This window comes from Aeromonas sp. SCS5 (genome assembly GCF_001887375.1).
Lineage (GTDB): Bacteria > Pseudomonadota > Gammaproteobacteria > Enterobacterales > Aeromonadaceae > Aeromonas > Aeromonas jandaei.
Genome location: NZ_LFCS01000014.1, coordinates 1 through 57,671, shown reverse-complemented (window position 1 = coordinate 57,671; position 57,671 = coordinate 1). Strand labels below are relative to the sequence as shown.

Annotated in this window: 50 protein-coding genes (1 of these 50 running past the window's edge); 25 read left to right on the top strand and 25 right to left on the bottom strand. The window is 60.1% G+C overall.

Features of this window, described 5'->3' with window-relative positions; all coding sequences use genetic code 11:
* On the top strand, positions 1-1,430 hold the 3' portion of the coding sequence (locus tag BS300_RS17445; protein ID WP_071914291.1) for a glycogen/starch/alpha-glucan phosphorylase. Its footprint begins 1,045 nt before the window's first position; the window shows 1,430 of its 2,475 coding nt (coding positions 1,046-2,475); its start codon lies beyond the left edge, outside the window; the stop codon is at positions 1,428-1,430.
* A 64-nt stretch (positions 1,431-1,494) separates the two neighbouring features.
* On the opposite strand, the gene BS300_RS17440 is transcribed toward BS300_RS17445, so the two are convergent.
* Together BS300_RS17440 and trxC are read right to left on the bottom strand one after the other, a co-directional pair.
* Positions 1,495-2,877: a DASS family sodium-coupled anion symporter gene (locus BS300_RS17440; protein ID WP_071914289.1), complete on the bottom strand. Its 1,383-nt coding sequence runs from the start codon at positions 2,875-2,877 to the stop codon at positions 1,495-1,497.
* 150 nt (positions 2,878-3,027) lie between these two features.
* On the bottom strand, positions 3,028-3,462 hold the full coding sequence (gene trxC, locus BS300_RS17435; protein ID WP_071914287.1) for a thioredoxin TrxC: 435 nt from the start codon (positions 3,460-3,462) through the stop codon (positions 3,028-3,030).
* Positions 3,463-3,615: 153 nt separating this feature from the next.
* On the opposite strand from trxC, the gene BS300_RS17430 reads away from it, so the two are divergent.
* The 4 genes from BS300_RS17430 (at position 3,616) to BS300_RS17415 (ending at position 10,690) form a co-directional block, all read left to right on the top strand.
* Positions 3,616-6,420 carry a response regulator gene (locus BS300_RS17430; protein WP_071914285.1) on the top strand — a complete coding sequence of 935 codons (2,805 nt, stop codon included), beginning with the start codon at positions 3,616-3,618 and terminating at the stop codon, positions 6,418-6,420.
* Between the two features lie 163 nt (positions 6,421-6,583).
* Positions 6,584-8,320, top strand: a complete 1,737-nt coding sequence (locus BS300_RS17425; RefSeq protein ID WP_042032062.1) for an ABC transporter transmembrane domain-containing protein — start codon at positions 6,584-6,586, stop codon at positions 8,318-8,320.
* Positions 8,317-10,068 (top strand): ABC transporter transmembrane domain-containing protein, encoded by a 1,752-nt coding sequence (locus BS300_RS17420; RefSeq protein WP_071914282.1) that lies wholly within the window; start codon positions 8,317-8,319, stop codon positions 10,066-10,068. The genes BS300_RS17425 and BS300_RS17420 overlap by 4 nt, the downstream gene beginning before the upstream one ends.
* 148 nt (positions 10,069-10,216) lie before the next feature.
* Positions 10,217-10,690: a DUF4442 domain-containing protein gene (locus BS300_RS17415; RefSeq protein WP_041210317.1), complete on the top strand. Its 474-nt coding sequence runs from the start codon at positions 10,217-10,219 to the stop codon at positions 10,688-10,690.
* A gap of 84 nt (positions 10,691-10,774) precedes the next feature.
* On the opposite strand, the gene ybcJ is transcribed toward BS300_RS17415, so the two are convergent.
* On the bottom strand, positions 10,775-11,008 hold the full coding sequence (ybcJ, locus tag BS300_RS17410) for a ribosome-associated protein YbcJ (protein ID WP_033116144.1): 234 nt from the start codon (positions 11,006-11,008) through the stop codon (positions 10,775-10,777).
* A gap of 256 nt (positions 11,009-11,264) precedes the next feature.
* Between ybcJ and BS300_RS17405 the strand changes: the two genes are divergently transcribed.
* The 3 genes from BS300_RS17405 to pdxY all read left to right on the top strand — a co-directional run bounded on the left by BS300_RS17405 (position 11,265) and on the right by pdxY (position 13,688).
* A complete protein-coding gene (locus BS300_RS17405; protein ID WP_071914280.1) occupies positions 11,265-11,828 on the top strand; it encodes a phaC PHA synthase in 564 nt (187 codons plus the stop codon).
* 76 nt (positions 11,829-11,904) lie between these two features.
* Positions 11,905-12,660 carry a DUF429 domain-containing protein gene (locus BS300_RS17400; protein ID WP_071914278.1) on the top strand — a complete coding sequence of 252 codons (756 nt, stop codon included), beginning with the start codon at positions 11,905-11,907 and terminating at the stop codon, positions 12,658-12,660.
* Positions 12,661-12,824: 164 nt separating this feature from the next.
* Entirely contained in the window at positions 12,825-13,688 is an 864-nt protein-coding gene (pdxY, locus tag BS300_RS17395; protein ID WP_071914276.1) for a pyridoxal kinase PdxY, read from the top strand.
* A 108-nt stretch (positions 13,689-13,796) separates the two neighbouring features.
* On the opposite strand, the gene BS300_RS17390 is transcribed toward pdxY, so the two are convergent.
* Positions 13,797-14,915, bottom strand: coding sequence for a glycerol dehydrogenase (locus BS300_RS17390; protein WP_071914274.1), 1,119 nt, complete (start codon positions 14,913-14,915; stop codon positions 13,797-13,799).
* A gap of 79 nt (positions 14,916-14,994) precedes the next feature.
* Here BS300_RS17390 and BS300_RS21205 point away from each other — a divergent pair, with 79 nt between their 5' ends.
* On the top strand, positions 14,995-15,192 hold the full coding sequence (locus BS300_RS21205; RefSeq protein WP_143241838.1) for a hypothetical protein: 198 nt from the start codon (positions 14,995-14,997) through the stop codon (positions 15,190-15,192).
* Positions 15,193-15,213: 21 nt separating this feature from the next.
* Here the strand turns inward: BS300_RS21205 and BS300_RS17385 are convergent, their stop codons facing one another.
* The 4 genes from BS300_RS17385 to cyaB form a co-directional block, all read right to left on the bottom strand.
* Positions 15,214-15,720 carry a GNAT family N-acetyltransferase gene (locus BS300_RS17385; protein WP_071914272.1) on the bottom strand — a complete coding sequence of 169 codons (507 nt, stop codon included), beginning with the start codon at positions 15,718-15,720 and terminating at the stop codon, positions 15,214-15,216.
* An 88-nt stretch (positions 15,721-15,808) separates the two neighbouring features.
* Complete coding sequence (locus BS300_RS17380; protein WP_071914270.1) at positions 15,809-16,201, bottom strand: NUDIX domain-containing protein; 393 nt, start codon at positions 16,199-16,201, stop codon at positions 15,809-15,811.
* Positions 16,202-16,221: 20 nt separating this feature from the next.
* Complete coding sequence (locus BS300_RS17375; RefSeq protein WP_071914267.1) at positions 16,222-16,734, bottom strand: DUF4823 domain-containing protein; 513 nt, start codon at positions 16,732-16,734, stop codon at positions 16,222-16,224.
* Positions 16,735-16,789: 55 nt separating this feature from the next.
* Positions 16,790-17,356, bottom strand: a complete 567-nt coding sequence (gene cyaB / locus BS300_RS17370) for a class IV adenylate cyclase (protein WP_071914266.1) — start codon at positions 17,354-17,356, stop codon at positions 16,790-16,792.
* A 516-nt stretch (positions 17,357-17,872) separates the two neighbouring features.
* On the opposite strand from cyaB, the gene BS300_RS17365 reads away from it, so the two are divergent.
* Both BS300_RS17365 and BS300_RS17360 read left to right on the top strand, forming a co-directional pair.
* On the top strand, positions 17,873-18,718 hold the full coding sequence (locus BS300_RS17365; RefSeq protein WP_071914371.1) for a DUF5718 family protein: 846 nt from the start codon (positions 17,873-17,875) through the stop codon (positions 18,716-18,718).
* Positions 18,719-18,776: 58 nt separating this feature from the next.
* Entirely contained in the window at positions 18,777-19,217 is a 441-nt protein-coding gene (locus BS300_RS17360) for an acetyltransferase (RefSeq protein ID WP_071914264.1), read from the top strand.
* Between the two features lie 71 nt (positions 19,218-19,288).
* Here the strand turns inward: BS300_RS17360 and BS300_RS17355 are convergent, their stop codons facing one another.
* The 3 genes from BS300_RS17355 to BS300_RS21200 all read right to left on the bottom strand — a co-directional run bounded on the left by BS300_RS17355 (position 19,289) and on the right by BS300_RS21200 (position 21,355).
* Positions 19,289-19,606, bottom strand: a complete 318-nt coding sequence (locus tag BS300_RS17355; protein ID WP_071914262.1) for a DUF4377 domain-containing protein — start codon at positions 19,604-19,606, stop codon at positions 19,289-19,291.
* A 93-nt stretch (positions 19,607-19,699) separates the two neighbouring features.
* Positions 19,700-20,986, bottom strand: a complete 1,287-nt coding sequence (locus BS300_RS17350; RefSeq protein ID WP_033116137.1) for a citrate synthase — start codon at positions 20,984-20,986, stop codon at positions 19,700-19,702.
* Positions 20,987-21,166: 180 nt separating this feature from the next.
* Positions 21,167-21,355 (bottom strand): hypothetical protein, encoded by a 189-nt coding sequence (locus tag BS300_RS21200; protein WP_124242845.1) that lies wholly within the window; start codon positions 21,353-21,355, stop codon positions 21,167-21,169.
* A 64-nt stretch (positions 21,356-21,419) separates the two neighbouring features.
* Here BS300_RS21200 and sdhC point away from each other — a divergent pair, with 64 nt between their 5' ends.
* From sdhC to BS300_RS17305, 9 genes are all read left to right on the top strand, one after another.
* Positions 21,420-21,797, top strand: a complete 378-nt coding sequence (gene sdhC, locus BS300_RS17345; protein ID WP_041210307.1) for a succinate dehydrogenase cytochrome b556 subunit — start codon at positions 21,420-21,422, stop codon at positions 21,795-21,797.
* A complete protein-coding gene (sdhD, locus tag BS300_RS17340) occupies positions 21,791-22,135 on the top strand; it encodes a succinate dehydrogenase, hydrophobic membrane anchor protein (RefSeq protein WP_041210306.1) in 345 nt (114 codons plus the stop codon). Before sdhC ends, sdhD begins: the two co-directional genes overlap by 7 nt.
* 1 nt (position 22,136) lies before the next feature.
* Positions 22,137-23,903 (top strand): succinate dehydrogenase flavoprotein subunit, encoded by a 1,767-nt coding sequence (gene sdhA / locus BS300_RS17335; RefSeq protein ID WP_041210305.1) that lies wholly within the window; start codon positions 22,137-22,139, stop codon positions 23,901-23,903.
* Between the two features lie 16 nt (positions 23,904-23,919).
* Positions 23,920-24,636: a succinate dehydrogenase iron-sulfur subunit gene (locus BS300_RS17330; RefSeq protein ID WP_041210304.1), complete on the top strand. Its 717-nt coding sequence runs from the start codon at positions 23,920-23,922 to the stop codon at positions 24,634-24,636.
* A 113-nt stretch (positions 24,637-24,749) separates the two neighbouring features.
* Positions 24,750-27,560: a 2-oxoglutarate dehydrogenase E1 component gene (sucA, locus tag BS300_RS17325; RefSeq protein ID WP_041210303.1), complete on the top strand. Its 2,811-nt coding sequence runs from the start codon at positions 24,750-24,752 to the stop codon at positions 27,558-27,560.
* A gap of 33 nt (positions 27,561-27,593) precedes the next feature.
* Positions 27,594-28,781 carry a 2-oxoglutarate dehydrogenase complex dihydrolipoyllysine-residue succinyltransferase gene (gene odhB, locus BS300_RS17320; protein ID WP_033116131.1) on the top strand — a complete coding sequence of 396 codons (1,188 nt, stop codon included), beginning with the start codon at positions 27,594-27,596 and terminating at the stop codon, positions 28,779-28,781.
* Between the two features lie 104 nt (positions 28,782-28,885).
* Positions 28,886-30,052 carry an ADP-forming succinate--CoA ligase subunit beta gene (gene sucC / locus BS300_RS17315; RefSeq protein ID WP_005346090.1) on the top strand — a complete coding sequence of 389 codons (1,167 nt, stop codon included), beginning with the start codon at positions 28,886-28,888 and terminating at the stop codon, positions 30,050-30,052.
* Entirely contained in the window at positions 30,052-30,924 is an 873-nt protein-coding gene (gene sucD / locus BS300_RS17310; RefSeq protein ID WP_005346088.1) for a succinate--CoA ligase subunit alpha, read from the top strand. The genes sucC and sucD overlap by 1 nt, the downstream gene beginning before the upstream one ends.
* A gap of 254 nt (positions 30,925-31,178) precedes the next feature.
* Positions 31,179-31,781 (top strand): PIN domain-containing protein, encoded by a 603-nt coding sequence (locus BS300_RS17305; protein WP_071914261.1) that lies wholly within the window; start codon positions 31,179-31,181, stop codon positions 31,779-31,781.
* A 95-nt stretch (positions 31,782-31,876) separates the two neighbouring features.
* Here the strand turns inward: BS300_RS17305 and BS300_RS17300 are convergent, their stop codons facing one another.
* Positions 31,877-32,575, bottom strand: coding sequence for an SDR family NAD(P)-dependent oxidoreductase (locus BS300_RS17300; protein WP_071914259.1), 699 nt, complete (start codon positions 32,573-32,575; stop codon positions 31,877-31,879).
* Positions 32,576-33,020: 445 nt separating this feature from the next.
* On the bottom strand, positions 33,021-34,961 hold the full coding sequence (locus tag BS300_RS17295) for an amidohydrolase family protein (protein ID WP_071914256.1): 1,941 nt from the start codon (positions 34,959-34,961) through the stop codon (positions 33,021-33,023).
* A gap of 225 nt (positions 34,962-35,186) precedes the next feature.
* Here BS300_RS17295 and BS300_RS17290 point away from each other — a divergent pair, with 225 nt between their 5' ends.
* The gene (locus BS300_RS17290) at positions 35,187-35,906 is read left to right on the top strand and encodes a TetR/AcrR family transcriptional regulator (protein ID WP_239693840.1); all 720 of its coding nucleotides are present in this window, start codon (positions 35,187-35,189) and stop codon (positions 35,904-35,906) included.
* 367 nt (positions 35,907-36,273) lie between these two features.
* On the opposite strand, the gene BS300_RS17285 is transcribed toward BS300_RS17290, so the two are convergent.
* The 5 genes from BS300_RS17285 to phnR form a co-directional block, all read right to left on the bottom strand.
* Positions 36,274-37,680, bottom strand: coding sequence for an FAD-dependent oxidoreductase (locus tag BS300_RS17285; RefSeq protein WP_071914254.1), 1,407 nt, complete (start codon positions 37,678-37,680; stop codon positions 36,274-36,276).
* Positions 37,681-37,698: 18 nt separating this feature from the next.
* Entirely contained in the window at positions 37,699-39,435 is a 1,737-nt protein-coding gene (locus BS300_RS17280; RefSeq protein WP_071914252.1) for a putative 2-aminoethylphosphonate ABC transporter permease subunit, read from the bottom strand.
* Entirely contained in the window at positions 39,432-40,526 is a 1,095-nt protein-coding gene (locus BS300_RS17275) for a putative 2-aminoethylphosphonate ABC transporter ATP-binding protein (RefSeq protein WP_071914250.1), read from the bottom strand. Before BS300_RS17275 ends, BS300_RS17280 begins: the two co-directional genes overlap by 4 nt.
* A 261-nt stretch (positions 40,527-40,787) precedes the next feature.
* Positions 40,788-41,807: a putative 2-aminoethylphosphonate ABC transporter substrate-binding protein gene (locus tag BS300_RS17270; RefSeq protein ID WP_071914248.1), complete on the bottom strand. Its 1,020-nt coding sequence runs from the start codon at positions 41,805-41,807 to the stop codon at positions 40,788-40,790.
* 120 nt (positions 41,808-41,927) lie between these two features.
* On the bottom strand, positions 41,928-42,635 hold the full coding sequence (gene phnR, locus BS300_RS17265) for a phosphonate utilization transcriptional regulator PhnR (RefSeq protein WP_071914246.1): 708 nt from the start codon (positions 42,633-42,635) through the stop codon (positions 41,928-41,930).
* 253 nt (positions 42,636-42,888) lie between these two features.
* On the opposite strand from phnR, the gene phnW reads away from it, so the two are divergent.
* The 3 genes from phnW to phnX are packed head-to-tail and all read left to right on the top strand — an operon-like array spanning position 42,889 to position 46,299.
* Positions 42,889-44,031: a 2-aminoethylphosphonate--pyruvate transaminase gene (gene phnW, locus BS300_RS17260; protein ID WP_071914244.1), complete on the top strand. Its 1,143-nt coding sequence runs from the start codon at positions 42,889-42,891 to the stop codon at positions 44,029-44,031.
* Positions 44,028-45,467 (top strand): aspartate aminotransferase family protein, encoded by a 1,440-nt coding sequence (locus BS300_RS17255; protein ID WP_071914242.1) that lies wholly within the window; start codon positions 44,028-44,030, stop codon positions 45,465-45,467. Before phnW ends, BS300_RS17255 begins: the two co-directional genes overlap by 4 nt.
* The gene (gene phnX, locus BS300_RS17250) at positions 45,460-46,299 is read left to right on the top strand and encodes a phosphonoacetaldehyde hydrolase (protein WP_071914240.1); all 840 of its coding nucleotides are present in this window, start codon (positions 45,460-45,462) and stop codon (positions 46,297-46,299) included. Before BS300_RS17255 ends, phnX begins: the two co-directional genes overlap by 8 nt.
* 140 nt (positions 46,300-46,439) lie before the next feature.
* Here phnX and nrfF read toward each other — a convergent pair whose 3' ends face one another.
* From nrfF to nrfA, 7 genes are all read right to left on the bottom strand, one after another.
* A complete protein-coding gene (gene nrfF / locus BS300_RS17245) occupies positions 46,440-47,633 on the bottom strand; it encodes a heme lyase NrfEFG subunit NrfF (RefSeq protein WP_071914238.1) in 1,194 nt (397 codons plus the stop codon).
* Positions 47,630-48,232 (bottom strand): DsbE family thiol:disulfide interchange protein, encoded by a 603-nt coding sequence (locus BS300_RS17240; protein ID WP_071914236.1) that lies wholly within the window; start codon positions 48,230-48,232, stop codon positions 47,630-47,632. The genes nrfF and BS300_RS17240 overlap by 4 nt, the downstream gene beginning before the upstream one ends.
* Complete coding sequence (gene nrfE / locus BS300_RS17235) at positions 48,229-50,196, bottom strand: heme lyase NrfEFG subunit NrfE (RefSeq protein ID WP_071914233.1); 1,968 nt, start codon at positions 50,194-50,196, stop codon at positions 48,229-48,231. Before nrfE ends, BS300_RS17240 begins: the two co-directional genes overlap by 4 nt.
* A gap of 173 nt (positions 50,197-50,369) precedes the next feature.
* Positions 50,370-51,323, bottom strand: a complete 954-nt coding sequence (gene nrfD, locus BS300_RS17230; RefSeq protein ID WP_071914231.1) for a cytochrome c nitrite reductase subunit NrfD — start codon at positions 51,321-51,323, stop codon at positions 50,370-50,372.
* 87 nt (positions 51,324-51,410) lie between these two features.
* Positions 51,411-52,103, bottom strand: coding sequence for a cytochrome c nitrite reductase Fe-S protein (gene nrfC, locus BS300_RS17225; RefSeq protein ID WP_071914229.1), 693 nt, complete (start codon positions 52,101-52,103; stop codon positions 51,411-51,413).
* Complete coding sequence (gene nrfB, locus BS300_RS17220) at positions 52,100-52,714, bottom strand: cytochrome c nitrite reductase pentaheme subunit (protein WP_071914228.1); 615 nt, start codon at positions 52,712-52,714, stop codon at positions 52,100-52,102. The genes nrfC and nrfB overlap by 4 nt, the downstream gene beginning before the upstream one ends.
* Before the next feature lie 54 nt (positions 52,715-52,768).
* Positions 52,769-54,214 carry an ammonia-forming nitrite reductase cytochrome c552 subunit gene (gene nrfA, locus BS300_RS17215; RefSeq protein WP_071914226.1) on the bottom strand — a complete coding sequence of 482 codons (1,446 nt, stop codon included), beginning with the start codon at positions 54,212-54,214 and terminating at the stop codon, positions 52,769-52,771.
* A 749-nt stretch (positions 54,215-54,963) separates the two neighbouring features.
* Between nrfA and BS300_RS17210 the strand changes: the two genes are divergently transcribed.
* The coding region (locus BS300_RS17210; RefSeq protein ID WP_143241835.1) for a retention module-containing protein at positions 54,964-57,671 on the top strand (2,708 nt) is incomplete at its 3' end.

Sequence of the window (57,671 nt, the reverse complement as noted above, 5' to 3'; positions counted from 1 at the left end):
ACTGGGCGGCCGCCTGGGAGATCAGCTATCAGGTCTTCTCCTACACCAACCACACCCTGCTGCCGGAAGCGCTGGAGAAGTGGTCTGTCAGCCTGTTCGAGAAGGTATTGCCACGCCATCTCGAGATCATTTATGAGATCAACGCCCGTTTCCTGAACGAGCTGGTCGAACCCAAGTGGCCCGGTAACGATGCCATTAAAGCCAAACTCTCCATCATCGAAGAGGGGAGTGTACGCAAGGTGCGCATGGGCAACCTCTGCGTCATCGGCTCTTCCAAAGTGAACGGCGTTGCGGAGATCCACTCCAAGCTGGTCAAGGAAGATCTCTTCCCCGAGTATGCCGAGCTGTGGCCGGAGAAAATGTGCAACGTGACCAACGGCGTGACGCCGCGTCGCTGGCTGCTGGCCTGCAACCCGGAACTGGCTGCACTCTATAACGAGGTGGTGGGCAAGGAGTGGCCGCTGCAGCTGGACAAGCTGCGTGGTGTCGTGAAGTTTGCCGACGACAAAGCGTTCCAGAAGCAGTTCATGACCATCAAGCGGCACAACAAAGAGAAGCTGGTCAAGGTCATCAAGGCGGAAACCGGCATTGATGTCAGCGCCGAGGCGATCTTCGATGTCCAGATCAAGCGTCTGCACGAGTACAAGCGTCAGCAGCTGAACCTTATCCACATCATGGCGCTCTACCGTCGTTTGCTGGCCAACCCGGACTATGACATGCATCCGCGCGTGTTCATCTTTGGCTCCAAAGCGGCGCCCGGTTACAAGCTGGCCAAAGACATCATCTATGCCATCAACAAGTTGGCGGATCGGGTCAACAATGACACCCGTATTCAGGGCAAGTTGAAAGTGGTGTTCATGCCGAACTACCGCGTGAGCCTGGCCGAGAAGCTGATCCCGGCTGCTGATGTCTCCGAGCAGATCTCTACTGCTGGCTATGAAGCGTCCGGTACCGGCAACATGAAGATGGCCCTCAACGGTGCCATCACCATCGGTACGCTGGACGGCGCCAACATCGAGATCGCGGAAGAGGCGGGTGCTGAAAACTGCGCCATCTTCGGTCTGAACGTGGATGAGGTGAAGGCCCTGAAAGGCCGCGGTTACAACCCGTATGACTTCTACTATGCGAACTCAGAGCTGAAAGCTGTGTTGGACTGGTTTGACACCGACTACTTCACTCCGGGTCGTCCGGGTGAGCTGGCTTCCATCAAGCGCTCCTTGCTGGAAGGGGGTGACCCTTACCTGACACTGGCAGACTTCCAGTCCTACTCCGATGCGCACAAGCTGATCGATACCTGGTATCGCGATCCGGCGTTGTGGGCTAAGAAGGCCATCATCAACTCGGCTACCATGGGCAAGTTCAACTCGGACCGCTCCATTCAGGACTATGTAGAGCGGATCTGGAACCTGAAACGCTGCTCCGTCAACTAACGGTTCACGGCAATAAAAAACCCCCGCAATGCGGGGGTTTTGTTTATCCGGGGGTTAGTGGATATCAGAGGATATCGCCGACAAAGAAAGCCAGCATAGCCAGCAGCACAGTGAAGACCAGATTCAATGACATACCGGCTTTCATCATCTCTTGCTGGCGGATATGGCCGCTGGCAAAGACGATGGCATTGGGCGGCGTTGCGACTGGCAGCATAAAGGCGCAAGAGGCACCGATAGCGATGAGAACCGCCATGACGACGGGAGAGACGCCCAGTGCTTCAGCCACACCGGCAAAGAGCGGGATCAGCAGCGCTGCGGTCGCGGTATTGGAGACCAGCTCGGTCAGAAAGACCACGAAAGCGGCGAGCAGCAGCAGGATCACGAAAATGTTGGCATGAGAGAGGACGGCCGACAGATGTTCCGCCAGAAAGGCGCTGGTGCCGGTGGCCTTGAGGATGGCGCTCAGGGTCAGGCCGCCGCCAAACAGCATCAACACGCCCCAGTCGGTGTTCTTGTTCACGTCATCCCAACTGGCGACGCGGCTGACTACGATGGCAACGATGGCCCCCATGGCGATCAGGGTATCGAGTTGAGGTATCCCGCCAAAGGCGTTGGAGATAGGTTGCGAACCGATCCACAGCACCACAGTGGTCAGGAAGATAGCCAGGGTAACTTTGCGCTCGCGGGTCCAGTTGATGGTGACATCCTGCAGTTCAACCTTGTGGTTGAGCTGCGGGCGAGTGACCAGATAGAGCAGGGCAATGCCGCAAGGCATCAGGATAAGGACGACCGGGATCCCGAACTTCATCCAGTCGGTGAAGCCGATCCCCATCTGGGCGGCAGCAATCGCGTTGGGCGGGCTGCCCACCAGGGTGCCGATACCGCCGATGCTGGCGCTGTAGGCGATACCAAGCAGCACGAACACGAAGGTGGCACGATTCTTTTTGCTATCAAGGCGGGTCAGCATGCCGATCGCCAGTGGCAGCATCATGGCGGTGGTGGCGGTGTTGCTGATCCACATGGACATGGCGGCGGTAATGGTGAAGAGCAAAATGACGCCCCAGCCAAGGTGCCCGTTGGCCAGATGCATCACCTTGCCAGCCATCAGGGTGTCCAGTCCCTGTTTGGAGAGGGCGGCAGCCAGTGCGAAGCCACCGAAAAAGAGGAAAAGGATCGGGTTGGCGAAGTCGGTGAGTGACTTGCTCATGTCAAAGACCCCGAGCACGGTCGCGAGCAGAGGTACCAGCAGTGCGGTGATGGTGACATGGAGGGCTTCAGTCAGCCAGAGGATGGCGATGAAGACCAGAATACCCAACCCCTTGTTGACCATGGGGTCAAACGGTAGCCAGGCGAGCATGGCGCAGAGCAGCAGGACATCCAGGATAACTATCCCTGATTTGACATCCAGCCAGCGAGATGAGGCTGAGGGTACAGCAGATGTGTGCATAATGTTCTCTCGGTTAATTTATGGTTGTTTTTGTGTTGCCGAGACTACATCTCTTCACCTGGGTGAAACAGGCCTGTGTGCCGAAAATCAGTCACTACTCACAGAGTGATTGATTAATCGGCGCGAAATTAAACATGTGCGCAACATCCATCAAACGTTGACGAATTGCTCCAGCCACTGTTTGAACATGCTCTTGGGCAGTGAACCGTTGACTTGCGCCACCATCTTGCCCTGTTTGAAGACCATCAGCGTGGGGATACTACGAATGGCGTAGCGTGCCGCGATGCTGGTTTGCTGCTCGGTATCCACTTTGACAAAGCGCATTTGTGGTTCCATTTCGTGAGCCACTTCGTGAAACACGGGGGCAAATTGTTGGCAAGGGCCGCACCAGCTGGCCCAGAAATCGACGACAACCGGAATGTCGGAGCTGATGAGAGTATCGAACTGGTTGTCACGACCGAGAGTCGGGGTCTGGCCAAAAAGCGCGGCTTTGCAGTGGCCACACTTGGCTGAATGGTCGATATGGTCCTCAGGCAGGCGGTTTCTGGTAAAGCAGTGGCTACAATAAGTAGTGACAAATGACATAATTGGCTCCTGTAGATGTATTCTGATGGGGAGATTTACTGCCCAATCAGCGCCGCGCCACGGTAACACAATGGCCGGCAGGAGTGGATCATGCTCCCGGGGTTCATTACCCTGCAGGATAATTCAGCGACCACAGTTGAGAGTCGAGACGGGATGAACAAAGGATCACGGAAAAACCGTGTGCTGCTTGGGCTGGTTGTGGCCTTGCTGCTCGCGTTTTCGGGATACTGCTGGCAGTTGCTCAGTCAGCAGCAGCAAGCTGAGGATATGAGTACCGCAGCAGAGGTTGTGCTGAACCGGATTAATTCGGACACCGTCTATTTGCTTGGACGGGAGCAGGCCAATGACACCAACGTCCAGCAGCGCCTCAGCCAGTTATCTGCAAATCTGGATAGCTTTGTGCGTATGGTTCGCAGTGATCCACTGCTCATCTCTTTTCCCCTTTCCCAGACTCTGTTGCAGGATATGGACTCCTATCTGATGGAGCTGGCCCAGCTCCATGCCATGGAGATGGCGATAGAGTACATTCAGCAGCCATTCCAGCTGCAACTGCACAAGGTACTGGCACTGCCACAGGCAGACGACACCTTGCAGAGCAATCTCAAGGAGCTGGCACAGTTGGGGTCATTCCTGCAAAAAAGCTGGAGTAAAGAGGAGCAGGAGCAGCTGACCCTGCTGCAGCAACAATTGACAACCCGCTATCGCGATCAGCCAGACATTATTGCTTTGGTTCAGTTGAGTGCAGATCTGAGTCGCCAGGTGGTTGCGTATCACACATTGCGTAACAGGCTGATCGACATGCATGTGGTTGATACTCTGGTGCGCTGGAAACTCGATCGGCTTGAGTGTGCCGCCAAACTGATGAACCGCTTCTATCTGATGGTGCTCGGGGGGGCTTTGATTTGCTTTGGTCTGGTGGCCTATACGCTGTGGCGGAGAAATCAGAAGCTGAGTGAGCTCTCTCACCAGACCGGTCTGCTGGCGCAGGCCAAAAGCGATTTTCTGGCCAACATGAGCCACGAGATCCGCACGCCCATGAATGCCATCATCGGTTTCAGTTCGCTGGCCCTGCAAACCGAGCTGGATCAACAGCAAAGGGACTACCTTGGCAAGATCAAATCCTCTTCCGATACCTTGCTGCTGCTGATCAACGATATCCTCGATTTGACCAAGGTGGAATCAGGCAAGCTGACGCTGGAAGAGATTGATTTCGATCTCAGCGAGCAGCTGGATTCGCTGGCGGGCATGTTTGCCGATCTGGCTGAACGCAAACATGTCGAGGTGATCATCTGCAAATCTTCCGATGTGCCGGTTTTCCTGCGTGGTGATCCCCTGCGTCTGGGGCAGGTGCTGGTCAACTTGGTCAATAACGCTATCAAGTTTACCGAGCGTGGTGAGGTGGAAGTGTCGATTAGTTTGGCCAGCGCGCATCCCATGCGGATCCGCTTCAGTATCCGTGATACCGGTATCGGGATTGCGGAGGATAAGCAGGCTCATTTGTTTCAGGCGTTTACCCAGATTGATGCCAGTAATACCAGAAAATATGGCGGTTCCGGCCTTGGCCTTAACATCTCCCAGCGCCTGGTGGAACTGATGGGCGGGCGGATCTCGGTGCAGAGTAAACCCGGGGTCGGTTCGCTGTTCCAGTTTGATATTCCCATGACTCAGGCTGTTTATGGCGTGGCCGGTCGTAAAGTTTTCTTCGAACATCAACCGCTGGTGCTGGTGATGGATGACAACGAGCTGGTGCTGGATCTGGCCAAAGATATCCTGACCCGCGCCGGAGTCAGAGTGCTTGCAGTCAATTCGCTTTCCCGTGCTCGTCAGGTGTTGCGGGAAGAGGGGCAGAGCCTGAAGCTGGCTATTCTCGACTGGCGGATGGGGCAGGAGGATGGGCTGGATCTGGCCCTCGAGATGTATCAGCACAGCCAGTGGCGCCGTATTCCTATTCTGATGATCAGTGCCTGGTCCAGAGATGGTCTGCACGGCAAGATGGAAAGCATCGGGCTGACCCATTTCCTGCCCAAGCCGATGACTGAAAACTCCCTGCTGGCCAAGGTCGATGAGCTGCTCAACGGCAGCTCTTATGAACACCACTTGCGGCAAGCGGAAGCGCAAGGCGATCAGCAGCATTTCAAATCTCTGCTGCAGGGAACCCGGGTGTTGCTTGCCGAAGACAACCGGGTTAACCAGCAACTCATTATCGAATACCTGCGCCGGGTGGATGCTGTCGTGACCGTGGTCAACAATGGCCGCGAAGCTGTAGAGCGCGTTGCCGAGCAGCCGTTTGATGTCATCCTGATGGATCTGCAGATGCCGGTGCTCGATGGCCTCGATGCTACCCGCCAGATCCGCAAGATGGTCGACAAGCACGATGTGCCCATCATAGCGCTGACCGCCAGTGCCATGCCGGGGGACAAGGAGCGTTGTCTGGGGGTCGGGATGAATGGTTATGTCACCAAACCGGTCAGCAAGCTCGATCTTTACAACAACCTGCTGCAGTGGGTAAAACCACAAGAGCTGGAGCAGAGCGGTATGCTGGAGGTAAAACCGCCCGACATGATGGGGGTGCTAGACCTGCAGGATGCGCTCAAGCGGCTGGAGCAGGACAAGGAGGCACTGCAGATCCTCTTCAAGCTCTTCATGTCGGAGCACAAGGATGATCTATGGGAGATCCGCTCGGCCTTGCGCCGTCAGCAGCCGGATGTCGCGTGCAAACTGCTGCACACCCTCAAGGGGGTGTCGGCCAATATCTCCGCAGCCCGTCTGCAGGTAGTTGCTGGCGAGCTGGAGTGGAGGCTGCGGCAAAACGAGGTGCTGAGCGAAGCAGATCTTGAGCAACTGCAACAGGTATTCAGCCAGACCAGAGAGGAGGTATCCCACTTTCTTCTGACCGGTGAGCAGCATGAAAATACGTATAATCCCTATGCAACAGGTGATGATCGCCCCTCTCAGTGAATTAAATAGTAATTATTCTCATACCCCCTGGTTCGGGATATGATGACCCTTCGATTCAAATCGCCTCCAGCCGGAGGCGATTGTTTTCATTTCTGATGTCGACCCGTGAGAATGCTGTCTGCATCTGTGCGTTATGGCAGTTAAAAGGGCAAAGGTTGGTGGTGTGAGCGTATTTATACGATTGAGCTGGTTTTTCAGGGAGCAGTGGCGGCGGTATCTTATTGCCATATCTCTGCTGATGGTGGTGGCCTTGTTGACCGTCATTCCTCCCAAAGTGGTCGGCTGGGTGGTGGACGGCATTACCAGGGGATCCCTCGATAGCGCAACGCTGACGGGCTATCTGGCCGGACTGTTTGGCCTCGGTTTACTCATCTACATGCTGCGTTATGCCTGGCGAGTCATGCTGTTTGGCGCCTCGTACCGGCTAGCCTTTGTGCTGCGCAACCGTCTGTTCAGCCATTTCACCAGGATGAGCCCCGATTTCTACCAGCGCCACCGTACCGGCGATCTGATGGCCCACGCCACCAACGATATCCAGGCGGTGGAGATGACTGCCGGGGAAGGGGTCTTGACCCTGGTGGACTCCATCATGGTCGGGGTGCTGGTGCTCTCCATCATGTGCAGCCAGTACTCCTGGCAACTGACTCTGCTCTCCCTGTTGCCACTGCCGGTGATGGCTTTTTTCATGAACCGCTTTGGCAAGCAGATCTACAAGCAGTTCAAATCAGCGCAGGGGGCCTTTTCCAAACTCAACAACAAAACCCAGGAGGCGCTCTCCGGTGTGCGAGTGCTCAAGTCCTACGCCGTTGAATCCCTAGAAGATCAAGGTTTTGCCGAACTGACCCGGCAGGCCGGGGAACGCAACATGGCGGTGGCCCGCATCGATGCCAAGTTCGATCCCGTCATCTATCTCTGCATCGGTTGCTCCTATTTTCTGGCGGTGGCGGGTGGCAGCGCGCTGGTACTCCGTGACGAGCTGACCCTGGGGGAGCTCACCAGTTTCACCATGTACCTCGGCCAGCTGATCTGGCCCATGTTCGCCATCGCCTGGCTGTTCAACATCATAGAGCGCGGCAGTGCCGCCTATTCGCGGATTGAAAGTCTGCTCGGCGAGCGCAGCGATATCGAAGAGCCGGCTCACCCGCTTGCGTTGGTCTCGCCCTTCCCGTTGCAAGCCCGCGATGTGGGGTACCAGCTTGAGCAGCGAACCCTGTTGCAGAGTGTGGATTTCACCCTGCAAGCTGGCGGTATGCTGGGGATTGTCGGGCGTACCGGTGCTGGTAAAAGTTCTCTGCTCAAACTGCTGATGCGGCTGGCCAATCCCACTGCGGGAGAGATCCGCATGGGGGATATTCCCATCTCGCAACTTGCGCTGGGTGAGCTGCGCAGCCAGTTTGCCTATGTGCCGCAGGAGCCATTCCTGTTTTCCACCACCATCGCTGCCAACATCGCCCTTGGTCGGCCTGATGCCAGCCGCGAGGAGGTTGAGCGGGTGGCGCGGATCGCCTGTGTCCATGACGACATCAGCCGTTTCCCCAAAGGCTACGAGACCGAAGTGGGGGAGAAGGGGGTGACCCTCTCCGGCGGCCAGAAGCAGCGGCTCGCCATCGCCCGTGCTCTGCTGCTGGAGGCGCCTATTCTGGTGCTCGATGATGCGCTCTCGGCGGTGGATGCCCACACCGAGCAGCAGATCCTGCACGCTCTCAAGGCGCACAAGCGCACCCTTATTCTGGTCAGCCACCGGATGACGGCGGTGGAGCAGGCCGATGAAATTCTGGTACTGGAGCAGGGGGCAGTCAGTGAGCGTGGCCGACACGGCGCCCTGATGGCTCACAACGGCTGGTATGCAGATATGGTGCGTTACCAGCGTCTCGAAGAAGCAGTGGAGGAGAGCCTGTGAACCCGACCATCAAACGGCTGCTCGCCTACTGTGCCCGTTATCCACGCTGGCTGATCCAGGCCGGGCTCTGCTTGCTGTTGGCCACCGGTGCCGAAGTGGCGGGCCCCCTGCTCATCAAACTGTTCATCGATGACTATCTGACACCACGCCAGCTGGTGTGGCCCGTCATTGCGGCCATTGCTGCCGGCTATCTCGGTTTGCAGGTGCTCTCTGCCGCGGGTTTCTACCTGCAATCCCTGCGCTTTAACCGCATCGCTCAGGCGGTGGTGCAAACCTTGCGCGAGCAGGTATTTGCCACCGCGATCCGGTTGCCGGCCCGCTACTTTGACCAGCATCGCTCCGGCTCGCTGATTTCCCGCATCACCAACGACACCGAGGCGATCATGAACCTCTACGTGCAGGTGATTGGGCTGCTGGTGCAGAAGGTGGTGCTCTTGTGCGGCATTCTCATCTCCATGGCGCTGCTGGATCTGCGGCTGATGCTGGTGTGTGCCTGCCTGTTGCCAGCGGTGGGCGGAGTGATGTGGCTTTACCAGAAACTGAGCGTGCCTGTAGTGCGGGCGACCCGCAGCCTGCTCTCCGACATCAACAGCCGTCTCAACGAGTCGCTGCAGGGGATGCCGGTCATTCAGGCCATGGTGCAGGAGCGCCATTTTGCCAACGCCTTTGCCGAGGTGAACCAGCAGCACTGGGCGGCGCGCCTCAAGAGCCTCAAGATCAACGGCATCCTGCTGCGCCCGCTAATCGATCTCTTCTACATGATGGTGCTGATCGGTCTGTTGGCACTGTTTGCCCGCGAGGGGCTGAGTAGCGCGGGTGCCATTCAGGTGGGGGTGCTCTACGCCTTTATCAGCTATCTGGGGCGGATGATTGAGCCGCTTATCGAGATGACCAACCAGCTCAACCAGCTGCAGCAGGCGATGGTGGCGGGGGAGCGGGTCTTTGCCCTGCTCGATGAAACCCGCGAGAGCACCGATGGCGAGCAGCTCCCGCTGGAAGGGCGGGTCAGTTTCGAGCGGGTGGGATTCTCCTACGATGGCGAGCAGCAGGTGCTGCGCGACATAAGCTTCACTGCCAAACCGGGCCAGATGCTGGCGCTGGTGGGCCACACCGGCAGCGGCAAGTCCACCATCATCAGCCTGCTGATGGGCTTCTACCCGCTGGATCAGGGCACCATCCGCTTCGATGATCACCCGATGGCGAGCCTGTCGCTCTCGGCGGTGCGCCGCAGCATCGGGCTGGTGCAGCAAGATCCCTTTATCTTCGTCGGTACCCTGGCCGAGAACCTGCGCCTCGGTCGGGCCGGCATCGACGAGGCACGGCTGTGGCAGGCGCTGACCGAGGTACAACTGACCGAGTTTGTGCGCAGCCTGCCGGAGGGGTTGAACACCCTGATGGAGGAGGGGGGCAAGAATCTCTCCGCCGGGCAGCGCCAGCTGCTCTCCTTTGCCCGCGCGCTGGTGGGCGATCCGCGCATCCTCATTCTGGACGAGGCGACTGCCAGCGTGGACTCCCAGACCGAGTTGGCCCTCTCTTCGGCACTGGCGGCGGCGCGCCGCGGTCGCACCACCATCGCCATCGCCCACCGCCTCTCGACCATCGTCGATGCGGACGAGATCCTGCTGCTCTCTCGCGGGCAGGTGAACGAGCGGGGCAGCCATGGCGAGTTGATGGCCCTCGGCGGTCACTATGCCCAGTTGTTCGAGATGCAGAGTCAGGGGGCCTGGCTCGAAGAGAAGCGGGCCTGATCGACCGGCAAATGCACAAAGAGGGAACCGTTGCGGTTCCCTCTTTTTTTGGGCAATGAAATAGCGGCAAGCGTGATCCGCGTCCTTGTCCAATGATGGGCATGCTGGCAACATGTTGTTTACATCAACTCATCGGATCAGTTCGCATATGGATTTGCAACGTTTGAAGGCCAACCTGGCGCTGCGGCTCTTTGCCTGGCGCTACATTCCCGTCATCGGTTTTTGTGCCCCGATCATCGAAGAGATGAACGCCAAGGCGCTGCGCATTCGCATTCCCCTTGGCTGGCGTACCCGCAACCATCTGGGCAGCATGTATTTTGGCGCGCTGGCCACCGGCGCCGATCTGGTGGGCGGGTTGCTGGTGATGGAGAAGGGACGACAGCGACGCAAGAAGGTGCATTTCGCCTTCAAGGATGTACAGGGGGAGTTTTTGAAGCGGCCCGAGGGGGATGTACAGTTTGACTGCGCAGCGGGGGAGGAGATCGACGCCATGATCGATGAATCGCTCGCCACTGGCCAGCGCATCAACCGCCCCATCCAGGTGGTGGCAACCTGTCCCTCTCTGAACGGAGATGAGGCGATGGCGCGCTTCGTATTGACCCTCTCGATCAAGGCCAGCTGACGCGCTCAAGAGATACGCCCGTGCGGGCTGCTCAAACGCTCCGCCAGCAGATCTGGCGGAGCGGTGGTAATCAGCCGTGGCCGATCACTCGATCTCCGGGCTCATTCCCTCTTTGACCACAACCTTCATGCCGTTGAAGTTGACTACCTGCTCGGCCACGATCTTGCAGCGCTTGCGGGTCTCTACCTGACCGTCCACTTCGACCAGCCCTTCGGCGACGAGCGCCTTGGCCGCGCCGCCACAATCGGCCCAACCCTGATGCTTGATAAGGTCACACAAGGCAACGAAGGGGTGACCTTCGAGCAGAAACGTCTCCATGGAAAATCCTCTAACTGGATGAATGCCGGACGTGGCAGGGCGGCTATTTTAGGCAGTTCACCCCGGCAAGGAAAGGGAAGGGGGCTGATGGCCGTGAAAAATGGCCGGACACAGGCGGCCTTTTTGCGTGCCACCCCGCATTTGGCTGCTGGCTGGGACGCCTGATGACGCAGCGCGTCCCTGGCGCTGTCCCCTCGGTACTCCCCGACTGTTAGCATGCTCCTTTTCCTGCTGATGCAACTGCAAGGATCATCCCATGACACTCTCCCGACTGCTGCTGGCCTGCAGCGCCCTCACGCTGTGCGACGTAGCGCAAGCCAGTACGCCGGTACAGTTTTCCCTGCCCGGGGTCAATCTGCCTGCCTCCCATCAGGTGGAAGGGGCGCGCGCCTCGCTGCTGTACGGTCGTACCGGTCAGGTGAAGGGGATCGATCTGCCGGTGTTTGCCCTCTCCGATGTGGATCGGTTCAGTGGCCTGCAGCTCGGGATCTTTCTCGGTGCCGGCCGGGTGCGCCACCAGTTTGGCGGGGTGGCCATCAATGCCGTCAACTGGCATGAGGGGCAGGATACCGGCGTCAATCTCGGGCTGGTCAACCTGACCAACAACGTACAGGGGATCAATTGGGGGGCGGTCAATATCGCCAAAGGCAATGCGCTGGCCAACGTCGGGCTGGTCAACTATGCCGAGCGCACCACCTTCCAGATCGGTTTTATCAATGCCACCAAACACCTCGACGGCTTGCAGATCGGGTTGGCCAACTATGCCGCCAACGGTGTTTTCCCCATTTTGCCGCTGGTGAACTTCCAGAAATCGTTCTGAGTAGGTTGTTCGCTTTGCGTTAAGCGCCTTGGCTGATTACCCTGTGCCCCTTCTATCCGTGACACAGAGGTAACAGATGACGGCAGGGCAGATGAGTGCAATCGGAATTGGCTGGGATGTGCGGGGCTGGCAGGGCAGCGCCCAGGCGGTGGCCGTGGTGGGTTGGCAGGCCGACTCCAACCGCCTGCACTGGCTCGGGGTCTCGCCGCTGTTTCGCCTGAGCTCACGGGTCGCGCCGGATCTGGCTGCCTTGCTGCATCCGGCCCTGCAGGACGAAGCCTTGCTTGCGCAGGTCGCGGCCTGCCCGCAACTGGCGCTCGGTATCGATGCGCCGCTCGCCTTTCCCCGCGCCTTGCGCGACCTGCTTAACGGCCGGCCGCTCTCCTGCGCCGTGCCCGAGCGGGAGATCGACAACCCCTACGCCTATCGCGACTGCGAGCGCTGGTTGTATCAGCAATATGGCAAGAAGCCGCTGTCGGCCACCTTCGACCGGCTCGGCAACAACGCCACTCTGGCGCTCTCCATGCTGCCCAATCTGCCTGATCTGCAACTGGTGCCGACCGTCGCCCCGCAGGCCAGTCGCGCCGTGCTGGAGGTCTATCCGGCGCTGGCCAAGGTTGCGGGCAAGGCATCCCCTGCCAGACCCGAGCTGGCGGCGCTGCTGCCTGCCGATGTGGTGCCGGATACGGATCGCTACGATGCGGCGCTGTGTGCCCTGATGGCGCTGCAATATGCCGCTGGCGGTCGGGTCGCCCAACTGCCCGTCCTGTTGACTCCGCCAGCCGGGATGGCGCTGGATGAGGGGTGGGTCTACCACTTCGCTCGTCCATAGCGAGCAGAAAAAACGAACGCAAAGCAGTGCCGAATGGCATGGCTTCAGGCCAAAAGCCTGCGTTTAATCAGGAAAATGCCGGTTCGTGCCGTGACAGGGTGGCAATCCAATATCTTCATCCGATATATTGCCCCCTTTGCTGATCCTTTGTTGTGGTGATCCCGATGAAATCCGTTATCTCTATTCAGTCCCACGTGGTGTTCGGCTGTGCCGGCAACAGCGCCGCCGTCTTCCCCATGCGCCGTCTGGGTGTCGACGTGTGGCCTGTCAATACGGTGCAGTTTTCCAACCATACCCAGTACGCACAGGGCTGGCAGGGGATGGCGATGCCGGCGGGACACATCAGCGCGCTGGCTGAAGGGCTGGGCAATATCGGGGTGCTGGGCCAGTGCGATGCGGTACTGAGCGGCTACCTCGGTTCGGCCGAGCAGGGGGACGAGATCCTCAAGGTGGTCAACGCCGTCAAGGCGGCCAATCCCGATGCCATCTACTTCTGCGATCCGGTGATGGGGCATCCCGAGAAGGGGTGCATCGTCGCCCCCGGCGTCACCCGTTTTCTGACCGAGCAGGCGCTGCCGGTGGCCGACATGATGGCACCCAACCTGCTGGAGCTGGAGACCCTCTGCGATACCCATCTGGCGGATCTGGCGCAGACCCGCGCCGCCGCTCATCAGCTGCTGGCCCGTGGCGTCAAGCTGGTACTGGTCAAGCATCTGGGGCGCGCGGCGCAAGACCCGAGCCGCTTCGAGATGCTGCTGGCCACCCCGGATGGGGATTATCTGATTGCCCGCCCGCTCTACGACTTTGCCCGCCAGCCGGTCGGGGTTGGCGATCTTATCAGCGCCCTGATGCTGGCCAACCTGCTGACCGGTCACGATGCGGTGAGCGCCTTTGAGCGTACCAATGCGGCGGTGGACGCCGTGCTGCAAGAGACCTGGCGCCAGCAGGCTTACGAGCTGCAACTCATCGCCGCGCAAGAGGCCTTTGCCCTGCCTGGGGTTGACGTGCGGGCGGTTAAGCTACCCTGAGTCAACGCAGACGTTCGTCTATCCCGACAATAGATGGATTGCAGATGAAAAAGGCTTGCCAATGGGCAAGCCTTTTTGCTGTTTGCCGCATCGGGTGCGGCAAATCAATCAGGCGCGGGGATGGCGGAGACGATAACGCGCTGCCATGGCATTGGCCGCTACCATGGCGGCGTAGACATCCTGTTCACTGACTGTCATCGGCATGTTGCCCATGGTATCGAGGGGATCGCAGGCCAGCTGTGCCACCTTGCGCCACTCGCTCTCATGGAAGTGGGTGAGCCCGAGCTCTTGCAGCGTCATCGGCAGGCCTGCACAGTCGATGATGCGCAACACCTCATCAAGTTCATGTTGTGGGGCGCGCTCAAGCACCAGCTGGGTCAGCAGGCCGAAGACTACCTTCTCGCCATGCTGGGCACGATGAAGTTCAGCGATCAGTGACATGCCATTGTTGACGGCATGGGCAGCGGCCAGCCCACCGGCTTCTGCACCGACCCCGCTGAGGTAGATGGTGGCCTCGATGACCTGCTCCAGCGCCGGAGTGGAGACATGGTGGCGTATCGCATCCATGGCCAGCTCGATGTTTTCCCCCAGCAGCTCATAACAGAGCTTTGCCAGACCCAGCCCGGTACGTGAAGGGCGCTTGCCAACCAGATTGAGCCCGTCGGCCCGATAGCAGGCGCGCGCTTCGAAATAGGTGGCCAGGGCATCGCCGACACCTGCGGAAAAGAAGCGGGGAGGGGCGGCAGCAATGAGGGCTGTGTCAGCCAGAACCACGTCCGGATTTTGCGGCAGGAACAGATAGCGTTCAAATTCGCCCGCCTGGTTGTAGATGACAGCCAATGCCGTACAGGGGGCATCCGTGGAGGCAATCGTCGGGAACAGCACAACCGGACGACGCAGATAGAAGGCCACGGCCTTGGCGACATCCAGCGTCTTGCCGCCGCCGATCCCGACAATCACGTTCGCGCCATATTGCTCGGCAAGGTGGGTCAGACGCTGGATCTCCTGTTCAGTGCATTCGTAGCGAAACTTGTCGACCACTCCACTGAGCCCTGCCTGCAGGATCCCCGCCAGGGCCTCCTCTTGCACCCGCTCAAGAATGAACTCGTCGCTGATGAGCAGTGCATTGTCACCAAAATCTTTAACGTGCTCATGGAGTTGCGGGAGAAGGTGTTGGCCGATGATGAACTTTTTTGGGGAGGTGACAGTACGGGGCAAAGTAGGCATCCATTATTCCTCAAGGCAGTGAACAACATAGGTTTGATTATCAAATGGGTCTCACACGATACGCCTGCTGAAGCAAGAGATGAACAAGAAATGGGGCTCGTATTATCCCTTAATTAATCAAATTGTTTGTTTTGTTGTATTTTTGCGCGAGCGATGGCGGGGGTTGAGGGGGACAGGATCAATGGCTGTTTCGTTGCTGCCTGTCGCAAGCCTATTGCTGCAACAAAAAGTCACGCTGCCACAAGCAGGGCCGGTCAGATCGGCCCTGCTGTTTTGATAAGAGAAGCGGGAGGAGTGTTCAGAGCGTCTTGTAGAAGATAACCGTCGCCGCCAGCTTGCCGTCGGCACCGAGGGCAAAATGGGGGATCTGGCCAGCCTCCTGATAGCCGAGTTGACGATAGAGGTGCGAAGCCACGTCACCGGCGCGAGTATCCAGCACCAGCAGCGAACGGCCCGCGGCATAGGCGTCTTGCTCCATCGCCTGCATCAGCGCACGGCCAATACCTTTGCCTCTCGCCGCTTGCAGTACCATCAGTTTTTCCACCTCGGCCCGGTGGCGGCCATTGGCCTTGCCGCAGAGTGAGAGCTGAACGGCGCCCACAACGGCTTGCTGCTCAAGGGCAAGCCACAGTTTTCGGCCCCCTGATGCCAGCTCTGCCGCAACCCCTTGCCAGTATTTAGCCCCATCCTCAACACGGAGGGGCGGTAAAAAACCGACCGAGGCACCGCTGTCGACACAATCCTGCAGCAGGGCGATGAGGGCGGGCAGCAGATCCTCGATAGCGGGTACGTCAATAATCTCCATCCGACATCCTTTTCGTTGTGTGAACGGCACCCTGCCTGCGGTTCAGCCACAGTGTGCTCGGGCCGTGATGCAAGGAGGCTGTGGCCAGTTAGCGGATCAGCCCCTGCTCCTTGAGCCAGCCAAAGAGCAGGCGGGAGACGGGGGATAGCTCGTCGAGATGGCTGCTGTCGAACCAGCGCAGCTCGGCAATCTCGGCCGAGGCAACCGGGTTGCCGCTGGCTTGGCCGGTGTAGCAGCGCAGTCGCACCTCGACCCCGGCCGGTTTGCCATCGGCCTGGGCGCTGAACTCGCAGGCAAAGCGCAGGGTATCGGGTTGCAGGGTGACGGCCAGCTCCTCGTCAATCTCGCGGATCAGGGCCGCTTCGTCGCTCTCGCCCGGCTCGCGCTTGCCGCCGGGGATGTAGTAGATGGCTTTGCCGTGGGAGCGGGCGCAGAGCAGTTGCTGATCCTTGAAGGTGAGCCAGGCGAGTTTGTCGATCATCGTTATCTCTCTTTATTCCGTTAGTAGAGGCTATTCACGTATTTTTCGGCGGGCTCTGCCAACAAATCCTGTGGGTGGTCACCACCGAACGTCAGCCATTTGCTTTTACCTTTGAACGAACTGTTGGCGATGCTTTTTTTGCTCTGGGTATCGTAGATAACAACTTGAATTTCAATCACATCTGGCTTGCCTGACCATTCGGTTGCCCGCTCTTCCCAATGGAGGATAACGGGTTTTACATAGTATCTGAATTCGGTTGGTGTGATGGTGTTCAGGCAAGCATTGCCATGACAACGGGTTGTCAGCTCGACGTTGTGGGCTTTTTTGGAAAATGCCGCATAGATAGCTTGGGCTGTCATTTGTCCCGAGTTCTGATACTGGGTCGTTTCATAGGAGCCATCTTGAGGCTGAGAAATAAGCACTCCCTGAGTGGCATCGAGTTTCTGGGTGATGGCTTGTACATCAGATTGTTGATATGTAGAACTGCATCCGGCGGCGAGCAATGAGACGATTGCACATAGATAGTGTTTCAAAATACATTCCCTTGTTTGATTTATAGGTATTACATCGTAGGTAATACAATGATTTTTATATCAAAAACATGTCATCGACTTCTTGATTGAGTTCACATAACGCTTTGTAAGAACGATGCTCACGTCTCTTTAACCCCAACTTTTTTGCAAGATTATGCAGTGCGTACCGATATTCCTCTAGCCGGTTTTCGTCATCGGTCATGATGGCCAGCTCGGCAAAATCGCCGATCCCGGCCAGATGATCCAGGGTGACGTGAAACGGGCCAAGGAAGTAGATACTGCGCTGTTTGGTGATCTCGAGGATCTGCCGGTAGTTCATGGTCAAAAGCATGCTGGCAGCCTTGTCGGCATCGCTGATATTGACCGCTTCGCAGCGATCCGCCTCGGGCCCCTTGACGATCCAGAGCTGGATGCCGGAGGGCTCCATGGTGCGGATCGCCAGACTCTTGCCTGCGCGGGCAAGGGCGTTGTCCGGCGTGTCGAAGTAGCGATCCCGCTCCAGATTGTCTTTCAGCATCACCTCTGGATTGAGGGCGAGCAGCGCCTTGAGGAAGGCGGGGCGATCTGCCAGCCGGTATTTGAGCTCGACTTCGAAGCGGCCCTGAAAGTGTGTCTGTGACATCAAGAAGATCCCTCTGTGAGTCTGTGTGGCAGGCAGCCTAGCAAAGTTGGTGCGCAGGCCAAAGAGAAGAAAGGGAGAAAGAGATCGGAAGATGGCCGCTGGGGGCTCGGCGGGCAGCCTGCGGGGCGGAGAGGTGGCCAAACTGGTCACTATAAGTAGAATTTATGCCTTTTGGCTGAGTGCCCTCATTTTTGTTTATATCGATTGGTGAGCTCGGTTTTCGGTTGTTGCACCCTGTTTTTCGCCTCTCCGGGGCGTTGGCCGCTTGCAGCAAGGCAGATCTGTTGCTGCTGGCGACAAGAGGACCGGCCCGGGTGGCGGACGAGGTGGACGAGGTGGATGAGGTGACAGAAATGGCGCAAGGCGTCGCCAGTCGGGGCCAAAAAAGCGGGCTGGCGCACACCGCCGCAGGGCCGGACTGGGCGAAGGCGGGGGCCTTGTGGTTTAATCTTGCCACTTTAGCGGTAGTGGGCGACGAGCCTGCTACCTTGCGTTGGCAAGATGCAGGTGAGCAAGATGCAAGTGACAGCAGAGAGCAAGTTTATCGGACTCGGGGTAGCGGGCAATTTCGCCGGTCATCTGGAGCAGGCGGGCGAAGCGTCGGATTTCGTGGCGGTCGTGGTGCGCGATACCACCGCGCCCAAGGCACTGTTCCCCTTCTTCGTGCCGGGCCATCCGGGTCAGCTCGGGGTGTTCCCGCTGAGCAATAACGCCATCTTCCTGCCGGAAGCGGCGGTCAGCGGTGACGAGAAGGTGCAGATAGAGCCGGAAGTGGCGCTCTGGTGCGAGCTGGAGTATGCCGGCAAGCAGGTGGTGGCGATCCATCCCCGTGCCTTTGGCGCCTATAACGACTGCTCCATCCGTCGTCCCAATGCCAAGAAGATCAGCGAGAAGAAGAACTGGGGCGAAGAGAGCAAGGGGTTGGCGGCCAAGCTGCTGCCGCTTTCCGGTTTTGCCGCCGGCTGCGAGCTCGATGACTATCGCATCGCCTGCTATCTGGAGCGCGATGGCGAGCTGCATGCTTACGGGGTAGACAGCGCCGCCATCGACTACAGCTACTTCCACGGCAAGCTGCTCGACTGGGCCATCGACAAGTTCAACCATCAGCAGGATGAAGGGCCTGCGGAGCACATTCAGGGGCTGCTGGCGCAGGCGGGGCATCCTCCCCACGCGCTCATCAGCATCGGCGCCACCCGTTATACCCCGTTTGGCGAGACCCACTTCCTCAAGCCAGGCGACACCTCCTGCGTGGTGGTCTATCCGGGCAGCCGCTATAGCGAAGCGGAGATCCGCGAGGCGATCCGTACCCGCAGTTTTGGTGCCGATGTGTCGGTGCTGCTGCAGGCGGTGCAGGCGCGCTAATCAGATTGGCCCGCGGGGAGGCAACTGTCATCCTGCGGGCTGCAACAAAGAGTCATTGATGAAGATTGATACTGTAACGCGGGCCGATTATCCGGCCCTGATCACGCTGTGGGAGGCCTCGGTGCGGGCGACCCACCACTTTCTGCCCGAGGCCGAGATCCTCGCGCTCAAACCGCTTATTCTGGAGCACTACTTCGATGCGGTAACACTGCACTGTGCCCGGACGGAGGAGGGGCGCATTGCCGGTTTTTGCGGGCTATGCGATGGCAAGATAGAGATGCTGTTTGTGGCGCCGGCGGTGCGCGGCAGTGGCGTGGGTCGCCGGCTGGTGGAACATGCCATCAGCCAGTGCGGCGCGACGCTGGTTGACGTCAACGAGCAGAATGAGCAGGCGGTGGGTTTCTATCAAAAGATGGGGTTCGCCGTGACGGGCCGCTCGCCGCTGGATGGCCAGGGTAAACCCTATCCCTTGCTCCATATGGCATTGCCGCCGCGATAGTCGCTCAAGTGAAGTGAAAGTGATAACAAACGGGGGATGGCCTGCGCCATCCCCCGTTTTTGATCCTGCCGTTACTTGCTGGCGACCTTGCTGACCACCTTGATCAGCTGGTAGCGCAAGGAAGGGGCATCCGCCGGCACGTTGGTGAGCTGCTCCTTGCTCACGGTGAGCTGATACTGGTAGCCCGGCTCGAACTGGAAGCCTTCAATGTTCTGGTAGAAGAGCGTCCAGGGTTGCTGCTCGTCGCTGCGCACCAGCATGCACTGCATCGGACCGACCCCGACACAATCGACCAGCTGGCTGTTGATGTAGAGGGTCTCACCCTGTGGGGCCGTGGTGCCCTGACAGGCGGTGAGCAGCAGGGCGGCGCTGACAAGCAGAGGTTTCATGGTGGACTCCTTCGAATTGAAAGGGGCATTAGAGCGACAAATAAAAAGGCGGTCAATGACCGCCTTTGTAACAAACCATGTCGACTCAAGCGCTTAGCGCTCGTCGATCGGGACGAACTTGCGCAGCGGCTCACCGATGTAGAGCTGGCGCGGACGACCGATCTTGCCATCCGGATCGGAGTGGAACTCGTTCCAGTGGGCGATCCAGCCGATGGTGCGGGAGATGGCAAAGATCACGGTGAACATGTTCATCGGGATGCCGATCGCCTTCATGATGATGCCTGAGTAGAAGTCCACGTTCGGGTAGAGCTTCTTGTCGACGAAGTAGGGGTCGGAGAGCGCAATGCGCTCCAGCTCCATGGCGACGTCGAGCAGCGGATCCTTGATCTGCAGCTCCTTGAGCACTTCGTGGCAGGTCTCGCGCATCACCTGGGCACGGGGGTCATAGTTCTTGTAGACCCGGTGACCGAAGCCCATCAGACGGAACGAGTCGTTCTTGTCCTTGGCGCGGGCGATGTATTCGGGGATACGATCCACCGAGCCGATCTCCTCCAGCATGCGCAGGCAGGCCTCGTTGGCACCACCGTGAGCCGGGCCCCACAGGGAGGCGATACCGGCCGCGATACAGGCAAACGGGTTGGCGCCGGAGGAGCCAGCCAGACGAACGGTCGAGGTAGAGGCATTCTGCTCGTGATCAGCGTGCAGGGTGAAGATGCGATCCATGGCGCGCTCGACCACCGGGTTGACCTTGTACTCTTCGGTCGGCACCGCAAACATCATGTGCAGGAAGTTGCCGGCGTAGGAGAGGGCGTTGCGCGGTTGCATGAACGGCTGGCCGATGGAGTACTTGAAGCACATGGCGGCCAGGGTCGGCATCTTGGAGAGCAGGCGGAAGGCGCAGATCTCGCGATGCTGTTCGTTATTGATATCGAGGGCGTCGTGATAGAAAGCGGAGAGGGCACCCACCACGCCACACATGATGGCCATGGGGTGGGAGTCACGACGGAAGCCGCGGAAGAAGAAGGCAATCTGCTCGTGCACCATGGTGTGACGGGTTACGGTGCGCTGGAATTCGGCGAACTGGGCCTTGGTCGGCGCCTCGCCGTAGAGCAGGATGTAGCAGACTTCGAGGTAGTTGGACTCTTTGGCCAACTGGGCGATGGGGTAACCACGGTGCAGCAAGACACCCTGATCCCCGTCGATATAGGTAATGGCGGACTTGCAAGAACCGGTCGCCATGAAGCCCGGGTCAAAGGTGAAATACCCTTGTGCGCCCAGTTTTCTGACATCAATGACATCCGGTCCGACTGTTCCGGAGAGGATCGGCAATTCAACCGGATCTTTCCCGGGCAGGTGTAGGGTGGCTATCTTATCAGCCATAGCACGTCTCCTTTGCTCTTTATAATTTGGTTCCAGTCCTACTCTATTACGACTTTTATGACGCTGGCAAAGGTTGTTACCCATACCGAGGTGGCTGGAGCGCCTTATTTGAAACAGAGTTCCCTATCAATGTCAATTTTGCTGGATGGCCATTAATTAAATGTTAAATAAAATATGCGATCAGGTTTGCGGTTTTGTGTTTTCTTTGTAGCTATTTGATTGTCTTCGGTTAAGCCCGCCGATATACTGCGCCACGTGGGTCATGGCTGCGGGTGTTTGAAACGCTTTGGCAAAGCCTGATGTGAAACCGAAAACCGGATTTTTGGCTTTTTCAGAGTGTTTTGGTAACAAATAACCAACAATCACCATCCCGTGCCCTCAGAAACGAGTTAAAACAATAACTAACGTGCTCAATGGAGCTGAGTGGGCAAGCGTGAAAAAGAAACAGAGACCGGTCAACCTCGACCTACAGACGATCAGCTTTCCTGTCACTGCCATTGCATCCATCCTGCACCGTGTATCAGGGGTAATCACCTTTGTTGCACTGGGCATCTTGCTGTGGATGCTTGGTACTTCACTCGCCTCTCCCGAAGGGTTTGAAACCGTGGTTGCCATCATGGACAACTTCCTGGTCAAACTCGTGCTGTGGGGGATCCTGACTGCGCTGGCATACCACATCGTGGGCGGCTTGCGTCATCTGGTCATGGATATGGGCTATTGGGAAGAGCTGGAATCCGGCAATCAGAGCGCCCGTGTGGCCTTCGTGATCACCGCGGTTCTGGCAGTATTGGCGGGAGTGCTTGTATGGTAACCAATTCTGCAACCTTCGGGCGCAGCGGCGTACACGATTACATCCTGATCCGCGCCACCGCCCTCATCATGAGCTGTTATGTCCTCTATCTGGTCGGTTTTGTCGCGTTCAACGACATCACCTACGAGGTGTGGACCGGCTTTTTCGCCAACACCTTCACCAAGGTCTTCACCCTGTTGGCTCTGCTGTGCGTACTGATCCATGCCTGGATCGGTCTGTGGCAGGTGCTGACCGACTATATCAAGCCAGTGGGATTGCGCGGTGCGCTGCAGTTCGCGCTGGTCGTGGTGCTGTTTGTCTATCTGATGACGGGTTTCGTCGTGCTGTGGGGTGTGTAAGGTGACTATTCCAACTCGTGAATTTGATGCGGTCGTGATTGGTGCCGGTGGTGCCGGCATGCGCGCCGCGCTGCAGATTGCCCAGTCCGGCAAGAGCTGCGCTCTGTTGTCCAAGGTCTTCCCGACCCGTTCTCACACTGTCTCCGCCCAGGGCGGCATCACGGTTGCGCTGGGCAATGCCCACGACGACAACTGGCAGTGGCACATGTATGACACAGTAAAAGGCTCCGATTACATCGGTGATCAGGAAGCCATCGAGTACATGTGCAAGACCGGCCCCGAAGCCATCTATGAGCTGGAGAACATGGGCTTGCCCTTCTCCCGTTTCGACAACGGCACTGTCTACCAGCGTCCGTTTGGCGGTCAGTCCAAGAATTTCGGTGGCGAGCAGGCTGCCCGTACCGCGGCTGCTGCCGACCGTACCGGCCACGCCCTGCTGCACACCCTCTATCAGCAGAACGTCAAGAACAAGACCACCGTCTTCTCCGAGTGGTATGCGCTGGATCTGGTGAAGAACCAGGATGGCCATGTGGTGGGTTGTACCGCCATCGATATGGAGAGCGGTGAGGTCGTCTACTTCAAGGCCAAGGCTACTGTGCTGGCCACCGGCGGCGCCGGTCGCATCTACCAGTCCACCACCAACGCCCACATCAACACCGGTGACGGTGTCGGCATGGCGCTGCGCGCCGGGGTCGGCGTGCAGGACATGGAGATGTGGCAGTTCCACCCGACCGGCATCGCCGGGGCAGGGGTGCTGGTGACCGAAGGTTGCCGCGGTGAAGGCGGCTATCTGCTCAATAAAGATGGCGAGCGCTTCATGGAGCGTTATGCCCCCAACGCCAAGGATCTGGCCGGTCGCGACGTGGTGGCCCGCTCCATCATGATCGAGATCCGCGAAGGACGTGGCTGCGACGGTCCCTGGGGCCCGCACATCAAACTCAAGCTGGATCACCTCGGCAAAGAGGTGCTGGAATCCCGTCTGCCGGGCATCTGCGAGCTCTCTCGCACCTTCGCCCACGTGGACCCGGTCAAAGAGCCGATTCCGATTATTCCGACCTGTCACTACATGATGGGCGGCGTGCCGACCAACGTGAATGGCCAGTGTCTGACCCAGGACAAGAACGGCAACGACGTGCCGGTGGTCGGTCTGTTTGCGGTGGGCGAAATTGCCTGCGTCTCGGTGCACGGTGCCAACCGTCTGGGCGGCAACTCCCTGCTGGATCTGGTGGTGTTCGGCCGTGCTGCCGGCATGCATCTGGTCAACACCCTGGGCGAGATGGATCACGGCCGCGATGCCTCCGAGTCGGATCTGGATGCCGCACTGGCCCGCTTCAACCGCTGGGAAAATACCCGCAACGGCGAAGACCCGGTGCAGATCCGCAAAGACCTGCAGCGCTGCATGCAGAACAACTTCTCCGTATTCCGCGAAGGTGCGGCGATGGCAGAAGGGCTGGCCGAGCTCAAGGTTATCCGCGAGCGCCTCAAGTCAGCCCGTCTGGATGACACCTCCAAAGAGTTCAACACCCAGCGCATCGAGTGTCTGGAGCTGGACAACCTGATGGAGACGGCGTTTGCCACGGCGGTTGCAGCCAACTTCCGTACCGAGAGTCGCGGTGCTCACTGCCGCTTCGACTTCCCGGATCGCGACGATGAGAACTGGCTGTGCCACAGCCTCTATCATCCGGACACCGAGTCCATGACCCGTCGCGCTGTCAACATGTCACCCAAGACCCGTGAGGCGTTCCCGCCCAAGGTCCGGACTTACTGATTGCGGAGCCAGCCCTATGAACGTCACTTTCTCTGTCTACAGATACAATCCGGATGTTGATAACGTCCCCCATATGAAGGAATATCGTCTTGATATTCCTGAAGGTTCCGACATGATGGTGCTCGATGCACTGATCCAGTTGAAAGAGCTGGATCCCACACTCGCCTTCCGCCGCTCCTGCCGCGAAGGGGTCTGTGGATCTGACGGCATCAACATGAATGGCAAGAACGGTCTTGCCTGCATCACCCCGCTTTCCGATCTGCTGAAGAAGGGCAATAACGTGGTTATCCGCCCCTTGCCCGGCCTGCCGGTGATCCGGGATCTGGTGATCGACATGACCCAGTTCTACACCCAGTGGGAGAAGGTCAAACCCTTCCTCATCAATGAAGACAAATTGCCGCCCGTGCGTGAGCACCTGCAATCCCCCGAAGAGCGCGCCAAGCTGGATGGCCTGTACGAGTGCATTCTCTGTGCCTGCTGCTCCACTTCGTGCCCCTCCTTCTGGTGGAACCCCGACAAGTTCATCGGTCCGGCCGGGCTGCTTGCCGCCTATCGCTGGCTGGCTGACAGCCGCGACACCGCGACCACCGAGCGACTGGGTAATCTGGATGACGCCTTCAGCGTGTTCCGTTGCCACGGCATCATGAACTGCGTGAACGTCTGTCCGAAAGGCTTGAACCCGACCAAGGCGATTGGCCAGATCAAGTCGATGTTGCTCAATCGGGCTGTTTAGTATTCGGGCCGGCCAAGGTCGGCCCTGCTTCCGGACAGCATCCCACCCGTGGCAGGATGGCTGTTTGAACCCTACAAGCTGCGTAGCAGTAACAAGAAGTACAAGGGATAGAAATGCATAACGGCGTGATGAAGGCCTGGTTGGAGTCATCTCACCTGGCTGGTGCGAATGCAAGCTACATTGAGGATTTGTACGAATCCTTCCTGGAAAATCCTGACTCCGTATCCGATGAGTGGCGCAGCCTGTTTAGCGAGCTGCCCCAGGTCAATGGCCATGCGGTTGAACAACCCCACTCCCAGGTCCGCGATTATTTCCGTCGTCTGGCCAAGGATCCCTCCCGTTACAGCGCGCCTGTCTCCGATCCGCAAGTGGATGCCAAGCAGGTGCGGGTACTGCAACTGATCAACGCGTTCCGTTTCCGTGGTCACCAGAATGCCAATCTGGACCCGCTCGGTCTGTGGCAGCGCGATACCGTCGCCGAACTGGATCCGGCATTCCACAACCTGCAGGGCGCAGACATGGAGGCCACCTTCAATGTGGGCTCCTACGCCATCGGTCGCGAGACCATGGTGCTCTCCGATCTCTACGCCTCGCTTAAGAAGACCTATTGCGGCTCCATCGGCGCCGACTACATGCACCTCACCTCGACCGAGGAGAAGCGCTGGCTGCAACAGCGTCTCGAATCCATTGAAGGGAAGGGGAGTTACACCCTCGAGGAGAAGACCCGTTTCCTCGACAACCTGACCGCCGCCGAAGGGCTGGAAAAATATCTGGGTGCCAAGTTCCCGGGGGCCAAGCGCTTCTCGCTGGAAGGTGGCGACGCCATGATCCCTATGCTCAAAGAGCTGATCCGTCGCGCCGGTGAGCAGGGCTGCAAAGAGGCCGTTATCGGTATGGCCCACCGCGGTCGTCTCAACGTACTGATCAACGTGCTGGGCAAACGCGCTCAGGACCTGTTCGACGAGTTTGCCGGCAAGCACGGCGAATCCTGGGGCACGGGCGACGTGAAGTACCACATGGGCTTCTCCTCCGACTTCGCCACCCCGGGCGGCAACGTCCATCTGGCGCTCGCCTTCAACCCGTCTCACCTCGAGATCGTCAACCCTGTAGTCATCGGCTCGGTCCGTGCCCGCATGGATCGTCGCGGTGACAAGGATGGTTCCAGCGTGCTGCCCATCACCATCCACGGTGACTCGGCCATGGCCGGTCAGGGCGTGGTGGCCGAGACCTTCAACATGTCTCTGACCCGTGCCTATGGCGTGGGCGGGACGGTGCGCATCGTCATCAACAACCAGGTCGGTTTCACCACCTCCTATCACCGTGACCTGCGCTCCACCGAATATTGCACCGACATCGCCAAGGCGGTGCAGGCGCCGGTGCTGCACGTCAACGGTGACGATCCGGAAGCCGTGGTGCTGGTGACCCAGATTGCGCTGGATTATCGCAACACCTTCAAGCGCGACGTGGTGATCGAGCTGGTTTGCTACCGTCGTCACGGTCACAACGAGGCCGACGAGCCGAACGCGACCCAGCCCTTGATGTACCAGAAGATCAAGCAGCACCCGACCCCGCGCAAGATCTACGCCGATCAGCTGGTGGCCGAGGGGAGCATTGCCCAGGAGCAGGCGACCACTCTGGTCAACGAGTATCGCGAAGCGCTGGATCGCGGCGAGCGGGTGAGCAAGGAGTGGCGGCCGATGGAGCTGCACTCTGTCGACTGGACCCCTTATCTTGGCCACGACTGGAACATGGCCTATGACAGCACAGTGCCGATGGATCACCTCAAAGCCCTCGGCGAGCGGGTGAGCCAGTATCCGGCTACCCACGTGCTGCAGCGTCAGGTCGAGAAGATTTACGAAGACCGTCGTCTGATGGCTGCCGGCGAGAAGCTGGTGGATTGGGGCTTTGCCGAGACCCTGGCCTACGCCACTCTGGTGGATAAGGGTTCCCGCATCCGCTTTACCGGTGAAGACTCCGGCCGTGGCACCTTCTTCCACCGCCACGCCGTGCTGCACAACCAGACCGATGCCAGCACCTACACCCCGCTGTGCAACCTGCACGACGAGCAGGGTCCGTTCGAGATTTACGACTCGGTACTGACCGAGAACGCGGTACTGGCCTTTGAATATGGCTACGCCAGCGCCGAGCCGGCCGGCCTCACCATCTGGGAAGCCCAGTTCGGTGACTTCGCCAACTGCGCTCAGGTGGTGGTCGACCAGTTCCTCTCCTCCGGTGAGCAGAAGTGGGGCCGGATGTGCGGCCTGACCATGCTGCTGCCGCACGGTTACGAGGGGCAGGGGCCGGAGCACTCCTCCGCCCGTCTGGAGCGTTATCTGCAGATGTGCGCCCAACACAACATGCAGGTGTGCGTCCCCTCTACCCCGGCTCAGGTATTCCACATGTTGCGCCGTCAGGTCGTGCGCCCGATGCGCCGTCCGCTTATCGTGATGACGCCCAAATCCCTGCTGCGCCATCCGCTGGCGGTGAGCAAGCTCGAAGATCTGGCGGAAGGCACCTTCCAGAACGCCATTGGCGAGATCGACGCGCTGGATCCGAAAGCGGTCAAGCGGGTGGTCTTCTGCTCCGGTAAGGTCTATTACGACCTGCTCGAAGCCCGTCGCAAGGCGGAGCAGAAGGATGTGGCGATCGTGCGGATCGAACAGCTCTACCCCTTCCCGGAAGAGGAAGTGCGCGCCATTCTGGCCGATTACAGCCACGTCACCGATTTTGTCTGGTGTCAGGAAGAGCCGCAAAACCAGGGCGCCTGGTACTGCACCCGTCACAACTACGATGAGGTGCTGCCGACCGGAGCCACCCTGCGTTATGCCGGTCGTCCGGCGTCCGCCTCACCGGCGGTTGGTTACATGTCCGTCCACGCCAAGCAGCAGAAAGCCTTGGTGGAAGATGCCCTTACTCTGGCCTAAGCCCTGAACAAGAAGTAACAAGGAACTGATTAGATGACTATCGAGATCAAGGTACCGGACCTGCCGGAATCAGTGGCGGATGCCACCATTGCCACCTGGCACAAGAAGCCGGGTGATCTGGTTGCCCGTGATGAAGTGCTGGTCGACATCGAAACCGACAAGGTGGTGCTGGAAGTGCCGGCACCGCAAGCTGGCGTGCTGGGCGACATCCTGCAGGCAGAGGGGGCAACCGTCCTCTCCCGCCAGCTGATCGCCACCATCAAGGCGGCAGCCGTAGCCGGTGAAGAGACCAAGGAGAAGCCGGCCGAAGCAGTTGCCGATGATGGCGCCGATGGCCTGAGCCCCTCGGTGCGCCGTCTGATTGGCGAGCACGACATCGACGTGGCCAAGCTGACCGGCACTGGCAAGGGTGGTCGCATCACCAAGGATGATGTGGAAGCCTACATCAAGGCGCTGAGCAAGCCTGCCGCAGCCGCTCCGGTGGCTGCTGCGCCGGTCGCACCGGTTGCCGCACTGGCCGGTCGCAGCGAGAAGCGGGTGCCGATGACCCGTCTGCGCAAGCGCATCGCCGAGCGTCTGCTGGAAGCGAAAAACACCACCGCCATGCTGACCACCTTCAACGAGGTCAACATGAAGCCCATCATGGATCTGCGCAAGCAGTACGGCGAGATCTTCGAGAAGAAGCACGGCATCAAGCTCGGCTTCATGTCCTTCTACGTGAAGGCGGTAGTGGAGTCCCTCAAGCGCTATCCGGAAGTGAACGCCGGGCTGGATGGTGACGACATCGTCTACCACAACTACTTCGACGTCAGCATCGCCGTCTCCACCCCCCGTGGTCTGGTGACCCCGGTGCTGCGCGATTGCGACAACATGAGCCTGGCCGACATCGAGAAGGCCATCAAGGATCTGGCGGGCAAGGGCCGCGACGGCAAACTGACCGTGGATGAGCTGACTGGCGGCAACTTCACCATCACCAACGGTGGTGTGTTCGGCTCCCTGATGTCCACCCCGATCATCAACCCGCCCCAGAGCGCCATTCTGGGCATGCACAAGATCCAGGATCGCCCGATGGCCGTTGACGGCAAGGTCGAGATCCTGCCGATGATGTACCTGGCCCTCTCCTACGATCACCGTCTCATCGACGGGCGCGAATCGGTAGGCTTCCTGGTCTCCGTCAAGGAGCTGCTGGAAGATCCGACCCGCCTGCTGCTGGACGTCTGAGCAACCAACTGAAAGATAACGAGGGGCCCCCGAGGCCCCCACTCACAGGGGATTGAGAAACACGAGCCCCGGACGGAAATACCTACAACACGGATAGAGCATCTATGAATCTGCATGAATATCAGGCAAAACAGCTGTTTGCCGAGTATGGCCTGCCGGTCTCCGAAGGTTATGCCTGTGCTACCCCGCAGGAAGCGGCCGAAGCAGCCGACAAGATTGGCGGCAATACCTGGGTGGTGAAATGCCAGGTACACGCCGGTGGCCGCGGTAAAGCGGGCGGCGTGAAAGTGGCCAAGAGCAAGGATGAGATCCGTGCCTTCGCCCAGAACTGGCTGGGCAAGAATCTGGTGACCTACCAGACTGACGCCAACGGCCAGCCGGTCACCAAGATCCTGGTTGAATCCTGCACCGACATCGCCAAAGAGCTCTACCTGGGCGCCGTGGTTGACCGTGGCTCCCGTCGCGTGGTCTTCATGGCCTCTACCGAAGGTGGCGTGGACATCGAGAAGATCGCCCACGAAACCCCCCATCTGATCCACAAGGCCACCCTGGACCCGCTGGTTGGCCCGCAGCCCTATCAGGCCCGCGAGCTGGCCTTCAAACTGGGTCTGGTCGGCGATCAGATCAAACAGTTCACCAAGATCTTCATGGGTCTGGGCCAGATGTTCCTGGATTGTGACTTCGCGCTGCTGGAGATCAACCCGCTGGTGATCACCGCGCAGGGCAACCTGCACTGCCTGGATGGCAAGATCAACATCGACGCCAACGCGCTGTACCGTCAGCCCAAGCTGCGCGAGATGCACGATCCGTCTCAGGATGACCCCCGCGAAGCGCACGCTGCCCAGTGGGAGCTGAACTACGTGGCCCTCGATGGCAACATCGGCTGCATGGTCAACGGCGCGGGTCTGGCCATGGGCACCATGGACATCGTCAACCTGCACGGCGGCAAGCCGGCCAACTTCCTTGACGTCGGCGGCGGCGCCACCAAGGAGCGCGTGACCGAGGCGTTCAAGATCATCCTCTCCGACAGCAACGTCAAAGCGGTGCTGGTCAATATCTTCGGCGGCATCGTGCGCTGCGACATGATCGCGGAAGGCATCATCGGTGCGGTCAAGGAAGTGGGGGTCAAGGTGCCCGTCGTGGTCCGTCTGGAAGGCAACAACGCCGAGCTGGGTGGTATCAAGCTGGCCGAAAGCGGCCTCAACATCATTGCGGCCAAGAGTCTGACCGATGCCGCGCAGCAAGTCGTCAAAGCAGCGGAGGCCAACTGATGAGCGTACTGATCAACAAGGACACCCGAGTCATCTGCCAGGGTTTCACCGGCGGTCAGGGTACTTTCCACTCCGAGCAGGCGCTCTCCTACGGCACCCAGCTGGTCGGCGGCGTCTCCCCGGGCAAGGGCGGCACCACCCATCTGGGCCTGCCGGTGTTCAACACCGTCCGTGACGCAGTCGAAGCGACCGGCGCCACCGCCACCGTCATCTATGTGCCGGCACCGTTCTGCAAGGATGCGATCCTGGAAGCGATCGACGCGGGCATCAAGCTCATCGTCACCATCACCGAAGGCATCCCGACGCTGGATATGCTGGACGTCAAAGTGAAGCTGCAAGAGACCGGCGTGCGGATGATCGGCCCCAACTGCCCGGGTGTGATCACTCCGGGTGAGTGCAAGATCGGCATCATGCCTGGCCACATTCACAAGCCGGGCAAGGTGGGCATCGTCTCCCGCTCCGGCACCCTGACCTACGAAGCGGTCAAGCAGACCACTGACGAGGGCTTTGGCCAGTCCACCTGCGTCGGTATCGGTGGCGACCCCATCCCGGGCTCCAACTTTATCGACATTCTGGAGATGTTCCAGAACGACCCGCAGACCGAAGCGATCGTGATGATCGGCGAGATCGGCGGCAACGCCGAGGAAGACGCGGCCGCCTATATCAAGGCCCACGTCACCAAGCCGGTGGTCTCCTATATCGCCGGTGTTACCGCGCCTCCCGGCAAGCGGATGGGCCACGCTGGCGCCATCATCTCCGGTGGCAAGGGTACCGCCGCCGAGAAGTTTGCTGCGCTGGAAGATGCTGGCGTGAAAACCGTCCGCTCTCTGGCCGATATCGGCAAGGCCCTGCGTGAAGTGACCGGCTGGTAATTCCTGCTAGCCCGTTATCTCTAATAAAATGCCGCCCAATGGGCGGCTTTTTAATGGGTTCTAAGTGTAGTGTTTCACAAAAATAGAACTGTGAGTTGTATAGCTTCGTGTTTGGTCTATTCATCGCTAAAGACATATGGCATATTGGGGTGAGATACAGATTTATATTAACTATTTTTGTGTGGTATGCCTTGAATCAAGAGTGAGGAATGAAACTCAGAGGTAAGCCACAGAATAAATGCTAAGGCATTCATATGCGAACAAATTACGTTCTAGTCGACTTTGAAAGTGTTCAACCGGAAAGATTAATTGTTCTAAATAAAGAGTGCTTTAAATTATTTGTCTTTGTAGGTGCAAACCAGTCAAAGCTTTCTTTCGAAACGGTATCAGTAATTCAACAGCTGGGTGATAGAGCTCAGTATATCAAGATAGCAGGCACAGGTCCTAATGCACTGGATTTTCATATCGCATACTATATTGGACAGCTTGCATCATCTGATCCTGAAGGCTTCTTTCATATAATATCTAAAGACAAGGGATTTGATCCGTTAATTCAGCACCTCAAAGATAATAAAATTTTTGCTGCTAGAGTGAGTAATGTGCTGGATATTCCAATTATAAAAAACCAGAATGCAAAAACTCCAATGGAGCGTAAGTCGGTCGTCATTAATAAACTTCGACAACTAAAAACATCAAGGCCAAGCACTCTTGCGACTTTAAATAGTACCATCTCATCACTTTTTCAGAAAAAACTAACTGAACAGGAAATCGGAAATATTGTTGACAGTTTGGTATCAGAGGGATTTATTGTAGTTAATGGGGTGAAGATTTCATACTTAAAGGAATTGATTATTTAATGATTTATAATGGGTGGCCTAAGGTTTGAGCAACTACCAACTTGTTGATTGGTAGGTTTTGTGAAAGCTTAACCTGTTACTTTTTCACATTCTCTTTACCAAGGCAGCTTACCTGTCTCCAAGCAGATAAAATCCCGTGTATTAAAATCATTGCCTTCTATCATTTCAACCAACTTATTTGCTGACTGCTCTGGTGTCAGTGTTGCATCAGCAGGAGCCATTTTGGTAAGTAATGCTCCTGGGTGAACAGAGATAACTTTTATGCCCATGCTCTCCAGATCATCAGCCATACACAGTGACAGCATGTTTTGAGCTGCCTTTGCTATGCGATAGGAGAAAGAGCATTTTACTCCTTTGGCTGCGCCTGCCGCTTGCATATTTAATGAGCCTCTCCTTGAACTGATATTTACGATCAAGGATGGGGGTAATACATTTTGATTACTCAATACGGCATTAACGGTTGATAGCGCACCGACACAGTGGGTCTTAAATTCATAAACCAGCTGGTCGCCGGTGCTATGCCTTGTATCGATCCCCGGGGTGCCAGCAGAGCCTGCATTATTTATGACGATATCTACAGCTCTGTCTTGGATAAAACAAAATAGCTGTTCTTCATAATTTTCATGGGTGACATCGGTTATCAGCACAGAGACGGCAGGGTAGAGAGTAGTGAGCATGTCACAAGCGCTGGTGGTTCTGACCACGGCGTAAACCTGATATCCGCGCTCGTAAAATGTCTGAACCAGCGCTAACCCCAATCCTCTGCTCGCTCCGGTTATCAACACTGTTTTCATCACTCAACCCATCCAGCCACATTGTTATTGAACGCCAATCCTCGGTTTCGAATAACGAGGCGTATTCAGACGATCGGGGGGTTAGTATGCCACAGCCTTCGCCTGCGGCCAGAATCGAGTAACCCCAGATTGTTACGCTGTTGCAACCAAGTTGGCTAATGCTGTTGCGCTGGTGAATCAATCCTGCCGCCGCTTGGGGCAACCCGCTGGCCATGCTGGTTGCCAATCCCCCTCCGATTTGGGTTAAAGGGCCAAGCCGAACTCGGGTTTGCTCCCGCTTATTGACCCTTGCGAAGCGTTCCTCGCAATCCGTTCTGACTATCACGCCGCCCCATAAAAATGCCGACCCAAAGGTCGGCATGTTGTTTTTAAGAGGCGCAGATCTGGTTGCATTCGCTCAGATCGCCGCTGACCAGATGCTCACCCTCGCCATTGCGCCTGAACCCTATTGGCTAAAGACCGTCTGCCCGCGAAAGACGGTGCGGGTGACTTTGGTATCGGCGATCTGCTCCGGTTTGCCGGCGGCGACCAGCTGGTAGAGATCCCGATCCAGCACGATAAAGTCGGCCGATTTGCCCGCTTCGATGGAGCCGCAGATAGCCTGCTGGCGCACCGCACGGGCGCCGTTGATGGTGTAGGCATCCAGCATCTGGTCGAGGGTGATGCGCTGGCTCGCCCGAAAGTCATCGCCGCTTTGGGGAGCGTGGTTGACCCCGGCGGCCATATTGGCGAAGGGGCGCGGATCGCGGCTATCGACCGGCGCATCGCTGCCGGCCACCAGAATGGCCCCCGCCTTGCGCGAGCTGGCCACCGGATAGAGCGCCTGCTTGAGATACCCCTTGGGATCGTACATCGCCTCGTGCAGGGATTGCCCCTTGCGGGTCGGCTGGATAAAGGGGGTGACCAGCATGTCGTATTCGGGCTGGGGGTTGGTCCAGGCGTAGGTGAAGGTGAGGTAGAGGCCAAGCTGGCCGAGCCGCTGCTGATCGTCCGGATGAACCACCTGCAGATGGGCGAGGGTGTGGGGAGTGCCGTGATCGCCGTTGCTGGCGCGGGCCGCCTCCAGCGCATCGAGGGCCATGCGGGTGGTGCGATCGCCGATGCTGTGCATATGGATGCTAAAGTCCGCCTTGTCGAGCGCCCCCACGTAGCGGTTCAGATCGGCGGCGCGGTAGTTGACCAGCCCCTTGCTGCCGGCATCCTCGCTGTTGGCGGTGATGGTGACCTGTTCGCCACCCTGATCCGCGGCGAGGTGGGGGGTCTGGTAGTTGGTCAGCATGCCGGCGTTGGGCAGGAAGGGGGGCGTGCTGAAAGGATCCCCCTCCAGTACCCCGTCGAGGAAGATCTTGACCGCATCGGCCTTGATCAGCGGATCGCCGGCAAACTGGTCGCGCACCCGGCTGGCCTTGGCCAGATGGCCGCCGATATCGAGCTTGCCGCTGTAGTCATCCTCGTGAAAACAGGTGGCGGCGGTGACCCGCATATTGAGCAGCCCCTTCTCTTCCATCTCCTGCAGGCGATCGCGGATAAAGTCGGTGGCGCAGGCATCCTGAATGCTGGTGATGCCGCGCGAGGCCATCAGGGTCGAGACGGCGGGCAGGATCTGGCGATACTGGTTCGCCGCCTGCTCGTCACGGGCGCTGAGCAGGCCGCTGTCGGGGGAAGGGATGGCGCTGCGGGCCCCCTCGCGAATAACGCCACTATCGAGATCCACATAGGGTTTGAAGGAGGCAAAGAGGCCGCCCGGCGCCAGGGTGGCGGCGGTGAAGCCAACCTGTTTGCCGCTTTTATCGGTCGCCTGTGCCAGTGCCCGCGAGTTGTAGGCGCTGGCGTGGCCATCGACCCCGGCCAGCACCACCGGATTGTCGGGGGCGGCAGCATCGAGAGCCGCCAGCACGGTTTTATAGGCGGCGGTGGGGGCGTTGCCCTCGTAGGGAGACCATTGGTTGATCACCAGCCAGTCGCCAGATTTGGGGGCGTAGCGGGGCAGGCAGCTTTTCACCTTGGCCGCCAGCTCGCCGAGATCGACCGACTTGCCGTCGAGATCGCACATATCGAGGGCCACCGTGCCCAGCAGGTGGATATGGTTGTCGTGCAGCCCCGGCAGCACCATCTTGCCTTGCAAGTCGACCACCTGGGTGTCGGGAGTGCTGAGTGCCTCGGCCCCCTGCCGGTTGCCCACATAGAGGAATTGGCCGCCGCTCACCACCATGGCCTCTGCCACCTGGCGCTGACCATCCTGAGTGTGGATCTTGCCGTTGAGATAAAGAGTGCGTGCGGCGGTGGGCGGCTGCCCCTGCTGGCAACCCGCCAGCGTGGCGGCCAGCAGCGGGGCGAGCAGCAAAAAAGTGCGGGAACGGGCGTGATGTGGTGCCTTGCAATCCATGCAGTGATCTCCTTGAGGGTCGGGTTTTGTGCAGTGTTTACTGCACATTTCGCGATCTCTTTATGGCTGCCTGGTCAAAAAATGCCAGCGATTGCTGCAAATATTTAACGTTTTGTTTACCATGTCACATCAATCGGTGGCGAGTGGGGCGCAGTACCCGCTTTGCTGAGGTAGCAAGATCTACCGCCAGAGCGCCTGCCGATGGGCCAACAACAGGGAGGAGTGATGTCAGAGGAGTCCGTGACCGAGGGGCCGTTACCCCAAGTGTTTGCCATGCGCCGCCAACCCAAACAGCAGCGCAGTCAGGCGGTGGCCAGCCGCATCGAGGAGGCGACCCTGAGCCTGTTGCAGGAGCAGGGCTTTACTGCTCTCAATACCAACGCCATTGCCGATCGGGCGGGGGTGGGGATCAAGTCGCTCTACCATCTCTATCCCAACAAGGAGGCGATCATCGGCCGCCTCGCCATGGGGTGGCTGGCGGCGGTCTGCGAGGCGCAGGAGCAGATCCGCATTCAGGCGACCAGCTGGCCGCAGGCGCTGGTGCTGCTCGACGAGGCACTGGAGGCGCTGGAGCGCCGCTTTGTCGGCTATGGCGCCCTCTGGCATGCGATGGATCTTATCCCCGAGCTGCATGCGCTGGAGCAGCAGCACGAGCGGGGCCAGATTGACTTCTGGTCATCCCTGTTGCGTGACTTTGGCTGCCGCTGGCCGGAGCCCGAACTCACGACGCTGGTGCGCTACTTCTATCGCACTGCCGATGTTACCAAGCAGTGCACCCGGAGCGATGGGGATCTCGGCCAGCAGATGTGGCTGCTGCACCGCCACTGGAGCGAGCAGCTGATCGCCGCCGCCATTGCCGAGCCCGACCCCGAGCGGGTGTGGCAGGCAAGGCCAGCGTTGCTGCTGGGTACGGAAGTACCGGCGGCCGACAAGTGGCGGCGATAAAGCGCGCACAAGCGTAGCGGGTTGGCGCTCTTTGTCCTGATCGGCGTGGCTCTCTCTGGCGCGATATCACAGCAAGGCGGCGCCGTATCAACCTGATTGTTGCGCCAGTGGGATGATGTTTCTTAATGGTGTTTCATTGATGAAACAATACTGCTGACGGCAGGTTGGGCACCGTGTGTGCCGCACCTTGTCTATGCCCTCCGACCCGGGCAATGCAGCGCGGAGCTGATTGCAGGTTTTCGCCGCTCGGGATCAGCAGGCGCGCTGATGGCTGACGGTGCCAATAGCAAAGCGCCGACCCGAGAGTCGGCGCTTTGCTTGTTGCAGTCAGATGGAACTGAGCCGTGCGGAATTGGTATTACCGCGCTTACTTGTCTGCCTTGCCAGCGGCATCGGCAAGTTTGGCCAGCTGTTTGTCATACCAGGCCACCGGGCGGTTCTCATCTTCCGCCCGCTCCTTGCGCCGGATGGCGTTGCGCACCGCCATGGCGCCCAGCCAGCGAAAGGGTTCGGGCGGAAAATAGCCGCGCGGGCCGCTGACCAGCGCGCAGTCCCGCCACGGCTTGTCCGCTTCCCGTACTTCATCGCGCACCAAGGCCGCCAGGATCTGGCCGCCAAGCCAGCTCTGGGCCACCCCGTTGCCGGAGTAGCCGAGGCCATAGACGATATTGGGCTGCCCTCGCCAGTGGCCGAAGAAGGGGAGGCCATTTACCGAGCGGTCGGAGGCGCCGCACCAGCTGGCAGCGATGGGCACCTCTTTGAGCGCCGGAAAGAAGCGGCGCAGGGTGCGGGTGAGGGGGGCAAGATAACGGCTCGGCGCATCGAATTCGGCCAGATGGCGGTTGGCAAAGGCGAAGGTGTTGCCCCCCTTGCCCAGCATCAGCCGCCCTTGCGGGGTGGAGCGGTAGTAGTGGACGAAGGTGCGGCCATCCACCACGGAGCGGCCGTGCGCAAGCTGCTGGGCGGCCAGTGCATCCGGCGCGGGGTCGGTGATCACCATATCGGAGGAGACCAGCACTATACTGCGGCGAAACTCGCGAAAGTGCTGCACCATGGCGCTGTTGAGGGCCAGTACCACCTTGCGGGCACGCACCTCACCTTGCGGCGTTTGCACCCGCGCAGGCTGGCCCGCCTCAAGGCGCTGCATGGGAGAGTGCTCATAGACCTCGACCCCCAGCTCCCGCGCCACCCGCAGCAGGCCACGCACCAACAGTGCCGGTTGTACCGAACCGGCGTGGGGGCTGTAGAGCCCCTCCAGATGAACGTGGGAGCCGCTCAGGCTTGCCAGTTCACCCTCTTCAATCGCCTGCCACTGGTTAAGGTCGGCTTGCTTGAGTTCCCGCAATACCGGCTCCATCAGGCCGCGCTGCGCCTCGCTGGTGGCGGTGTAGCAGGTGCCCTCGACCCTCAGCTGTGCCTCTATGTTGTGCGTTTCGCAGAAGCGGGCGATCTCGTGTACCGCCTGCTCGGATCTTTGCACCAGCCAGGCGGCCTGCTGCTTGCCAAAGAGGCGCTTTAACGTCAGATATTTGGCTGACCAGGTGAGCAAACAGCCGCCGTTGCGCCCGGAGGCGCCGCTGCCGCAGCGATCTTTCTCCAGCACCATGACGTGCAGGTGGGGCTCGGCCTGTTTAAGGGCGATGGCGCTCCACAGCCCGGTAAAGCCGCCACCGACGATGCAGATATCGGCCTCGTGGTGGCCGACCAGGGGGATGGGTGGCGCGGGCTGTTCGGCGGCGAGCGCTTCGGCCAGCCAGAAGGGGAGAGTGGACATGATGACTCCTCGATAAGGTTATGGGTGGCGCCAGCGCTGGGTGCGATCCAGCAAGGCGCGGCTCAAAAAGAGCTGGAGCAGCTTGATGGTGGCGGCGGCCAGCAGGATCAGGGTGGCCATGGCGGCGGCCGCGGCGGTATCGCCGGAATCTTCCATATTGAGCACGGCGATGGAGGCGAGCACGCTGTCGCTCGAATAGAGGAAGATCACCGCCGAGGTGGTGGTCATGGCGTTGACGAACAGATAGATAAAGATCTCCAAGAGCGCTGGCAGGGAGGCGGGCAGGGTGATTCGCCAGAACGCCTTCCAGAGTGGAATGCGCAATGAGATGGCCACCAGCTCCAGCTCCTTGGGCAGTTGCTTGAGGCTGGTGAGCGCCGTCATATGGCCCACTGTGTAGTAGTGGATGACGCAGGAGAGCACCATCAGCGGCAGAGTGCCATAGAGGCTGCCAAAGAGCGGATTGCCGTTGAAAAAGAAGATGTAACCCAGCCCCAGCACCATGCCGGGTACCGCCAGCGACAGCATGGCGAGCAGATGCAGCAGCTGGCGCAGCGGCGCGAAGTGGCGCCCCTTCTCCTGCGCCCAGGCCAGCACCATCACCAGCACGGTGCCGATCAGCGCGGTATAGAGGCCCAGCTGCAGGGTGTTGGTAAAGGGCTGCCAGCCATAGACGCTGTTGCTGTCAAAGGCGTAGTGATCCAGCGTCAGCCCGAGGTTGTAGGGCCAGAACTGTACCAGCGAGCCGTAAACGGCCATCCCCACCAGCGCCAGAAACAGCAGGGCCCACAGCGAACACCAGCCGAGCGCCAGCAGATCCCGCAGCCGATGGGGTTTGGGCTGATAGGGCATCGCCTTGGTGCTGCTCTGCTCCTGCATCTTGCTGCGCACTCTGTGCTCCAGCGCAAAGCTCAAGAGCGCCGGCAGCAGCAGGGTGACGCTGGCAACGGCGCCCAGCGAGAAGTTCTGCATCCCGATCACCTGTCGGTAGATATCGGTAGCCAGCACGCTGTACTGGCCACCAATCACCTTGGCCACCCCGAAGTCGCAGATGGTGAGGGTGAAGACGGCGATGGCGGCGCTGAGCAGGCCATAACGGGCGGTAGGCAGGGTGACGGTGACAAAGGTGCGCCAGCCGCTGCTGCCCAGCACCCGGGAGGCTTCATAGAGGCGGGCATCGCTCTGACCGAGCGCCGTGATAAGGATCATCAGGGCGTGGGGGAAGCACCAGAAGCCCAGACCAATGACGATACCGATGGGGCCGTAGATGCTCTCGCCGCCGAGCAGCCCCTTGGCGATCCCCTGATTGCCAAACCAGTAGACCAGACTGATGGCGGGCAGCAGGGAGGGCATCAATAGCGGGATAAGGCCGATGAGGCGAAACAGGGGCTTGCCCGGCATGCAGGTGCGGGTGAGGGCATAGGCATAGCCAAAGGCGATGGTCACCACCAGCGCGGTGATCAGCACTCCGAGCCAGAGGGTGTTGCCGATGGTGCGCCCCAGATGAGGGGAGTCGAAGTAGGCGCTGAAGTTGGCAAGGCCTATCCAGAGGCCGTTCTCATCCTGCAGGCTCTTTTGCAGCATGGTGAGCAGCGGCAGCAGCAGACCGCCGCTGAGCAGTGCGATGCCGAGCACCAGCAGGAACAGCTGCAGCAGCTGATCCCGGCTCCAGCCGCGACAGAGCCGCTGCCAGCGGGATTCTGGCCGGACTGTCGCTGTCGGCAACAGGGAGGAGGTCGCAAGGGGGGCTGTCATGGGCGCTCTCCTTCAAACAGCTGCATCGCTCCGGCGGGCCAGTGCAGCGAGCAGCGCATGCCGCTGCGCCAGCCGCCCTGTTCGTGACGGGGCAGCTCGTGGGTCGGGCGCTCCACCAAGATCTGCTGCGGGCCCAGATAGGTGTCGGCGGTGCAGATAAGGCGCTGGGCGGCGCCGAGAAACTCCACCTGATCGATGGTTGCTTCAATGCCATGTTGCCCAAGAGACGGCTCGCCCGGCGCGCTCAGGGTGATCGCCTCGGGGCGGATCGCCACCTGCAATTTGCTGCCGGCGGCGGCCCGGTTGGCAAGTGTCAGCGGCTGCTCGTTGAGGCGCACCTGAGTGGGGCTCAGCACCAGGGTGTCGAGGAAGTTCATGGTGCCGACAAAGCTTGCCACGAAACGGCTGGCAGGCTGGTGGTAGATCTCCTGCGGGGTGCCCACCTGTACGATGCGGCCGCCTTCCATCACCACGATGCGATCGGCCATGGTCAGCGCCTCTTCCTGATCGTGGGTCACCATGATGGTGGTGATGCCAAGGCGCTGCTGCAGGGCGCGGATCTCGCTGCGAAGGTGGGTGCGCACCAGCGCATCCAGCGCGCTGAGCGGTTCGTCCAGCAGCAACAGACCGGGGGAGAGGGCGAGCGCCCGGGCCAGCGCCACCCGCTGCTGCTGGCCGCCGGAGATCTGGCTCGGGTATTTGTGGGACTGGGCAGTGAGATCCACCAGCCCCAGCCAGTGATCGACCCGCTCCTTGATGAGATCCCGCGCCAGCCCCTGATTCTCAAGGCCGAAGGCGATGTTCTGCGCCACCGTCAGGTTGGGGAAGAGGGCATAGGACTGAAACACGATGCCAAAATCGCGCTGCTGGGGCGGCAGCCGGGAGATATTGCGCCCCCCTTGCCAGATCTCGCCGCTGTCCGGCAGATCCAGCCCGGCGATGGCTCTGAGCAAGGTGGTCTTGCCGCAGCCGGAGGGGCCGAGAAAGCAGATAAACTCCCCCGGCTCAATGGTCAGAGAGATCCCCTTGAGGGCCTGAAAAGCACCGAACTGCTTGTTGAGATGTTGAATGTCCAGATAGGGCTGGGTCATGGTTCGACTCGCTACTGATTTGGTATATACCAGTTTGCGGGTGAAGTGTGACGGTCAGGTGATCGGGGGATGACAGCTTGATGACAGTCAGATGACGGCGGTACGCCAGCAAGTGGCTTGGCACCGTGCGGATGGGTGAGGCGTCGCTAATTGAAGGCAATACAAACTCGGGAAGTTAAAAAGGCCAACACCTGTTGGCCTTCGACTGGCAGTTTATTGGTGGTTGTGTGTGGGGTGTGAACAAACCGCCGCCCTTCACGCTTACTGCTTGGCTTCGGTCTTGCCGTCGAAGCTGGCGCTCCACTGGGCCAGGATGGTGTTGCGCTCGCGGGCAGCCCAGCCAAAGTCGTTGTCGATCATCTGGCCCTTGATGTTGGCGGGATAGCCGGCTCTGGGCTTGGCCACATCCGGAATGGCGACCACTGCGAACGACTTGTTGTAGAGGGCGTTGGCCTGTTCGGTGGCGGCAAAGTCGAGCAGCTGTTTGGCGGCCTCCAGCCTGGGGGTACCCTTGATGATGGCGGCTGCTTCCATATCCCAGCCCGAACCCTCTTTCGGGAATACCACCTCGATGGGGGCACCCTTGGCCTTGAGGCTGGTGGCCGGGAAGTCAAAGGAGATCCCGATCACCGTCTCGCCGCTGGCGGCCAGCTTGCAGGGGGCGGAGCCCGAGTGGGTGTAACGGTCGATGTTCTGGTGCAGGCCGTTCATAAATTGCCAGCCTTGCTTTTCGCCCATGGTCTGCAGCCAGCCAGCAACGCTCAGGTAACCGGTGCCGGAGGAGCTGGGGTTGGGCATGATCACCTTGCCCTTGTAGATGGGCTTGGTGAGGTCGGCCCAGCTGGTGGGGGCCGGGATCCCCTGTTTTTCCGCCTCTACCTTGTTGAAGCAGATGGCACTGAAGAAGGCGTCCAGACCGATCCAGTGCGGCTCGGCCTTGCTGTCGCGAAAGCGGCTGTCGAGCTTATCCAGCCCTTTCGGTGCATAGGCATTGAGCATCTGCTGCTGATCGAGCTGCATCAGGCTGGTAGCCGCCAGTCCCCATACCACATCCGCTTTGGGCTGGGCTTTTTCTGCCAGCAAGCGGGCGGTGACCACGCCGGTGGAGTCACGCACCCACTTGATGTTGATGTCCGGATGCTGGCGCTCGAACGCGGTTTTCAGCTCGCTGAGCTGCTCCGGTTCGAAGGCGGTGTAGACGGTGAGATCGGTCGCGGCCAGTGCCGGGGCTGTCGTGGCAGCCAGCACGGCGGCGGCCAGCAGATGGGTTCCCTGTTTCATCCTCTTCTCCAGTTAAATTGGTTTGGTATAAACCAGATTGGTCGAGAGAGAGGCTAGGGGATCTTTATGACGTGACCGTGACAGCCCCGTGACGTTTTGCCGTTCCTGATTTGTCTGTGACTAATCCCGGGTATCCACCTCGATCTCCAGACTGTCGTGACGCCAGTACTCCAGATCGAAGTCGAGCACCCGACCGTGCTGATCGAAGTTGAGTCGCTCGAGGCGCAGGGCGGGCAGACCGGCGGTGGCCCCCAGCGCCTTGGCCACCTCGTCCGGCAGGGCGGTGGGGAAGAAGCGCACCTGCATGCGGGCGTAGTGGAGATCGTAATGGGCCTGGTAGATCTCGGTCAGGCTGCCGTTGAGATCCAGCTCAAGCAGTCCCGGTACCCGCTCTGGCAGGCAGTGGTTCTCACAGTAGCAGATGGCACGCCCGTTGGCGTAGCGCAGCCGTTTTAGCAGAAACAGGCTGTCGAACGGCTTGAGCTGCAGTTGCGCCATCAACGCGGGCGGTACTGCCTGGCGGCTTTTCTCCAGTAGCTCGGTGCGCGGCTCGCCCCCTTGCTCGCGTACTATCTGGTGAAAGTTGGAGGTGCGTCTGGGGTTCAAGCGAAAGCGCGGCGGGGTGACAAACCAGCCGCGGCGATCCTCCCGATAGATAAGGCCGTTTGCCTCCAGCTGTACCAGTGCCTCGCGGATGGTGACTCTTGTGGTGCCATAGAGTTCCCCCAGCAGCCGCTCGGAGGGGAGCTTGTCGTTGGGGGCCAGCCCCCCCGCCAGGATCTGGTTGGCGAGGGCATCCTTGATCTGCAGATATTGCGGTTTGCTCATGAAAATCCCCGGTTGTGCAATGAGTTGGGCAATCGGCTGGGCACAGGGCAGGTCATTTGCCCGGAGGTTAAACGGCGACATCAACATGTGTTGGTAGATACCAGAATCGCCCCTGCTGTTCAGACTTCCTAGATTATCGCGATCCCGGCGCTGAAAATGAATTTTTTGTTGCACGTAGTGCCACCCCTTTGACCTTGGCGGGGCAGTTACCCACAATGCGCTCATTCTGGTATATACCAAAAGGAGCGAAGTCATGACCCATATTCCTGCGGCCCCTGCCGCCGTCGATTACCTGCTGCTGACCCCGGGCCCCCTCTCGACCACAGCCACGGTGCGCGCCGCCATGCTGCAAGACAGCTGTACTTGGGATGCGGACTACAACCAGGGTGTGGTGGAGCCCATCCGCCGCGAGCTGGTGCGGCTCGCCACTGGCCCTGAATATGAAAGTGACTACAGCGCCGTGCTGCTGCAAGGGAGTGGCAGCTATGTGGTGGAGAGCGTGCTGGGCTCGGCGATAGGTAGCGATGAGTGTCTGCTGATCATCAACAACGGCGCCTACGGTGCCCGCATGGGGGAGATGGCCCGCTGCCTTGGCCTGCGTCACCACGAGCTCGACTGCGGCGAGACAACCCGCCCCGAACCCGCCGCCATCGAGGCGATGCTGGCGCGCCACCCCGAGATCACCCACTTGGCCATGGTGCACTGCGAGACCACCACCGGCATGCTCAACCCGCTCGACGAGGTGGCCGAGCTCTGCCAGCGCCGCGGCATTCGCCTTATCGTCGATGCCATGAGCAGCTTTGGCGGTATCCCCATCGACATGGGGCGCCTTGGCATCGAGTTTCTCATCAGCTCGGCCAACAAGTGCATTCAAGGGGTGCCGGGCTTTGGCTTCGTCATCGCTCGCCGCGCCGCGCTCACGGCCTGCGCCGGTCGTGCTCGCTCGGTCTCCCTCGACCTGCATGCCCAGTGGCAGACCATGGAGCAGCAGGGGGGCAAGTGGCGCTTTACCTCGCCCACCCATACCGTACTCGCCTTTGCTCAGGCGCTGCGCGAGCTGGATGAAGAGGGGGGCATTGCCGCCCGCCATCGGCGCTATAGCGAGAACCAGCGCACCCTGGTGGCGGGGATGGCTGAGCTGGGCTTTGCGCCGCTGCTGCCAGAAAAATGGCAATCCCCCATCATCACCGCCTTCTACTCTCCGACCCACCCTGACTACCGCTTCGCCGACTTCTACCAGCGGCTCAAGGCGCAGGGCTTTGTCATCTATCCGGGCAAGGTCTCCCAAGCCGATTGTTTCCGTATCGGCAATATCGGTGATGTGACCCCTGAGCGGGTGCGCGATCTGCTCGCCGCCATGGCCAGCGCCTGCTACTGGCAAGGGGACGCGCGATGATCAGTATGCTGGCTCAGAGTCGTGATCTGCGTGGCCGCGATTTGCATGACCATAAGCTGCACGGCAGCGGCCGCGCCGACAGCGAAGGGGATATCAACCTCGGCGAGGGGCGGGCGCGCTGGTGGGCAGGTCAGAGCGAAGAGGTACAGGCCGGATTGGCGGAGGATAGCCGCTACTTTCTCCATCAGGCCCTCTCCACCCCCTGTCTGGATCTGATTGAGGGGGCGCAGGGGAGCTGGTTGACCAGCGTATCGGGCAAGCGTTACCTCGATTTTCACGGCAACAGCGTCCATCAGCTGGGCCACGGTCACCCCAGGGTGGTGGCCGCGGTGCAGCGGCAACTCGCCGATCTGCCGTTCGCGCCCCGCCGCTGCACCCATCAGGTCGCTATCGACTGCGCCCGCACCCTGGCCGAGCTGGCCCCCGGCGATCTTAACCGGGTGCTGTTCGCTCCCGGTGGCAGCGAGGTGGTGGGGATTGCCCTGAAGCTTGCCCGCTTTATCACCGGCAACAGCAAGGTGGTGTCCCTGTGGGATGCCTTTCACGGCGCCTCCCTCGATGCCATCTCGGTCGGTGGCGAGGCCTGTTTTCGCGCCGGCATGGGCCCCTTGATGGCCGGGGTGGAGCGCATCCCGCCGCCCACCCGCTATCGCGGTGTCTGGTATCGCGGGGAGGGGGATGACCTGCACTACGCCGATTATCTGGAGTACGTCATCGAGAAGGAGGGAGGGATCGGCGCCTTTATCGCCGAGCCCATCCGCAACACCGATGTGCAGGTGCCCTCGAAGGCCTACTGGCAGCGGGTGCGGGAGATCTGCGATCGCCACAAGGTGCTGCTGATCGCCGACGAGATCCCGAATGCCCTGGGTCGCACCGGCCATTGGTTCAGTTTCGAGGAATTCGGCATCGAGCCCGACATCATCTGTCTGGGCAAGGGGTTGGGGGGCGGGGTGGTGCCGTTTGCCGCGCTCATCACCCGCGACCGTTTCAATCAGGCCGCAGCTATTTCGCTCGGTCACTACACCCACGAGAAGAGCCCTATCGGCTGCGCGGCGGCCCTCGCGACCATCGCTACCATCCGCGAAGAGGGATTGCTGGCAAAAGCGCAGGAGGATGGCGGTTTTATGGCGGCCGAGCTCGGCAAGTTGGCTAAGCGTCACCCGCTGATCGGGCAGGTGCGCGGTATCGGTATGCTCTGGGCGCTCGATCTGGTGGTCGATCATCAGAGTCGCACCCGCAATAGCCAGGCCGCCGAGCGGCTGCTCTACCGCTGTCTGGAGCTGGGGCTCAGCTTCAAGGTCTCTCAGGGGAACGTCATCCAGCTCTCGCCACCGCTCAATATCGCTCGTGCCGATCTGGTGCGCGCCATCGCCATTCTCGATCGCGCCCTCGGCGAGATCGCACTTTCACCGAAACAGGAACATCACCATGACTGACTTGCAGATTGCTGTAGACCCGACCACCGACGTAGAGGCGCTGATCCTCGACTGGGCCGGTACCGTCGTCGATTTCGGCTCCTTCGCCCCCACCTCCATCTTCGTCGAGGCCTTCGCCCGCGCCTATGACTTCCCCGTGACCCTGGACGAAGCGCGCCAGCCCATGGGGTTGGGCAAGTGGGATCATATCGCCGCGCTGGGCCGTCTGCCCTCGGTGGATGCGCGCTGGCAGACTCGCTTCGGCCACCCCATGAGCCATGCCGAGGTGGACCACATTTATCACACCTTTATGCCGCTGCAGATTGCCGCGGTGACCCGCTTTGCAGACCCGATCCCCGGTGTGCTGCCGGTGCTGGACGCTCTGCGGGTGCAGGGGATGAAAATCGGTTCCTGCTCCGGTTACCCCCGTCCGGTGATGGCGGCGCTGGTACCTGCTGCGGCCGATCACGGCTATCGCCCGGATCACTGGGTCGCCACCGATGACCTCAAAGCCGGTGGTCGCCCCGGCCCCTGGATGGCGCTGGCCAACGTAATTGAGCTGGGAGTGAGTGCGGTGCATCGCTGCATCAAGGTGGATGACGCCGTGCCGGGTATCAGCGAAGGGCTTAACGCGGGCATGTGGACGGTGGGATTGTCGGTTTCCGGTAACGAATTTGGCGCCACCTGGGACGAGTTTGTCGCCATGAGCGAGGCGGAGATCGCCGCCCGGCGCGCACCGGCCGAGGCCAAACTGCGGGCGGCGGGGGCGCACTATGTGATCGACACTCTGGCGGATATCGCCCCGGTTATCGCCGATATCAACCGCCGCCTGGCCGCTGGCGAGCGGCCTTAAGCGGGTGTCGAGATAAACCTGCCAAGGTGAGCCAATAACAAAACACCCCCGCATGGGGTGTTTTGCATTGATTGGCATTGCGCAGGGTTTGGCAGGAAGAAGGCGCTAACGTCCTGAGAAGAAACAACGGATCTGCCGGGCTAGCCCCCCATCATCCGCGCGGTCTGAATTGCTTCTATCAGCGCGGCCCGATTGATGCGGGGTCGCTCCTCATCGAGCAACTGTTGCCACAGCGCAATGGCCTGGCTATAGCGACCGTGCAGGAAGTGATCGGAGGCAAGCAGCATCAGGGCGCTCACCTCGCTCTTGTCCTGCTTGAGGGCGCTCTCCAGCAGGCGGGTTGCCTCGGGAGTCAGCTGCTGGCCCGCCCGGTAGTAGAGCACGGTTGCCTGAGCGGCTTGGGTCGCTGCGCTGGCGCCCCCTTCCAGCAGGGCGAGACGCTGGTAGGCGAGCAGGGCGTTGTCGTACTCGATCCGATAGAGATAGAGCTGGCCGAGCGCCGCCCAAGCGTCGAGATCGGTGGGGTTGGCTTGCAGACGTTGATGCAGGGCGCCCAGCTCCTTGTCCTGCAGATCCCGCGGGCTCAACCCCGCCAGCGGATCGGGGCGCGACTGATAAGCCTGCCACGCCTGATAGCGGCCGGTGCCGGCATAAATACCGGCCACCAGCGCCAGCAACAGAGTCCCAATGAGTATCCATAACAGCAGCCTGGGCAGCGGACGGGGGGTGCGATCTCTGGCCAGCTGGTCACGCAGAGCCTGTTCGGCAGGTGGGGTTGCGTTGGCGAGGAGAGCTAGCTCCAGCTCCCGGTAGAGACGGCTGTGGGGGGCAAGCCCCGCCTGCTGCTCGGCCATGATCAGCCGGTTCAGCTCGGCCCTGGGGTCGTGGGCGAGCGCCCCCTCGGCTCTGTCGCCGATAAGCGGCACCCGCGCCGGTTGCCGGCGATGCAGGCTCCTGCGCAGGCGATTGAGGGCCAGCAACAGCAAGAGGGCGGGGCCGCCCCACAGCAGGGCCGTGCTGCGCTTGAAGGGGGGATCGTAGCGCACGAAATCGCCGAAGCGCTCCGTCATGCGGTCGATCACCTGCTCATCAGACTGCCCCTCGTCCACCCAGCGGTAGACCTCGAGCCGCAGATCCCGGGCAATAGGGGAGTTTGACTCCACCAGGTTCTGGTTCTGGCACTGGGGGCAGCGCAGGGCGCGGGCCAGCTCTTGCGCCCGATTTTGCAGCTCGGGGTGGCGAAACTCATAGGTGTCGACCCCGCTGGAATATGCAGTGGTACTCAGCAGCATGCCGAGGGCCAGTAGGGTGCAGGCAAGAGAACGGCACATCATGGCTGTGTCTCCCGAGCTGATGTTGCAATAGATGGTGCAATGGCGGGTGCCGTTCTAGTGGCCTTCATCTGCCCATCCGCTCGCGCGTTGTCGAGCAGGGGGGCAAACTGGCGTAGCCAGATCTCGTTGGTGAGCTCGCCGGTGTGGCGGGCAAGTAGGGCGCCATCAGCAGCAAACAGATAGGTTTCCGGCGTGCCGTAGACGCCGAGCTCAAGGGCCAGTTTGCCGTCGGGGTCGGCCAGTACGGCGCGATAGGGGTTGCCCGCCTGGATAAGCCAGGCGCGGGCCGCGTCCCCCTTGTCGCGATAGTTGAGGCCGTAGAGGGGTACTGTGCCAGCGAGCTCGCTGAGTAGCGGATGCTCGGCGCGGCAGTTGGCGCACCAGCTGGCCCAGACGTTAAGGACAAAGGGCTCTCCCTTGAGGCTGGCGGTCTGGATCGGACTCCCGTCCAGCAGATTGTCGCTCTGCCACGCAGGCAGGGTACGGCCGAGCATCGCCTCATCCTGGCTGTAGGGATTGTTGCCAAGGCCGAGCCAGAGCAGGACGCCAAGTCCCAGAGTGAGCACGAGCGGCACGAACAGGCGCAGACGGGCATTCATAAGGACTCCTGCTCAAGCCGAGGGCAGGGGGCGGTAGCTGGCGCAGGATGGCTAGCCAGCAGCGGTCGGCGGGCGAGTAGACGCAGGGTGCCGCCCGCCATCATCAACAGGCCGCCGAACCAGATCCAGCGTACCAGCGGCTTGTAGTGCAGCCGCATGGCATAGGCATCTGGCCCCATCTTCTCACCCAGCACCACGTAGAGATCGCCGAGCATTCCCCATTTGACCCCGGGCTCGTTCATGTTCATGGTGCGCACGCTGTAGTGGCGCCGCTCCGGCGTCAGCCGTGCCACCTCTTTACCGCTCTTATGCACGCTGAGAGTGATGCGCTCGGCGGTATAGTTGGGGCCGATGATCGGCTCGCTCCCCTCATAGCGAAACTCGAAGGCGCCGAGCCGATAGGGCTGGCCTGCGGCGAGTACGGCGCCCCCCTCCTGACTGTGGTGACTCACCTGATTGATCCCGAGGGCGCACACCGCCACCCCGAGGTGGGCCAGCAGGCTGCCGAACCGATAGAGGGTGAGCTCGCGCAGTGACGTCGGTTGCAAGAGCGGGAGCAACAGGCTGGCCATCAGCCAGAGGCTCACCATATTGGCGAGGATGCCGTTCCAGTTACCGGAAAACGATCCCTGTTCCAGATAGGCAAGGCTAATGAGCCCGCCGCCAAGCAGGCCAAACAGCGGCGGCAACAGAGCGTTTAGTCTGGAATATGCCGCAAGCTGCTGCCAGCGCAGGCGTGGCAGTTGGGTCATCAGCGCCATCAGGCAGAGGGCCAGCGGCACGAAGATGGTATTGAAATAGGGTGCGCCCACCGAGAGCGAGCCCAGATGAAGTGACTGGAACACCATGGGGTAGAAGGTGCCGAGCAGCACGCTGGCGCAGGCCACGCAGAGCAGCAGGATGGCGGCGCCGAGCAGCCCCTCTTTTGACAGCAAGCCAAAGCGGGCATAGGGGGCGCGAATGTCCGCCCGCAGGGCAAACAGGGTGAGGGCGCAGGTCAATAGCAAACCGAGCAGCAACAAGAGGGTGAGGCCGCGGCTGGGGTCCACCGCAAAGGCGTGTACCGAGGTGAGCACCCCGGAGCGCACCACGAAGGTGCCGAGCAGGCTGAGCGAAAAGGTAAAGATGGAGAGCTGCAGCACGGCGTGGCCGTAAGCCCCGCGCTTCTCGCACACCACCAGGGCGTGCAGCAGGGCGGTGCCCAGCAGCCAGGGCAAGAGGGAGGCGTTTTCTACCGGATCCCAGAACCACCAGCCGCCCCAGCCGAGCTCGTAATAGGCCCACCAGGAACCCAGCACGATGCCGGCGGTGAGAAACACCCAGGAGCCGAGCGCCCAGGGACGGCTCCAGTGGGCCACGGCGCCATCGAGCCGACCCGAGTGCAGCGCCGCCATGGCGAAGGCGAAGTTGACCGCAAAGCCGACGTAACCGAGATAGAGCAGGGGGGGGTGAATGATGAGGCCGATATCTTGCAGCATGGGGTTGAGATCGCGCCCCTCCAGCGGCCCCGGGAACTGGCGGTCAAACGGGCTGGAGAAGATCAGGGTATAGAGGCCGAACAGCCCGACGATCAGCCCCATGATGGCCAATACCCGGGTGCGGATCAGCGGATCGACCCGCCTGGAGCAAAGGGCCACCAGCGCGCCCCACAGCCCCAGCGCAAAGACGAAGAAGAGCATGGATCCCTCGTGGCCGCCCCACACGGCCGCCAGCTTGAAGCCAAGGGGCAGGGCGCTGTTGGCGTGCTGGGCCACATAGACCAGGGTGAAGTCATCCTGGCCAAAACAGCTGGCGAGCAGCAGCAGGGCGGCCAACAGCAGGAGCGCGACCAGGATGGGCAGCGGCTTTGCGCAGCCCAGCAGCGGGCGTGAGGCGAGCCGCAATCCCAGCCAGGGCAGAGTGCCTTGCAGCAGGGCGAGCCCGGTCGCCAGCAACAGTGAGAGATAGCCGAGCTCCGCCAGCACACAACCTCCGTTTCAATCTTTGATGTCATTCATGTCATGCCATACACGCCGCGTCGTCTCCCTTTGGGGGAAAACATTGCCAAGCAACGGGTGTGGCATCACCAGAAATTTATTGGGCCAGCAACAAACCAGCGCCAGTCACCCGAGGGTGGCTGGCGCTGGTGATCATACCTTTAAACTACCGTCATCTGGCCGGCATAGAGCACGAAGTAGCGCAGCAGCAGGATCCCCACCAAGGTCAGGCTGCAGACCAGTACCAGATAGCCGTTTTTGGCCCGCAGCGGCGCGGGGGCCAGCAGGGCCAGCAACTGGGGCAGCAGCATGCCGATGCCCACCACCCCGAGCCAGAACACCTGAGCCCAGAAACCGCTGCCGATGGCTGCCCACATGGCTGCCTCCTTCTGGCCGCCACCGAAGTAGAGGCCGGTAAAGAAGCAGACCAGCAGCAACACCTCCACCGCCAGCACCGGCCGCTCGAAGCGGTGGACAAAGCTCACCCCCTGGCTGTGATGGTTCTCCTTGAACAGGGTGACCGCCAGCAAGATGGTGGAGGCGATGCCGGAGCTGACGCCGGAGATGAGGAACAGCACCGGCAACACCGGGTTGTTCAACAGCGGATAGGTCTTGAGCGCCGACAGCAGAAAGCCGGTGTAGGCCCCCAGTAGCACGGCGAGCAGCAGCAACAGCGGCGCCAGCAGCCGCTCAAAGCGTGCCAACAGGGCGATCAGCCCATCCACAAAGGCGAACTTTTCTTGCAGCAGGTGACGGCGCAAGGTCTCGATCTCGGCCCGAAACACCACCGCCAGCCAGGCGAACAGCACCGCCATGTAGAGCTGAAACAGCATGACCCCCATCGACATCACGGAGTCGAACTGATAGTGAAACATCAGCTTCCAGAAGGTCCAGGGGCGGGCCAGATGGAAGATGAGGATCAGTAACCCCAGCACCACGCTCACCGGCGCCAGAATGGCGGTCGCCTTGATGATGCCGCTCTCGCTGCCGGCCCCCTTGCGGCGCAATAGCACCGAGAGGGTGGTGGCCCCGGCGGAGATGCCGAGCAGAAAGAGATAGATGGCGATGGGCCAGTCCCACACCAGCGAGGAGAAGTGAAATGCGTCATGCAACATGATCCATTCCTCCTTCTGTTACTGCGGTAGATGGCGATCGGACAAATCCCCACACGAGGGAAGGGAAGTGAAACGCCTCTTGCATCGTCATGACTTTATCTCCCCTTTGGGCACGCGGTACATCTTGGGCGAGGTGCCGAGTGCCTGCTTGTAGCGATAGGTGGTCTCCTTCACCAGTCGTTTGGCGATGTGGCTGTCCGGGTCATCCAGATTGCCGAACACCAGCGCCTTGGTGGGGCAGGATTCCACGCAGGCTGGCTCCTTGCCCGCCGCCAGGTTGGTCTTGCGGCAAAAGTCGCACTTGTCCGCCACCCGGGTGACCGGGTTGATAAAGCGCACCTGATAGGGGCAGGCGGCCAGACAATACATGCAGCCGACGCAGAGATCCGCGTCGACATCGACGATGCCATCCTCCTTGCGGATATGGGAGGCGCCGGTGGGGCAGACATGCACGCAGGGGGCGTTGTCGCAGTGCTGGCAGGACTTGCGAAAGAAGCGGTACTCGGCATCAGGGAAGGTGCCGATGGGGCCGGAGCGGATGATCTCGAGGCGCGAGACCCCCTCTGGCACCTGATTCACCTCCCGGCAGGCATCCATGCAGGCGGTACAGCCGATGCAGGCCGTCTCGTCGTGGATCATGCCGTAGCGGATCCCGTCGATGGTCTGGCTGTGGGCGAGGGTGGTGGCAAGGGAGCGGGTGTTGGCACGAGCAGCCCCCGTCATCATGATGAGGGCCCCCGCACTCATCCCCGCCATGAAGTGACGGCGAGAGCAGCTCATGATGCCTCCTTGCCGGTAGCCGGTTTGGACTGCTCCTGCCGGGCCTTGCTGGCCTCATGTTGCTTGCTGTGGCAGTCGACGCAGAGCTTGATGCGGGACTTCTCCGGGAGCCCCACCATGGGCTCCTTGGCCGGATGCAACTGGTGGCAGCTGGTGCAGGTGAGCTTGGTGGCGTGCACGTCGTGGGCCCAGAGCGCCTCGCGAAGCTCTTTGGGCTCGTGGCAGCTCATGCAGACTCCATTCTGCTCGCTGATGGGATAAAGCTTGATGCTCTCTTTATCCTTCAGGCTGTGGCTGAAGCGCATCACATCCTTGACCCCTTCCCTGTGCTGGGGAGAGGGCTGACCATGGCAGTTGGTGCAGGTGACTGGCGCCAGATTGTTGGGGTTGGTCGCCTGGCCATGCTTGCCGTGCATGCCATACTCCTGCTCCTTGTGGCAGTCGGTACAGGCCTTGTCGGGATTGCGTAAAAACTCCACCTCCTGTGTGGCTGAGACAGCAGTGGTCGGAACAGGGGCGGCAGCAGGCTCGGCCGCTTGGCCCTGCAGGCTGGTCAGCAGCATGGCTGCCATCAGCATCAGTCGTAAGAAATCCATCGTTAAATCACCCATAGGAAGCCTCCATCCGCTGCGGGCCCGACTTGGGGGTCGGGCCCGCAGGCGCCGTTACTGTGCCAGCCGTCCGGCCGCTTTGGCCTCGGCATCCCAGGCGGGAACTGTGGTCTTGAGGAACTGTGCCTTGTCGCTGTTGAACTGCTTCATATCCATGCCAAGGACGGCTTGCGCTTTCTCTTTGCTGGAGATGTCGGGAATGGCGATCTCGTGGGTTATTCCCTTTGCAGCCAGCAGACGCGCCAGCTTGGTGCGGGCGTCGGCAGCCTTGTCCAGCGCGCTGCCGAGCACCTTGAGCGCCACTTCAGGGGCGTGCATCTGCACCCCGTGGGAGGCGATGGCGTAGTCCCAGCGCCACTGGGCGTGACGGATGTCTTGCAGGATATCCTTCATCTCGGCCTCGGTGGCACCGGCATCCCAGGCCGCCTTGGCTTCAAAGTGGGTGTGAACCAGCTGTTTCTCGACTTTCAGCTTGAGCTCGTGCACCGCCTCCTTGCGTTGCTTGACGATCCCCAGCAGCATCTCCTTGCTCTGGGTGTGGCAGTTGCGGCAGGTTTGATCGAAGCGATCGAAGGGGTTGCCCACCTTGTGATCGGTGTAGACCCTGCCCTGATCGTTTTGCACCTTGGGCATATGGCAGTCGACGCAGGCGACGTTGTTCTGGCCGTGAATGCCGGCGCGCCAGGTCTCGTACTCGGGGTGCTGGGCTTTCAGCATCGGTGTTTTGGAGAGGGCGTGCGTCCAGTCGGCGAAGCCCAGCTCGTCATAGTAGGCTTCCATTTGCTCGACGCTGGTGCCCTTGTCCCAGGGGAATTTCACCTCCTTGGTGGGGCCACTGAAGTAGTACTCCACGTGGCACTGGCCGCACACCTGGGACTGCTGATCAAAGCGCCCCTGCTCCTTGAACGGTTTGCCGATGGCATTCATGGCCCGGTCGGCATAGGGACGGGAGAGGTGTAGGGCGGGCTTGCTCTCCTTGAACTCCTGCGAGGCGGTATCGTGGCAGTCGGCGCAGCCGATGGTGTTGACGATCTCGGGGCCGCCCTTGGCCCACATGCCCTTGAAGTAGCCATCCTCACCCTTTTCATCGATAACGCGGGCCACATCCGGGCCTTTGCAGCTCCAACAGGCCATGGGCAGCGGGCCATCTTCGGCGGTCTTGGGGGCGCCGGTGCGCAGGGTTTCCCGCACGTCGGTCAGCGCATAAAAGTGGCCGCGCGGCTTGTTGTAATCCTTGGAGAAGGGGTAGCCGGCCCAGAGCACCACCATCTGCGGATCTTCCGCCAGGGCGTCGGTACGCTCGTGGCTCTCGCTGGTGCCTTTCCAGCTGGTGAACTGATCGGCGTGATCTTTGGCGAACAGCTCGCTGCGCGCCTCGATCTTGCCCTTGGGTTGTGCCTCGTCGGCCGCCTGTGCCCAGCTGCCGGTGCCAAGGCAGGTGGTCAGCAGCAGGGCGGCAAGTCCCAGTCTGCTCTGTCTGTTGTGTGAACTCACCATCATCACTCCCCATCATTGTCCTTGTCTGGCCTGACCGGCTCCCTTTTGTGATGCGGAGATCGATACCCCGAGCGGGGTGGCAGGCCTGTTGTTATTACCGGTGAATAAACCGGATTTATGCATTTTCAGAGAGCGACGTTATCAAACTGGTAAACAAAATGATGAATTATCGGGAGGGGAGTTGCGCCAGATCAATTGGCAGCACGAGCAAAACACAGAAATGAGATCTGGGTAGAATTTTACGAAAAGTCAGGCTGTTTTGACGGTCTTGCCAAGAAAAATCAGCGGATTTTACGAAGCCGGGTAAAGGGCGTTGTGGAGGTCAGCTCACTCCTTGGCGCTATGGCCATCTCCTCTTCGTCGCTCGGCAAGAGAAATGGCTATGCGCGACCTTAAATTTTTATTCACTTTATTATCGATAAGCGCTGCTGTTTGGCTGCACTCATTTGCACTGCCCGTTTGCTACTGGGGCTCGCTTGAAATCCAGATTCACCAGGGATTACGAAGCAAGTCTGCCAAAAGGACTATTTTTTCTTGAATAGGCGCATCAGCAAAGGGCTGCAACAATATTGCGTCACAGGCTGTCGCACCAAAGGCGATGCCTGCATGACATTTATTGTACGAAATACCCTATTTGCGGTCTCTTTTGTCGAAAATTGAGAAAAGACCCTTCAACTTGGTTGCGGTAAGATGGCTAATCCAGTCAGGTGTGCTGTTGATAATGTCGTTAATCAGGTTGTGCCGGAGGTTGTATGGCTGAGTTGCAAATTGAAAAGTCCACGGTGGTGACCCGTATAGAGGGCTCCGTGTTTGTCATCAGTGCAGATGGATCTGTCGTACGAGCAACCGTGGGGATGGTGCTCCATCCCGGTGATCGGCTGCAAGCCGCGCAGGGGGGGCAGTTTGCACTGGCTGATGCCGATTCGCAGCCAACCGGACAACAACCTGAGCCGGCCAATCCTGTTCCGGCCGATGGCAGCGAGGCGCAGCCTGATCAGGAGCTCGCTTCCCTGCAGGAGGCCATTCGCCAGGGGGTTGACCCGACCAAACTCTTTGCCGAGACCGCCGCAGGCAACGCCGCGCCAGCTGCCGGCAATATTGGTGGCGTTGCGGGTTCCAGCTCTGGCGGCTTTGTGGTGGTCGATCGCACCAATGACGCCACCCTGGCCGAGGCCGGTTTCGATACGGATCACAATGCACCTGTCGCCAACGACGAGCTGCGTTTTGCCGAAGTACGCGACTTCTTTGCCGCCATCACCATCACCGAGCCGCAGACCAGCGACAACATCATCAACGCTGACGAGGCGGCTGGCGTTATCATCCGCGGTACCGTGCTAGATGTAGAGGTCGGTCAGCCGGTCACCGTGACCCTGATTGACCAGGCAGGCAACCGACTCACCGTCACCACAGTGGTGCTGCCCGGTCTGGTCTGGGAGGCCAATTTTGGCGACGTCACCGGCAAGCTGGTGGATGGCCCCCTCACCATTCAGGCCGATACTCAGGATGCTGCCGGCAACCGTGCCAGCGATCTGGGCCAGACCCTGCTCGATACCATCACCACCATTACCCTGGATCTTGCCGATGAGAGCGACACCGGTGCCAGCCAGAGCGATGATCTGACCCGCGACAATACCCCGCTGCTGCAGGGCAAGGGGGAGCCCGGTGCCACAGTCACCCTCTCCCTTGGTGGCAGCGTGCTCACCGTACTTACCGTTGACGGCAATGGCAACTGGCAATATCAGCTGCCCGATACGCTGGCAGACGGAGCTTATGATTTTCGGGTCGACTCGGTGGATATCGCCGGCAACCGAGCCAGCGATACCCTCACTATTGAGGTTGATACCCAGGCCGCCATCGATATCGATGATCTCTATGCTGTGGAACTCTTTGGCAGCGACAATGCCACCCTGAGTGGTACCACCGCCAATGTCGAGGCAGGACAGAAGGTGACCATCACCCTGCTAGGCAGCGATGGGCAGATCCTGCTTACCACCTCTGCAGTGGTCGGTGCGGATGGCCGTTGGCAGGTATCAGGTCTTGATCTCTCCGGCATCACGCAATCTTTCGAAGTGCGTGCCAGCGTCACCGATCTGGCGGGTAATTCTGCCTTGGACGGTGCGCCGCTGATCGGCAAGAGCGAGACCTTGACCCTCTCCGAAGCCGGACTGGCCAATGGCCCAGTCACTGCGACTGGCAACCTCAATACCGGCGCCGGGATTGATGGCAACCTGCAGGTCACCTTCGCCGCTGACCAGAGCGGCCTTGAAGGGCTGAAGCTTACCAGTCATGGAGTGGCACTCGATTACGTCTGGGGCGGCCAGACCCTGACCGCCACTGCCGGTGGTGTCACTGTCTTTACCCTGACCCTCAACAATAACGGCAGCTATCGCATCGTCTGGAACCAGAGCCTGGATCACCCCGAGAGCAAGGAGCAGACCCTGCTTAACACTCAGGAAACCTTGAGTCTGCCGTTCAACCTCGAATACCGCGACAGCGACGGTGATCTGGTGAAAGCGCCGCTGGTGATCAATCTGGTGGACAGCACTCCACCGAGCTTCGAGATCCCGGCCATTACCCTGACCGAGGATGCCTTTACCAACAGCGCCGCCGTAGTTGGGGAGAGCAGCTTTGTGGTCAAGCACACCGCCGATCCCCTGCTGGTGGATTCGCTGGTGTTCAGCAATCAGAGTGGCACCCTGGCGACCCTCAACGGCTCGGGTCTTGCCAGCGATGGCCATCCGCTGACGTTTGAATTTACCGATGATCGCACCCTGCTGGGCTACTACCTCGATGGCAATGGTCAGCGGGTAGAGGTATTGCGCGCCCAGCTGCTGGCTGAACAGCAGGGGAGCGATGTGGGCGGTCGGGTGGTGATCACCCTTACCGGCCCGCTCGATCATCAGGGTAGTGACAGCCTCTCGCTGGGGTTGCAGGTGAGTGCCAAAGAGATCGATGGCGATGTCACCAGTGCCGACCTGGCTCTGACCATCAACGACGGCAGTGATCCTTCGCTTGGTCTCGACAAGGGCGTTTCGCTGCAAGAAGGGGGCAACCAGCACATCGATGGTCAACTGCCGGTCACGGTGGGTAGCGATCGTCTGGTCTCCCTCAACTTTGAGGCGAGCCAGCCGGCGTTGGCGGGGCTCACCAGCCAGGGGCATCCCACCAGTTATCAGGTGCAGGGCAACCAGCTGACCGTCAAGGATTGGCAGGGCAATACGATCCTTACCGTCGCCATCGGGCTGGATGGCAAGTACAGCGTCTCCCTGACCGGCGTGTTTGACGAACCGGAAGCGACCAACAGCCTCAACCTAGGCCTGAAGGTACAGGGCACCGATTTTGACGGCGACAAAAGCAACCTCGGGACCCTTAATATCACCATTACCGACGGTGCTTTGCCGCAGGTCGATCCTGTCTCCCTGACGCTCACGGAAGATAGCAACTGGCAGCAGGAGCAGAC

Excerpts from the sequence above, each read along its gene's own strand:
- BS300_RS17440 (WP_071914289.1), bottom strand. The coding sequence starts at position 2,877 with ATGCACACATCTGCTGTACCCTCAGCCTCATCTCGCTGGCTGGATGTC.
- trxC (WP_071914287.1), bottom strand. The coding sequence starts at position 3,462 with ATGTCATTTGTCACTACTTATTGTAGCCACTGCTTTACCAGAAACCGC.
- BS300_RS17430 (WP_071914285.1), top strand. The coding sequence starts at position 3,616 with ATGAACAAAGGATCACGGAAAAACCGTGTGCTGCTTGGGCTGGTTGTG.
- BS300_RS17415 (WP_041210317.1), top strand. The coding sequence starts at position 10,217 with ATGGATTTGCAACGTTTGAAGGCCAACCTGGCGCTGCGGCTCTTTGCC.
- ybcJ (WP_033116144.1), bottom strand. The coding sequence starts at position 11,008 with ATGGAGACGTTTCTGCTCGAAGGTCACCCCTTCGTTGCCTTGTGTGAC.
- BS300_RS17405 (WP_071914280.1), top strand. The coding sequence starts at position 11,265 with ATGACACTCTCCCGACTGCTGCTGGCCTGCAGCGCCCTCACGCTGTGC.
- BS300_RS17400 (WP_071914278.1), top strand. The coding sequence starts at position 11,905 with ATGACGGCAGGGCAGATGAGTGCAATCGGAATTGGCTGGGATGTGCGG.
- pdxY (WP_071914276.1), top strand. The coding sequence starts at position 12,825 with ATGAAATCCGTTATCTCTATTCAGTCCCACGTGGTGTTCGGCTGTGCC.
- BS300_RS17390 (WP_071914274.1), bottom strand. The coding sequence starts at position 14,915 with ATGCCTACTTTGCCCCGTACTGTCACCTCCCCAAAAAAGTTCATCATC.
- BS300_RS21205 (WP_143241838.1), top strand. The coding sequence starts at position 14,995 with ATGAACAAGAAATGGGGCTCGTATTATCCCTTAATTAATCAAATTGTT.
- BS300_RS17385 (WP_071914272.1), bottom strand. The coding sequence starts at position 15,720 with ATGGAGATTATTGACGTACCCGCTATCGAGGATCTGCTGCCCGCCCTC.
- BS300_RS17380 (WP_071914270.1), bottom strand. The coding sequence starts at position 16,201 with ATGATCGACAAACTCGCCTGGCTCACCTTCAAGGATCAGCAACTGCTC.
- cyaB (WP_071914266.1), bottom strand. The coding sequence starts at position 17,356 with ATGTCACAGACACACTTTCAGGGCCGCTTCGAAGTCGAGCTCAAATAC.
- BS300_RS17365 (WP_071914371.1), top strand. The coding sequence starts at position 17,873 with ATGCAAGTGACAGCAGAGAGCAAGTTTATCGGACTCGGGGTAGCGGGC.
- BS300_RS17360 (WP_071914264.1), top strand. The coding sequence starts at position 18,777 with ATGAAGATTGATACTGTAACGCGGGCCGATTATCCGGCCCTGATCACG.
- BS300_RS17355 (WP_071914262.1), bottom strand. The coding sequence starts at position 19,606 with ATGAAACCTCTGCTTGTCAGCGCCGCCCTGCTGCTCACCGCCTGTCAG.
- BS300_RS17350 (WP_033116137.1), bottom strand. The coding sequence starts at position 20,986 with ATGGCTGATAAGATAGCCACCCTACACCTGCCCGGGAAAGATCCGGTT.
- BS300_RS21200 (WP_124242845.1), bottom strand. The coding sequence starts at position 21,355 with ATGGTGATTGTTGGTTATTTGTTACCAAAACACTCTGAAAAAGCCAAA.
- sdhD (WP_041210306.1), top strand. The coding sequence starts at position 21,791 with ATGGTAACCAATTCTGCAACCTTCGGGCGCAGCGGCGTACACGATTAC.
- BS300_RS17330 (WP_041210304.1), top strand. The coding sequence starts at position 23,920 with ATGAACGTCACTTTCTCTGTCTACAGATACAATCCGGATGTTGATAAC.
- sucA (WP_041210303.1), top strand. The coding sequence starts at position 24,750 with ATGCATAACGGCGTGATGAAGGCCTGGTTGGAGTCATCTCACCTGGCT.
- odhB (WP_033116131.1), top strand. The coding sequence starts at position 27,594 with ATGACTATCGAGATCAAGGTACCGGACCTGCCGGAATCAGTGGCGGAT.
- sucC (WP_005346090.1), top strand. The coding sequence starts at position 28,886 with ATGAATCTGCATGAATATCAGGCAAAACAGCTGTTTGCCGAGTATGGC.
- sucD (WP_005346088.1), top strand. The coding sequence starts at position 30,052 with ATGAGCGTACTGATCAACAAGGACACCCGAGTCATCTGCCAGGGTTTC.
- BS300_RS17305 (WP_071914261.1), top strand. The coding sequence starts at position 31,179 with ATGCGAACAAATTACGTTCTAGTCGACTTTGAAAGTGTTCAACCGGAA.
- BS300_RS17300 (WP_071914259.1), bottom strand. The coding sequence starts at position 32,575 with ATGAAAACAGTGTTGATAACCGGAGCGAGCAGAGGATTGGGGTTAGCG.
- BS300_RS17295 (WP_071914256.1), bottom strand. The coding sequence starts at position 34,961 with ATGGATTGCAAGGCACCACATCACGCCCGTTCCCGCACTTTTTTGCTG.
- BS300_RS17290 (WP_239693840.1), top strand. The coding sequence starts at position 35,187 with ATGTCAGAGGAGTCCGTGACCGAGGGGCCGTTACCCCAAGTGTTTGCC.
- BS300_RS17285 (WP_071914254.1), bottom strand. The coding sequence starts at position 37,680 with ATGTCCACTCTCCCCTTCTGGCTGGCCGAAGCGCTCGCCGCCGAACAG.
- BS300_RS17280 (WP_071914252.1), bottom strand. The coding sequence starts at position 39,435 with ATGACAGCCCCCCTTGCGACCTCCTCCCTGTTGCCGACAGCGACAGTC.
- BS300_RS17275 (WP_071914250.1), bottom strand. The coding sequence starts at position 40,526 with ATGACCCAGCCCTATCTGGACATTCAACATCTCAACAAGCAGTTCGGT.
- BS300_RS17270 (WP_071914248.1), bottom strand. The coding sequence starts at position 41,807 with ATGAAACAGGGAACCCATCTGCTGGCCGCCGCCGTGCTGGCTGCCACG.
- phnR (WP_071914246.1), bottom strand. The coding sequence starts at position 42,635 with ATGAGCAAACCGCAATATCTGCAGATCAAGGATGCCCTCGCCAACCAG.
- phnW (WP_071914244.1), top strand. The coding sequence starts at position 42,889 with ATGACCCATATTCCTGCGGCCCCTGCCGCCGTCGATTACCTGCTGCTG.
- BS300_RS17255 (WP_071914242.1), top strand. The coding sequence starts at position 44,028 with ATGATCAGTATGCTGGCTCAGAGTCGTGATCTGCGTGGCCGCGATTTG.
- phnX (WP_071914240.1), top strand. The coding sequence starts at position 45,460 with ATGACTGACTTGCAGATTGCTGTAGACCCGACCACCGACGTAGAGGCG.
- nrfF (WP_071914238.1), bottom strand. The coding sequence starts at position 47,633 with ATGATGTGCCGTTCTCTTGCCTGCACCCTACTGGCCCTCGGCATGCTG.
- BS300_RS17240 (WP_071914236.1), bottom strand. The coding sequence starts at position 48,232 with ATGAATGCCCGTCTGCGCCTGTTCGTGCCGCTCGTGCTCACTCTGGGA.
- nrfD (WP_071914231.1), bottom strand. The coding sequence starts at position 51,323 with ATGTTGCATGACGCATTTCACTTCTCCTCGCTGGTGTGGGACTGGCCC.
- nrfC (WP_071914229.1), bottom strand. The coding sequence starts at position 52,103 with ATGAGCTGCTCTCGCCGTCACTTCATGGCGGGGATGAGTGCGGGGGCC.
- nrfB (WP_071914228.1), bottom strand. The coding sequence starts at position 52,714 with ATGGGTGATTTAACGATGGATTTCTTACGACTGATGCTGATGGCAGCC.
- nrfA (WP_071914226.1), bottom strand. The coding sequence starts at position 54,214 with ATGATGGTGAGTTCACACAACAGACAGAGCAGACTGGGACTTGCCGCC.